The 53,185-nt window shown below is 52.6% G+C and carries 50 protein-coding genes and 1 pseudogene (1 of these 51 running past the window's edge); 6 read left to right on the top strand and 45 right to left on the bottom strand.

What is annotated here, in order from left to right:
- A protein-coding gene (locus tag HMPREF0908_RS01230) for an aspartate carbamoyltransferase catalytic subunit (RefSeq protein ID WP_006689589.1) crosses the window boundary here: on the bottom strand, positions 1-34 show its beginning. Its footprint begins 914 nt before the window's first position; only the first 34 of its 948 coding nucleotides appear in the window; it begins with the start codon at positions 32-34; its stop codon lies beyond the left edge, outside the window.
- Between the two features lie 414 nt (positions 35-448).
- Between HMPREF0908_RS01230 and HMPREF0908_RS01235 the strand changes: the two genes are divergently transcribed.
- From HMPREF0908_RS01235 to HMPREF0908_RS01255, 5 genes are all read left to right on the top strand, one after another.
- On the top strand, positions 449-1,681 hold the full coding sequence (locus HMPREF0908_RS01235; protein ID WP_006689591.1) for an aspartate kinase: 1,233 nt from the start codon (positions 449-451) through the stop codon (positions 1,679-1,681).
- Between the two features lie 150 nt (positions 1,682-1,831).
- Positions 1,832-3,073: an aminotransferase class I/II-fold pyridoxal phosphate-dependent enzyme gene (locus HMPREF0908_RS01240; RefSeq protein WP_006689592.1), complete on the top strand. Its 1,242-nt coding sequence runs from the start codon at positions 1,832-1,834 to the stop codon at positions 3,071-3,073.
- Between the two features lie 142 nt (positions 3,074-3,215).
- Positions 3,216-3,641 (top strand): 50S ribosomal protein L13, encoded by a 426-nt coding sequence (gene rplM / locus HMPREF0908_RS01245; RefSeq protein WP_006689593.1) that lies wholly within the window; start codon positions 3,216-3,218, stop codon positions 3,639-3,641.
- Positions 3,642-3,667: 26 nt separating this feature from the next.
- Positions 3,668-4,060, top strand: a complete 393-nt coding sequence (rpsI, locus tag HMPREF0908_RS01250) for a 30S ribosomal protein S9 (RefSeq protein ID WP_006689594.1) — start codon at positions 3,668-3,670, stop codon at positions 4,058-4,060.
- A 115-nt stretch (positions 4,061-4,175) separates the two neighbouring features.
- Positions 4,176-4,619 carry an RrF2 family transcriptional regulator gene (locus tag HMPREF0908_RS01255; RefSeq protein ID WP_006689595.1) on the top strand — a complete coding sequence of 148 codons (444 nt, stop codon included), beginning with the start codon at positions 4,176-4,178 and terminating at the stop codon, positions 4,617-4,619.
- Here HMPREF0908_RS01255 and HMPREF0908_RS01260 read toward each other — a convergent pair.
- The 37 genes from HMPREF0908_RS01260 to HMPREF0908_RS11075 all read right to left on the bottom strand — a co-directional run bounded on the left by HMPREF0908_RS01260 (position 4,612) and on the right by HMPREF0908_RS11075 (position 47,106).
- On the bottom strand, positions 4,612-5,898 hold the full coding sequence (locus HMPREF0908_RS01260) for a DUF445 domain-containing protein (protein ID WP_006689596.1): 1,287 nt from the start codon (positions 5,896-5,898) through the stop codon (positions 4,612-4,614). The two genes, HMPREF0908_RS01255 and HMPREF0908_RS01260, sit on opposite strands and share 8 nt — an antisense overlap.
- Positions 5,898-7,127, bottom strand: coding sequence for a DUF445 domain-containing protein (locus tag HMPREF0908_RS01265; protein ID WP_006689597.1), 1,230 nt, complete (start codon positions 7,125-7,127; stop codon positions 5,898-5,900). The genes HMPREF0908_RS01260 and HMPREF0908_RS01265 overlap by 1 nt, the downstream gene beginning before the upstream one ends.
- A gap of 10 nt (positions 7,128-7,137) precedes the next feature.
- Positions 7,138-8,013: a UTP--glucose-1-phosphate uridylyltransferase GalU gene (gene galU, locus HMPREF0908_RS01270; protein ID WP_006689598.1), complete on the bottom strand. Its 876-nt coding sequence runs from the start codon at positions 8,011-8,013 to the stop codon at positions 7,138-7,140.
- A 67-nt stretch (positions 8,014-8,080) separates the two neighbouring features.
- Positions 8,081-9,145 carry a tartrate dehydrogenase gene (locus HMPREF0908_RS01275; RefSeq protein WP_040572465.1) on the bottom strand — a complete coding sequence of 355 codons (1,065 nt, stop codon included), beginning with the start codon at positions 9,143-9,145 and terminating at the stop codon, positions 8,081-8,083.
- Positions 9,146-9,176: 31 nt separating this feature from the next.
- Entirely contained in the window at positions 9,177-10,268 is a 1,092-nt protein-coding gene (locus HMPREF0908_RS01280; protein WP_006689600.1) for a hypothetical protein, read from the bottom strand.
- 41 nt (positions 10,269-10,309) lie between these two features.
- Positions 10,310-10,960, bottom strand: coding sequence for a hypothetical protein (locus tag HMPREF0908_RS01285; protein ID WP_006689601.1), 651 nt, complete (start codon positions 10,958-10,960; stop codon positions 10,310-10,312).
- The gene (locus HMPREF0908_RS01290; RefSeq protein ID WP_006689602.1) at positions 10,957-11,451 is read right to left on the bottom strand and encodes a CinA family protein; all 495 of its coding nucleotides are present in this window, start codon (positions 11,449-11,451) and stop codon (positions 10,957-10,959) included. Before HMPREF0908_RS01290 ends, HMPREF0908_RS01285 begins: the two co-directional genes overlap by 4 nt.
- On the bottom strand, positions 11,451-12,779 hold the full coding sequence (gene rimO, locus HMPREF0908_RS01295) for a 30S ribosomal protein S12 methylthiotransferase RimO (protein WP_006689603.1): 1,329 nt from the start codon (positions 12,777-12,779) through the stop codon (positions 11,451-11,453). Before rimO ends, HMPREF0908_RS01290 begins: the two co-directional genes overlap by 1 nt.
- Positions 12,780-12,798: 19 nt before the next feature.
- A complete protein-coding gene (locus HMPREF0908_RS01300) occupies positions 12,799-13,851 on the bottom strand; it encodes an ABC transporter substrate-binding protein (RefSeq protein ID WP_040572305.1) in 1,053 nt (350 codons plus the stop codon).
- A gap of 139 nt (positions 13,852-13,990) precedes the next feature.
- A complete protein-coding gene (locus tag HMPREF0908_RS01305; protein WP_040572306.1) occupies positions 13,991-14,932 on the bottom strand; it encodes a transketolase family protein in 942 nt (313 codons plus the stop codon).
- Positions 14,933-14,934: 2 nt separating this feature from the next.
- Positions 14,935-15,786 carry a transketolase gene (locus HMPREF0908_RS01310; RefSeq protein WP_040572307.1) on the bottom strand — a complete coding sequence of 284 codons (852 nt, stop codon included), beginning with the start codon at positions 15,784-15,786 and terminating at the stop codon, positions 14,935-14,937.
- A gap of 146 nt (positions 15,787-15,932) precedes the next feature.
- The gene (locus HMPREF0908_RS01315) at positions 15,933-17,636 is read right to left on the bottom strand and encodes a ribonuclease J (RefSeq protein ID WP_006689607.1); all 1,704 of its coding nucleotides are present in this window, start codon (positions 17,634-17,636) and stop codon (positions 15,933-15,935) included.
- 459 nt (positions 17,637-18,095) lie between these two features.
- A complete protein-coding gene (gene argH / locus HMPREF0908_RS01320) occupies positions 18,096-19,523 on the bottom strand; it encodes an argininosuccinate lyase (RefSeq protein ID WP_006689608.1) in 1,428 nt (475 codons plus the stop codon).
- Entirely contained in the window at positions 19,523-20,734 is a 1,212-nt protein-coding gene (locus HMPREF0908_RS01325) for an argininosuccinate synthase (RefSeq protein WP_006689609.1), read from the bottom strand. The genes argH and HMPREF0908_RS01325 overlap by 1 nt, the downstream gene beginning before the upstream one ends.
- A 14-nt stretch (positions 20,735-20,748) precedes the next feature.
- Complete coding sequence (gene argF / locus HMPREF0908_RS01330) at positions 20,749-21,684, bottom strand: ornithine carbamoyltransferase (protein WP_006689610.1); 936 nt, start codon at positions 21,682-21,684, stop codon at positions 20,749-20,751.
- Positions 21,685-21,745: 61 nt separating this feature from the next.
- Entirely contained in the window at positions 21,746-22,951 is a 1,206-nt protein-coding gene (locus tag HMPREF0908_RS01335) for an acetylornithine transaminase (protein WP_006689611.1), read from the bottom strand.
- A 9-nt stretch (positions 22,952-22,960) separates the two neighbouring features.
- Entirely contained in the window at positions 22,961-23,845 is an 885-nt protein-coding gene (argB, locus tag HMPREF0908_RS01340; protein ID WP_040572308.1) for an acetylglutamate kinase, read from the bottom strand.
- Between the two features lie 10 nt (positions 23,846-23,855).
- Positions 23,856-25,067, bottom strand: coding sequence for a bifunctional glutamate N-acetyltransferase/amino-acid acetyltransferase ArgJ (gene argJ / locus HMPREF0908_RS01345; RefSeq protein ID WP_040572309.1), 1,212 nt, complete (start codon positions 25,065-25,067; stop codon positions 23,856-23,858).
- A 21-nt stretch (positions 25,068-25,088) separates the two neighbouring features.
- Positions 25,089-26,123 (bottom strand): N-acetyl-gamma-glutamyl-phosphate reductase, encoded by a 1,035-nt coding sequence (gene argC, locus HMPREF0908_RS01350; protein WP_006689614.1) that lies wholly within the window; start codon positions 26,121-26,123, stop codon positions 25,089-25,091.
- Positions 26,124-26,410: 287 nt separating this feature from the next.
- Positions 26,411-27,361 carry a homoserine kinase gene (gene thrB / locus HMPREF0908_RS01355; RefSeq protein ID WP_006689615.1) on the bottom strand — a complete coding sequence of 317 codons (951 nt, stop codon included), beginning with the start codon at positions 27,359-27,361 and terminating at the stop codon, positions 26,411-26,413.
- Complete coding sequence (locus HMPREF0908_RS01360; protein ID WP_040572310.1) at positions 27,358-28,659, bottom strand: homoserine dehydrogenase; 1,302 nt, start codon at positions 28,657-28,659, stop codon at positions 27,358-27,360. The genes thrB and HMPREF0908_RS01360 overlap by 4 nt, the downstream gene beginning before the upstream one ends.
- A gap of 91 nt (positions 28,660-28,750) precedes the next feature.
- Complete coding sequence (plsY, locus tag HMPREF0908_RS01365; protein WP_006689617.1) at positions 28,751-29,332, bottom strand: glycerol-3-phosphate 1-O-acyltransferase PlsY; 582 nt, start codon at positions 29,330-29,332, stop codon at positions 28,751-28,753.
- On the bottom strand, positions 29,329-30,654 hold the full coding sequence (gene der, locus HMPREF0908_RS01370; RefSeq protein WP_006689618.1) for a ribosome biogenesis GTPase Der: 1,326 nt from the start codon (positions 30,652-30,654) through the stop codon (positions 29,329-29,331). Before der ends, plsY begins: the two co-directional genes overlap by 4 nt.
- A gap of 26 nt (positions 30,655-30,680) precedes the next feature.
- The gene (locus HMPREF0908_RS01375; protein WP_040572311.1) at positions 30,681-32,072 is read right to left on the bottom strand and encodes a DUF512 domain-containing protein; all 1,392 of its coding nucleotides are present in this window, start codon (positions 32,070-32,072) and stop codon (positions 30,681-30,683) included.
- A 122-nt stretch (positions 32,073-32,194) separates the two neighbouring features.
- The gene (locus tag HMPREF0908_RS01380; RefSeq protein WP_006689620.1) at positions 32,195-32,797 is read right to left on the bottom strand and encodes a lysophospholipid acyltransferase family protein; all 603 of its coding nucleotides are present in this window, start codon (positions 32,795-32,797) and stop codon (positions 32,195-32,197) included.
- Between the two features lie 12 nt (positions 32,798-32,809).
- The gene (cmk, locus tag HMPREF0908_RS01385; RefSeq protein ID WP_006689621.1) at positions 32,810-33,463 is read right to left on the bottom strand and encodes a (d)CMP kinase; all 654 of its coding nucleotides are present in this window, start codon (positions 33,461-33,463) and stop codon (positions 32,810-32,812) included.
- Between the two features lie 16 nt (positions 33,464-33,479).
- Positions 33,480-34,784 (bottom strand): 3-phosphoshikimate 1-carboxyvinyltransferase, encoded by a 1,305-nt coding sequence (gene aroA, locus HMPREF0908_RS01390; RefSeq protein WP_006689622.1) that lies wholly within the window; start codon positions 34,782-34,784, stop codon positions 33,480-33,482.
- Between the two features lie 3 nt (positions 34,785-34,787).
- Positions 34,788-35,999, bottom strand: coding sequence for a BaiN/RdsA family NAD(P)/FAD-dependent oxidoreductase (locus HMPREF0908_RS01395; protein ID WP_245522909.1), 1,212 nt, complete (start codon positions 35,997-35,999; stop codon positions 34,788-34,790).
- Positions 35,893-36,765, bottom strand: a complete 873-nt coding sequence (locus HMPREF0908_RS01400; protein ID WP_006689624.1) for a pseudouridine synthase — start codon at positions 36,763-36,765, stop codon at positions 35,893-35,895. The genes HMPREF0908_RS01395 and HMPREF0908_RS01400 overlap by 107 nt, the downstream gene beginning before the upstream one ends.
- Positions 36,766-36,773: 8 nt before the next feature.
- A complete protein-coding gene (locus tag HMPREF0908_RS01405) occupies positions 36,774-40,166 on the bottom strand; it encodes a DNA polymerase III subunit alpha (protein ID WP_006689625.1) in 3,393 nt (1,130 codons plus the stop codon).
- Positions 40,167-40,189: 23 nt separating this feature from the next.
- A complete protein-coding gene (locus HMPREF0908_RS01410) occupies positions 40,190-41,974 on the bottom strand; it encodes an O-linked N-acetylglucosamine transferase, SPINDLY family protein (protein WP_040572467.1) in 1,785 nt (594 codons plus the stop codon).
- Between the two features lie 30 nt (positions 41,975-42,004).
- Positions 42,005-42,712, bottom strand: coding sequence for a glycosyltransferase family protein (locus HMPREF0908_RS01415; protein ID WP_006689627.1), 708 nt, complete (start codon positions 42,710-42,712; stop codon positions 42,005-42,007).
- Positions 42,678-43,634 (bottom strand): hypothetical protein, encoded by a 957-nt coding sequence (locus HMPREF0908_RS01420; RefSeq protein ID WP_006689628.1) that lies wholly within the window; start codon positions 43,632-43,634, stop codon positions 42,678-42,680. The genes HMPREF0908_RS01415 and HMPREF0908_RS01420 overlap by 35 nt, the downstream gene beginning before the upstream one ends.
- 85 nt (positions 43,635-43,719) lie before the next feature.
- Entirely contained in the window at positions 43,720-44,052 is a 333-nt protein-coding gene (gene cutA, locus HMPREF0908_RS01425) for a divalent cation tolerance protein CutA (RefSeq protein WP_006689629.1), read from the bottom strand.
- Positions 44,053-44,088: 36 nt separating this feature from the next.
- The gene (locus tag HMPREF0908_RS01430; RefSeq protein WP_006689630.1) at positions 44,089-45,618 is read right to left on the bottom strand and encodes a YifB family Mg chelatase-like AAA ATPase; all 1,530 of its coding nucleotides are present in this window, start codon (positions 45,616-45,618) and stop codon (positions 44,089-44,091) included.
- 289 nt (positions 45,619-45,907) lie between these two features.
- On the bottom strand, positions 45,908-46,300 hold the full coding sequence (locus HMPREF0908_RS01435) for a hypothetical protein (RefSeq protein ID WP_040572313.1): 393 nt from the start codon (positions 46,298-46,300) through the stop codon (positions 45,908-45,910).
- A 407-nt stretch (positions 46,301-46,707) separates the two neighbouring features.
- The gene (locus HMPREF0908_RS11075; protein ID WP_211204776.1) at positions 46,708-47,106 is read right to left on the bottom strand and encodes a hypothetical protein; all 399 of its coding nucleotides are present in this window, start codon (positions 47,104-47,106) and stop codon (positions 46,708-46,710) included.
- Positions 47,107-47,484: 378 nt separating this feature from the next.
- Here HMPREF0908_RS11075 and HMPREF0908_RS01445 point away from each other — a divergent pair, with 378 nt between their 5' ends.
- Positions 47,485-48,024: a hypothetical protein gene (locus tag HMPREF0908_RS01445; protein ID WP_006689635.1), complete on the top strand. Its 540-nt coding sequence runs from the start codon at positions 47,485-47,487 to the stop codon at positions 48,022-48,024.
- Between the two features lie 304 nt (positions 48,025-48,328).
- Here HMPREF0908_RS01445 and HMPREF0908_RS01450 read toward each other — a convergent pair whose 3' ends face one another.
- The 7 genes and pseudogenes from HMPREF0908_RS01450 to HMPREF0908_RS01480 form a co-directional block, all read right to left on the bottom strand.
- Positions 48,329-48,727, bottom strand: coding sequence for a hypothetical protein (locus HMPREF0908_RS01450; RefSeq protein ID WP_169304132.1), 399 nt, complete (start codon positions 48,725-48,727; stop codon positions 48,329-48,331).
- A 94-nt stretch (positions 48,728-48,821) separates the two neighbouring features.
- Positions 48,822-49,370 carry a hypothetical protein gene (locus HMPREF0908_RS01455; protein WP_006689637.1) on the bottom strand — a complete coding sequence of 183 codons (549 nt, stop codon included), beginning with the start codon at positions 49,368-49,370 and terminating at the stop codon, positions 48,822-48,824.
- A gap of 33 nt (positions 49,371-49,403) precedes the next feature.
- On the bottom strand, positions 49,404-49,808 hold the full coding sequence (locus HMPREF0908_RS01460) for a hypothetical protein (protein ID WP_156778188.1): 405 nt from the start codon (positions 49,806-49,808) through the stop codon (positions 49,404-49,406).
- A 197-nt stretch (positions 49,809-50,005) separates the two neighbouring features.
- Positions 50,006-50,518, bottom strand: a complete 513-nt coding sequence (locus HMPREF0908_RS01465) for a hypothetical protein (RefSeq protein WP_040572468.1) — start codon at positions 50,516-50,518, stop codon at positions 50,006-50,008.
- A gap of 161 nt (positions 50,519-50,679) precedes the next feature.
- A pseudogene (locus HMPREF0908_RS01470) lies at positions 50,680-51,822 on the bottom strand (recombinase family protein); the annotation flags it as partial.
- A 326-nt stretch (positions 51,823-52,148) separates the two neighbouring features.
- The gene (locus HMPREF0908_RS01475; protein WP_006689641.1) at positions 52,149-52,598 is read right to left on the bottom strand and encodes a flavodoxin family protein; all 450 of its coding nucleotides are present in this window, start codon (positions 52,596-52,598) and stop codon (positions 52,149-52,151) included.
- Between the two features lie 17 nt (positions 52,599-52,615).
- The coding region (locus HMPREF0908_RS01480; RefSeq protein WP_006689642.1) for an alpha/beta hydrolase at positions 52,616-53,185 on the bottom strand (570 nt) is incomplete at its 5' end.

Genomic DNA, 53,185 nt, shown 5'->3' on the forward strand with positions numbered 1-53,185 from the left:
GTCCTTTGAGCGATAACTCCTGTCCCATGTGCATCCCCTTTCAACAAAAAAGCCTTCTCACGCCGAAAGAAAGGCATAAGAAAGCTTTGCATCCAAAATAAACTCGAATGACCGCGTCGAATATTTCATTGAAAACTCCCTTAAGGCCTCACAGGACCTCTTAAAAGGCAATATATAGAGAAGCAACGTGCTAGGCACTCACTTACTTTTCCTTATTATACGAGGTCATGACAAAAAAAGCAATGGCAAAAAACGCCATACATTTGTATTATGTGCTATGCATCAATCGCTAAGGAAACAGAAAATTTTTTCCAGCCCCCTTTTCTTAAAGAAAGTCCTGCACATTCCTTGTAAATCAAAGGGTTATTGAAATACGGCGCATTTTGGCGTATAATGCGTTGAGAATTCACCATGATGGGAATTATACCAATCCATAGGGGGATATTGTATGTCATTAATTGTAAAGAAGTTTGGCGGAAGTTCGGTGGCTACCCCGGAAAAGATCAAGAACGTAGCAAAACGTATATTGCGTGAGAAAGCCCCCGATGACCGCATTGTCATGGTGGTATCTGCCATGGGCGATACGACAGATGATCTCATCGCGCTGGCCGGCGAGGTGGTGAAAACCCCCTATCAATACACCCGCGAGATGGATATGCTCATGACGACGGGCGAGCAGGTCTCGATTGCGCTGCTCGCGATGGCGTTCCGTGCCTTGGGACAGCCCGCCATCTCCCTCACCGGCGGCATGGCAGGAATGCGTACAGATCATGCGCATACCAAGGGGCGTATTCTCGGAATTGAGCCAAAACGCGTTCACGAGGAGCTTAAAAAGGGCAACATCGTCGTTATCGCCGGATTTCAGGGCACAGATGCCGACGGCAACCCTGTGACACTTGGACGCGGCGGGTCGGATACCTCTGCCGTGGCAATCGCGGGTGCAATCGGTGCGGATGCCTGTGAGATCTACACGGACGTTGACGGCATCTACTCCGCTGACCCGCGCATCGTCAAGGGCGCACGCCGTATGAAGGAAATCACCTACAACGAGATGCTCGAGATGGCGCGTCTCGGCGCGGGCGTCATGCAGCCGCGCTCGGTGGAGATGGGACAGCTCTACGGCATCCCCATCCACGTTCGTTCGACCTTTACTGCAGAACCCGGAACCATCATTAGGGAGGAATATACAGTGGAAGAAAAGTCCTTTATCATTCGCGGTGTCGCACATGACGAGCATGTCTCAAAGATTACGGTACTTGGCGTCTCCAACGTCCCAGGTGTTGCATACAAGATTTTCTCAGCTCTCGCCGATGCAAACATCGATGTGGACATGATTGTGCAGAGCATCCGCAGTGCCGACTCCAATGTGACCGACATGGTATTCACGGTGGCATCCATTGACGCCGAGGAAGCGCGCCGCGTTGTTGAAGGGATTTCAGCAGACATCCACGCATCCGGTGTGTCCATTGACAATGATGTCGCGAAGATCTCTATTGTCGGAGCTGGAATGCTCGGCAACCCCGGTATCGCCTCCCGCATGTTCGGTGCACTCTCCAATGCAGGCATCAACCTTGAGATCATCAGCACTTCCGAGATCAGTATCTCCTGCCTCATCAAAGGCGGCAGTGTCAAGGACGCCGTCAACCGCATCCACGACGAGTTCTTTCCGAATGAGGCATAAGAATACGTGTATACACCTGCGTGGCTTGTGGACATAAGGAGAGCCGCGCGCTATCATCATATTACGCTACGACGGCACGGATCAACGATGCCCTCCCCCAGTGGAGGACACGATGATCCGTGCTTTCCATCGAAAAGGAGAGCATATAACATGGCAATTCAAATGGCAGCATCACACGCGGCGTCGCGCCGCCTGAAGGACGCGATCTTCGGAGCCAATGCGGCGTGCCGCGCCGCAATCGCAGAGCATGGCGAAGAGCGCGTGATCAACGCGACAATCGGCGCCGTCATGGACGACAACGGAAAATTGGCGCATCTGCCGACAGTTGAACGCGTCTTCCGCTCCCTCCCCATTGAGGATTATATCGCCTATGCGCCGATCTCAGGGCTCCCGGAGTATCTCGAGGCTGCCATCGACATTACATTTGCCGGCAAGCGTCCTGCGGGCTATCTCGCCGCCGTCGCAACGGCAGGCGGAACGGGAGCTCTGCGCACCGCCGTCGACGACTACGTCGAGCGCGGCGATCAGGTGCTCACCTCGGACTGGTTCTGGGGAACGTACAATGTCATTTGTCAGGAACTTGGCTCCTCTGTCACGACTTTTACACTGTTCGACGAAGCCAACAACTTCAATCATGCAGCGTTCTCTGCGGCAGTCGATGCCCTTTGCAAAAGACAGGACAGCCTGCTCATCATCCTCAACACACCTGCGCACAACCCGACGGGATACAGCCTTTCTGCGGAGGACTGGGATCACGTTCTGGACACGGTCAAAGCACAGGCAAAGACCGGAAAGAAGATCCAGATCCTCGTCGATATCGCCTACATCGACTTTGCAGGCGAAAAGTATGCGACGCGTGCCTTCATGCAGAAGTTTGCAGGACTCCCCGAAAACATCCTGACACTCTTTGCGTTCTCCATGTCCAAGGCGTATACATTCTACGGACAGCGCTGCGGCGCACTCATTGCCCTCTCTGCAAGCAAGACGGTCATCGATGAGTTCAGCGAGATCAGCAAGTATACTGCACGCGCAACGTGGTCGAACATCAACCGCGGTGCGATGACGCTTCTGACGCGCATTCAGCAGGACAGCGCAGCGTATGCCGCCTATGAAAGTGAGCGCGACGCACTATACCGCCTTGTACAGGAGCGCGGCGACATCTTCATGCAGGAGGCTGCGGCGTGCGGTCTGCCCGCCCTCCCCTATAAGGGCGGCTTCTTCCTCGCCATTCCTTCGAGTGATCCACAGGCCGTCTGCGATGCCCTCCACGAGGATCTCATCTTCGCCGTTCCGCTGAAAATGGGCGTGCGTATTGCGGCATGTTCCGTACCGAAAATAAAAATGCATGGTGTGGCAGAAAAAGTAAAGCGCGCTATGGAGAAAATTTCTTGACATTCGTGTAAAAATTTCTTAGAATAGCGACGTGTGATATTTTTTCATGTATCCATTAGCCCCGGAAGCGTGAGTGCATATCGCATCAACCAACATTGAAAACTCTTACTCTCTAGGGGGGAATAACGTGAAAACCACGGTTATGGCAAAAGCTGCCGATATTGAGCGCAAATGGTATGTCGTAGATGCAGAGAACCAGACGGTCGGACGTCTTGCAGCGGAGATCGCAAAGGTTCTGCGCGGCAAGAATAAACCCATCTACACACCTCATGTTGATACCGGCGACTATGTCATCGTCATCAATGCTGAGAAGGTAAAGTTCACGGGAAAGAAGCTGACGGACAAGACTTACTTCCGCCACTCCGGCTATCAGGGCGGCACGACCTTCACAACGGCCGGCCAGATGCTCGATCGCTTTCCTGTCCGTGTCATTGAACACGCGGTCAAGGGCATGCTTCCGAAGAACAGTCTCGGCGCACAGATTTTCCGCAAGCTCAACGTTTACGCCGGCCCGGAGCATCCCCATGCAGCACAAAAGCCCGAACCGCTGAAGTTTGATATTCGCTGAGTTTTGTATAAGGAGGAATCTGTTCAATGGCACAAGTCACTTATTATGGAACGGGTCGCCGCAAGACCTCGGTCGCTCGTGTACGTCTCGTTCCTGGAGACGGCAAGGTTACCATCAACGGCCGTGAGATGGCAGAGTACTTCGGGCTTAAGACGCTTGAGCTGATTGTTCGCCAGCCGCTGAATCTGACGGAAACCGTCGATAAATATGATGTCATCGCCAATGTCGCTGGCGGCGGTGCATCCGGTCAGGCGGGTGCGATCCGTCACGGCATCACACGCGCACTGATTGAGATGGACGCAGAGCTGCGCCCCGCGCTCAAGAAAGCAGGCTTCGTCACGCGTGACCCGCGTGAGAAGGAGCGCCGCAAGTACGGTCTCAAAAAGGCACGTAAGGCTTCCCAGTTCTCGAAGCGCTAAGGTACGTATACGAAATCCCCTCATCCAAACGGAAGAGGGGATTTTTATTTGACATTCACCGTATATTAACATATTATATAGCTATAAAAAATATGTTTTAGAAGGAAGCATCGATATGAAAATCTCAGCGAAGGGCCGCTATGGAATCGCCTCTATGGTCTTTTTGGCGCGCAGCTACGGCACCTCCTCCCCTGTCACTATCATCAGCATCTCGGAACATCTTGGCATTTCAAAAATCTATCTCGAGCAGGTGTTTTCTCTTCTCAAACGCAGCAAGCTTGTCAACTCCATCAAGGGATCACAGGGCGGCTATCAGTTGGCGAGGCCGCCACATGCCATCACTGCCTACGAGATCCTGTCTGCCATTGAAATTGCTCTGATCGAAAGAACGGGAAGTGCCTCCGAAAAGATGGAGAAGCTGAACTTCATTCTTTCCCGTGACCTCTTCGACGTACTCGATCAAAACATTCACAATACACTCAACGCCGTAACACTTGAGGATCTCCTTACTGCGTGGAAACGCGAGGAGAACAGCGAGACACTGATGTATTTCATCTAAATACCTGCGCTCCGAGGAAAATAAGCAAACCGATGCAGCCGCCGACGAGAGAGCCATTGACACGGATCCAGAGAAAGTCCTGCTCCACCTTGTCATAGACAAGACGATTCAGCTCCTCATCTGTGAGGCACATAAGCGCGTCGGACACAACGATACCGACCAATGCCTGTGCGTGGAGAGCTGACCGTGCGATGAGATCATACATCAGGCGTGTCATGATCTGCTGCAGATCACTGTGCTCCATGAGGAGCATCAGCATCCGCTGATACTCCTCATGGAGTATGCTGCGCAGCTGCTGATAAAAGGCTGGCATGTGCTCCTCCATCGGATCCACGTCACGCTGGAGATCAGCCTGCACATGTGTCCGCAGGCCGCTCAGAATACGCTCAATTGACGCATCGATGGGAAGTGTCTCTGCCAATCTCTTTTGCAGCTCGCGCACGAGTGCGGCGAGTTCCTCATCCCGCCCGAAATCAGAGAGCGCATTATGGATCAGCTCTGCCGCATGATTCTGCAGCGGCGAATCATCCCGTCCCAGCTCGTCGAGAACATGACATGTGTGCTGCTGAATCAGTTCTGCCCCCTCATCTAGATTGATTGTATTTGTCAAAGTGAGAATATGCGACAGAAAACCGTCGCCGATCTTTTCCCGCTCCAGCTGCTCCAGTACACTCCTTATGGAGACATACGTCTCCTCTGACGCCGCCTCCCTGACAAGCATCCGTGAGATACTTGTCAGGGCTTTTTTATCCCATCCCTTCTCGCGCAGAAGCTCGTCGAGGCGCCGCACCAGCATGGCAGGATCTTCCTGCAGAAAAAAACCTTTCAAACGGGACGAAAGATAGGAGACAACCGGTGCGTTTTTACGACGCAGCAAAGAAACATGGATAAAATGGAGCACCATACCCGTCATCCGCGCCTCTGTCTCCGGTTGACGCAGATAGTTCTGCATCATCGGAAAGAGATGCATCTGTTCCATGTGATGGAAGATCTTGCGCTTGGAGAAGAATTCCTTCTGAACCATCGTTACAATAGATTGGACAAAGCTGTCGCGGCGGCGCGGCAAAAGTGCTGTATGGTAAGGAAAGCCGAGCGGCTTCCGAAAGATCGCCGTCACTGCAAACCAGTCCGCAACCCCGCCGACCAGTGCCGCTTCGCTCACTGCAAGCAGTGCACACGCCCAGAAGGAATCCATAAACCTGATATGGAGAAAAAGAGCACACAGAAAGAGCACTGCCGAGAGCAGCAGGGCAGCATCCGCTTTATTCCACGTACGCATCAAAGCCCCCACATCCTTTCCGTCATGCAGACGATGAGGGAAAGTGCCATACCGACTGCTGCGCCGACCACAGCCCCATTGATGCGAATCATCTGAAGATCGGTGCGTACCTTCCCTTCTACGAATAAAACGAGCTCATCGTCCGACTTCTGGTTCAGGTAGTCGCGCACAAAGCGGGCAATCATCCCGTGATGTTTCTCGACCTCTCCCTCCGCGAGCGATTTCATCCATCGGTCGACACGACTCTGCCATGGGGCAGAATGGGCGAACGCTTCAATTTTCTTATGCAGAAACTCTCGCACGTAGGGAATCCAGAACGGATGATTCCCTTTCATGCGGCTCTCGATGAAATCCGCCAAAATGGACTCCATGTCAATATCCTCAATCAGGTGCTCCTTCGCCCGACGCATCGTCACACGAAAATCACCATGATCGCCGAGCGAAGCAAAGAACGCAGAGAGTGCCTGGACTCCTTCGTGGTGACGAGGATTCTCCGTCTCTAATGCCGCTGTCAGAATTTCCTGCAGCCGTTCCGTGATCCACGATGCAATCATCATATCGTCTACGAATGAGAGCACGAGAGCACGGATCATCCCATCGCCCTCATATTTCTCACGAATAGAAGCTATATTGTCATGAAGGATCTCTTGAAAGAGTTGGGTCTGCACCAACTGGATCCCGACACGGACGAGCACCTGAAAAATCCGCTCCGTGTGGTGCTGCTCTGTAAAGAGCGCCATCAGATCTCCTGCATGATCTTCAAGCGGCAGCTGATAGAGTGCCTGTTTCACGTACGGCGTCAGCTCATGCGCAATGCGCATACTGTCAAGATCTGCTGCCGCATAGCGGAGCACATCGATGGCCGTGTCTGTCAGACGTTCCTCCCCGCCGCGATGCAGCAAATAGTCTGCGAGCATTGCCCCCATATTCTCGCGCTCAATGACCGCCATAATATTCTTCTTGCTGAGGAGATCCTCCGAGGAGAACGCAACGATCGACTCCATAATCCGCCCGCGATTCCGACGCAGAATATCTGTTCGGTGCGAGATACCAAGAGGTCGGCCGAAGATTGCCTTGATGGCGAACCAGTCTGCCAGTCCGCCGATCGTCGCCGCGATAAAGCCATGATGCAGTGTCGATAGGAGGAGACTGCTCCCCTGTCCTGCCGTCCCAACAGCACCGAGGGCACTAAGTGCGAGGGCCAGATTTGCCTGATGTTCCTTCTGCAATCCAATCGCCTCACAGTGTTTCCGCTAACCGTTTGAGATAAGCGCGGAATGGGATACCAAGATCACTGCGGCGCAGAGCGAACTCCACCGTCGCCTCCAAGAACCCGAGCTTATCTCCCAGATCATAGCGGCGTCCCTCAAAATTATAGGCATAGACTGTGTCCTGCTGCGCAAGCACCTTAAGTGCATCAGTCAACTGAATTTCCCCTCCCTTGCCGGGCTCCGTATTCTGCAAGATGGAGAAAATCTCAGGGCGGATGATGTACCGACCAAGTACTGCCATACGGCTCGGTGCCTCCGCAAGTGCCGGCTTCTCGATCATATCGGAAACACGCATCAGGCGGGCATTCTCCATCGTTCCTGCCACAATACCATAGGAGGAAACCTGTGCATCCGCGACGATCTGACACCCAAGGACAGAACGCCCCGTCTCCTCATAGATATCGATCAGCTGACGCAGCGCAGAACGCTGCGGATGATAGACGACATCATCACCAAGGAGGACGGCAAACGGCTCATTGCCAATAAAGGAACGCGCACACAGAATTGCATCCCCCAGACCACGCATGTACTTCTGGCGGACATAGTGGACATTGACATCTGTCGTCTCACGCAGGACATCCAAAAGATCCTGTCGCCCCTTGCGCATGAGTTCATGCTCCAGTGTCGGTGCAGAGTCAAAATGATCTTCGATGGCGCGTTTTCCGTGTCCGCTGATGATCAAAATGTCCTCAATCCCGCTTGCCAGGGCTTCCTCCACAATATACTGGATGGTCGGCTTATCGACAATGGGCAGCATCTCCTTCGGCGTTGCCTTCGTCGCAGGAAGAAAACGTGTTCCATACCCTGCTGCCGGAATAACCGCTTTTCGTATCTGCTGTGCCATCTGCTACACACTCCATCCATATAAATAGAGCGGGGGGTGATCGAACCCCCCGCATATTTCACATCACTCAGCGTGCCAGAACCTCAAGCACCGCACTGCCAATGTCTGATGTACATGCCGTTCCGCCGAGATCCGGTGTCAGCGTCTTCTTCTCCACGAGCAGCGTTTCAATGGCACGGAGGACGCGCTCCGCCCATTCCTTTTCACCGAGGAACTCCAACATCTGAGCAACCGACCAAATCGATGCCAATGGGTTCGCAATTCCCTGCCCCGCAATATCGGGCGCACTTCCATGAATTGGCTCGAACATCGATGGGAAGCGTCGCTCCGGATTGAGGTTTGCCCCCGCAGCAAGACCCATACCCCCCGCAATGGCAGCACCGAGATCGGTGAGAATATCGCCGAAGAGATTGCTGGTCACAACAACACCGAACCGCTTTGGATTTTTGACAAAAAACATACTCGCCGCATCAACAAGAAGGGTGTGTGTCTCGACATTAGGGTACTCTTTTCCGACTTCAGCAAAGATCTCATCCCAAAATACCATCGAGTAACGCAGTGCATTTCCCTTAGAGATTGAGGTGAGCGAACGCTTCTCTCTGCGCGCCAGCTCATAGGCATAACGTATGACGCGCTCACAGCCATAACGTGAGAACACTCCCGTCTGAAGTGCCGTCTCGCGCGACGTTCCAGGGTAGAGACGCGTACCAACATTCGCGTATTCTCCCTCACTGTTTTCGCGCACCACGATCATATCGATATCGCTTGGAGAAGCGTCCGCCAGTGGGCACGGCGCACCGTGGAGAAGTCGTACCGGACGCAGATTGATGTACTCATCAAAGCCGCGGCGAATACGGAGCAGGAGATCCCCGAGCGATACATAATCCGGAACACCGGGATAACCGACGGCTCCCAGATAGATCGCATCGTAGCTGCGCAGGAGGTCAAGACCTTTCTTCGGCATCATCTCACCGGACTTCAGATAGTATTCACAGCCCCATGGAAAATCCTCAAATGAGACGGAAAAGCTGCCATCCATCTGTGCAATACCGGAAAAAACCTTTTTCCCCTCGGCAATGACCTCAGGACCAATTCCATCCCCTGCAATCACTGCGATATTAAACTGTTTCATGCTCATCACTCATCCTGTAAATCCCAACCGATCAGAAGGCCTCTGCTATCGTCTTGATCAGCAGCGACTCCTGCTGACGCGGCAAACCACTCTGGTGCAGCGCGCGACCGAAACCAATAAGGAAATCGATTTTCTGCAGACGTGTGAGCTTCGTGCTCTCACGCAGCACTCGCGTCAGAGCCTGCACGCCTGTGACACTCGGATCACGCCTGAGCTGCACCTGCATCGCAAGCTGACCTGCAAGAATGTGACGACGTACCTCCTCCGAGATTCCTTCAAGGCTCTCTGCCGGTATTACTTCACGTGCAGAGTATGCAGGAACCCCTTCCGGACGAACCGTATGCTCAGGAACCGGAGATACATCCCGCGTAATGGGCGGCGCAAGATGGGAAGACTCATTCATGGGGGAGAATTGCTGCGGCTGCTGCGGAACAGCAGGAGACGTTGCAGGGGCATTCAATGTAAACTCGCGCGGCAACTGCTGATACCGCTGTCGTTCCGGCCGGCCTTCAGCATCTGCAGGCTGCGGCGGAAGCTGTGCCTGCACAGCGGCAGGAGCGGCGGGCGGCGGCATCGGGACAACGCGCTCCTGTTGTGGAGGTGTCTGCATTGGTTGCTGCTGCATCGGCGGCTGTGCTGGACGCGCCGGAACCACGGGCATCGGTCCGCGCTTCAGATTCACATCTCCGACGAGCTCCTGTGGTGGACGACCTTCCTTCGCCGCGAGCTTCTGCTCACGTTTGACATCTGCTGCCGTAATAATGACAGGCTTCGCCTTCTGAGCAGCAAGTGTAAACGAAGGCTGTGCATTATTGCGTGCTGCAATTCCCTCATCAACCGTCTCCCAACGAAGGCGGGTCACCTGCGGGGTACTTTTGGCCGGAGCCGTGCCGACAGGACGGACAGAGGCATCTTTGTGCTGTGATGAGATGGACGCTTCATAGTGGTCTGCGCCAGCTTTCTCCTCCACCGCAGGTGCTTTCACATGATCCGTCACCAGACGGTTCGCACGAAAGAGATCCTGTGAGTCTACCGTCCCCGGTGTTGCCGCAAATGCGCTGCCGGAAGAAATGGTAACCAGCACGGCCGCGGTAAGCATAGTCTTTTTAGATGAGATCTTCATGATTCATTCTCCTTCTTTCATTCTCTCCCATAATTACAGCGCTACTTCATACTGCGTGCGCCCGCCATAAGGGTGGCAACGGACTTCGCGCGAAGCATCGGATTATCAATGAGCTCCAGCCCATAGCGCTGTCCATTCGTGCCACGGAAGAAAAGTACTGCCATCTGGTTGTCTGCCTTCGCCGTTGCGTCGACGACACCGTCCCCGTCCTCATCGATATCGACCTCCTTCGCCGTCATAGCAAAGATGGCTTTATTTGTATCCGAAAGGTTAATCAACATGATCCCTTCATAGCCATTGCTGTTCTGAATGCGCTCCAGCAGGTTCACCGCTTCCTCTGGCTTGATGGTATTGAGGTTCGGTACCGTTTCATCTGAAAATGCATTGACGAGAACAACCCATGCATACTTAATATTGTACTCTTCATTGTCGAATACGAGAATCTCACCCTCGCGGTTCTCATAGAGCGCCGATGCCGGGATCACACCAACCGGCTTTTGCGGACACATGATACGGTAGCCGTACTTTGCACTCTCATAGGCATAAGTCAGTGCATCCGGCGCGATCGTTTCAGCTGCTGCCTGTGCAGGAGCCGCTGCATCCGCAGGTGCTTCAGCCGCGGCGGCATAGGAGCCGCTGTAAAGGAACACCGAAATTGACAAAGCTGCGGCGAGTTTCTTATAGTGATTCATTCATCCATCTCCCTGAGCATCTCCTGCACCATGATAAGAGCCTTACTGACTGCGGCGCACTTGATTTCAGTACGTACGCCTGTAAAAAGGTTCTTTTGAACGGCATTCTTTCCGTCCACCGTTACGGCAATATAGACCAGGCCAACCGGTTTTTTTGCAGAGCCTCCACCGGGCCCCGCGATCCCCGTTATGCCAACACCGATATCTGTTCGGATAAGGGAACGTATCCCCTTCGCCATCGCCAGGGCCGTCTCGGGTGAAACAGCACCATACGCTGAAAGGATCTCCTCCGGAACGTGCAGGATACGGGACTTAACAGCATTGGAATAGGATACAACGCTGCCCATAACATAGTGCGAACTTCCAGGCACATCTGTGAGCGTACTCGTCAGCAAACCGCCCGTACAGGACTCCGCACAGGAAATTGTATACCCTTTTGCAGAAAGCAGCTGCCCGACATCATCCGGCAGACGTTCCCTCACAAGCGACATCACTGCACCCTCTCCCCAACAATATCATAGGTAAAGCCTTGAAGGAGGCGGACGCGGACAATCTCGCCCGGCGCACTCTCTGCATCACCCTCAATGTAGATCTGCCCATCGACCTCAGGAGCCTCACGATACGAACGCCCCACCGCAATCCCCGACTGCTCTGCATCGTGTCCTTCGATGAGAACATCCAACTCCTGACGCTCAAGTCCGATATTGATTTCCTCGGATATCTTGCTCTGCAGACTCATGAGATCGTGATAACGTTCCTGCATCACCTCTTCAGAGACCTTCTTTCCCATCGCGGCGGCAGGCGTATCCTCTTCCTCGGAGTAGGTGAAGATCCCAACCTTATCGAATCGCTGCTTCTCCACAAAGCGGCGCAGCGTTTGATACTGGGCATCGGTCTCGCCCGGGAAGCCGACGATAAATGTCGAACGAATCGCTACCCCGGGGATGCGTGTACGGAGTTTACCGATCAGCTTCTCTATATCCGCACGTGTATCAGGACGATTCATCGAACGCAGTACGGCATCATGAGCATGCTGCAGAGGGAGATCAACGTATTTTACCACCTTCGGTTCCGTTGCAAAAACCTCAATCAACTCATCCGTAAAATACTTCGGATAACTATAAAGGACACGAATCCACGCAATCCCATCGATCTTCGCAAGTGCGCGGAGAAGCATCGGAAGCATCGGTTCATGATAGCGGTCAAGCCCATAGTTCGCACTGTCCTGCGCGATAAGAACAAGCTCGCGTACACCATTTTCAGCAAGCTCCTGCCCCTCTGCCACGATGTCCTCCATCGGCCGGCTACGGAAACCGCCGCGGATAAGCGGAATCGCACAGAAAGCGCAGCGATGGTCACAGCCTTCCGCAATCTTGACATATGCGGTATAGTGCGGGGTTGTCCGCAAGCGCGGTGTCTTAGCATCGTAGATTGTGTCGTCCTTCCCTGCGATAAGAAGACGGCGCCCCTTAAGCGTCTCCTCGATCACTTCCATGATACGGCTCCACGCCCCCGTCCCGATAATAGCATCCGCCTCAGGGATCTCGTCGAGAAGCTGCTGCCCGTATCGCTGTCCGAGACACCCCGCCACAATAAGACTGCGGCAGCGCCCCGTCTCCTTGTAGTCTGCCATCCCAAGCACCGTCGTGATCGATTCCTCTTTTGCCGACTGAATGAATGCACACGTGTTGACGATCAGGATATCCGCCTCCGATGGCTCATTGGTGATATCGATGCCATGTTCACGCATGATGCCGAGCATAACCTCAGTATCGACCAGATTCTTTGCACAGCCAAGGCTGATAAAACCTGCTTTCACTGATCACATTCCTCCGCTATTACTCTTCGTAAAATCGTACCTCTTTGATCCACCGATCCAGCATGGCTTTCTTTTCTTCCGAGCTGAAATACGGCTTGCTCTTAAAAAGATTGATATTCTTTCCCGCAAACATCTGATATGAGAGCGTCACGGGGTTTGTTGTCAAAAGATAGATATGTTGCCGTGCAAGCGCAAGCTGCGCCTCATCCGTCAGCAACCAATCAGCAAAGTCCTCTGCCGTCTGCACATCATGCTCTCCGGCACGAAAGGCAATCCCTGTACCATAGACCACCGCTGCCGACCCATCCGTTGGATAAAGCACGCGAATCGGATAGTCGTCATGGATATAGCGGAGAGTTTCACTGAGCACGGCGACAGAAAGATCTACCTCCCCCATCCCTGCCTGACGTACAGGAGTATGCAGATATCTGGAATATTGCATAATTTGTGGCTGAATCTTACGCCAGATGTCAAAAGCATGTGGCTCTCCATACTCAGCGATCATACTGTAGAGAAGATTTGATGCGGCATCTGCTGCCATAAAATCCGTCGTTCCGATACGAATATCTTTTTGCTCTGCAAGCATCTTCCATGAGTTTGGCAGGTCAAGATGTGTACGCAGATAATCCTGATTGACAGCAAATACGACAGGATCATACCACACTCCCGTCCAATAACCGTTTGGATGACGAAAGCCATCCGCTACCTGATCACTTTTCTCAGACTGATAGGGAACAAGATATCCTACAGCAGCGGCACGATCAAGAGTCTCGCGATCTGCCAAGACAAGTGCCGCCGGATCCTTTCCCCCTTTCGACTGTTCTTCAAGACGAGACAATACTTGCCCGGCAGAGAGCGCGACAAAGTTCACTCGAATATTATACTCTTTTTCATATGCTTCAGATAGTGCCGCCGCAGCCTCCGTCGGCAGTGATGTATATGCCGTAACCTCCTGGAGCGGACGGCGCGCCATTGCTGTTCCCTGCGGTTTGGAGGACAGATATGTAAGCCCTGCTGCAGCAAGCAGAAGCAAAATGCCCGTCATCAAAACAAAGAACGGAACCCGCTTCATGAAAAAAACCTCTCGGATAGAAAACATAAACCCTTTCTATTATAAACAATTCACCCCGAATCTACAAGCAATTTTATCCATCCTTCTCCCAGCAATACAAAAAGATGCCCTCGTCCATCGAAGGCATCTTCTGATCTGATCATTTTCCTGTCAGCATCCGCGCCGCCTCTGTAATGTAATCAGCGGTCAGGCCGAACTCCTTCAGCAAAGCCGCTGCAGGACCGGAGTGGCCAAACACATCATTAACACCAATGCGGTGAACAGGAACAGGGCATTCCTCGGCGAGTGCGGAGCAGACGGCCTCGCCAAGTCCGCCGATGATGTTATGCTCCTCCACTGTAACAATCCTGCCGCAGTCACGCGCCGCTCGGATCACCGTCTCCGTATCAAGCGGTTTGATCGTCGCCATATTGATCACACGCGCGCTGATGCCCTCGGCAGCAAGACGCTTGCCTGCCTCGATTGCCTCCGGCACAAGAATCCCCGTGGCAATGACCGCGACGTCCGTGCCATCCTGCAGGACTTCCCCCTTGCCGACGGCAAAAGAGAACCCCTCCGCATGGTAGACCGGTGTCGCCGCACGTCCGAAGCGGATGTAGACAGGCCCCTCCATCTCATAGGCGGCACGCACCATCTTGCGCGCTTCCACATCATCCGAGGGACACATGACCGTCATGCCAGGAATCGTACGCATGAGAGCAAAATCCTCACAGCACTGATGCGACGCACCATCCTCCCCGACGGAGATGCCGCCGTGCGTCGCACAGATCTTGACGTTCAGATGAGGATATCCGATCGTATTGCGCACCTGCTCATAGGCACGCCCCGCCGCAAACATGGCAAACGTCGAGACGAACGGCACGAGCCCCATCGTCGACAGACCTGCGCCGACATCCACCAGATTGCACTCTGCAATGCCGCAATTGAAGTGACGATCGGGGAATGCCTTCTTAAAGATTGCCGTCTTGGTTGCACCGGCAAGATCCGCATCCAGCACGACGACGTTATCGTGTTCTTTTCCTAATTCCACCAATCCGTTGCCGTAGCTCTCACGGGTTGCGATTTTCTTTACCTCTGCCATGCTCATGCCTCCTCGATGCTCTTTCGAACCGCAGCCAAGTCCTCCAACCCCTGGGCAAGCTCGGCATCATTAGGAGCTTTGCCATGCCAGCCGACCTGATTCTCCATAAAGGAGACATCCTTGCCCTTGACCGTCTTCATCAGAATCACCGTTGGTTTCTTGCTGCCCTTATTCGCATGGAACGTGTGGAATGCCGACGCAAGAGCAGTGAAATCATGCCCGTCAATCCACTGAACGGCACAGCCGAACGCCTCGAATTTCTTATCCACAGGAGCACTGTTCATGACATCTGCTGTTTTGCCGTCGATCTGAAGCCCGTTGACATCCACCGCAATGCAGAGATTGTCGAGACCATAGTGCGCGGCGAACATCGTCGCCTCCCAGATCTGTCCTTCGGCAAGCTCGCCGTCACCGAGCAGTGTGTAGACGTTGATGTCCTTTCCAAGATACTTCGCGCCCTTTGCCATGCCCGCAGCCGTCGAAAGCCCCTGACCAAGCGAGCCTGTAGACATATCGATGCCGGGCGTGAGGTTCATATTCGGATGCCCCTGCAGACGCGATCCAATATGACGGAGGGTCAGCAGCTCCTCCACGGGAAAAAATCCGCAGTTCGCCAGTGTCGCATAGAGTCCCGGTGCAACGTGCCCCTTGGAAAGAACAAAGCGGTCGCGGTTCGGATCACGCGGATTTTTCGGATTGACACGAATTTCCTTATTGTAGAGATAGGTGAAATAGTCCGCTGACGAGAGTGATCCGCCCGGATGCCCGCTTTTCGCCGCATGCGTGCCGCGCAGAATCCCTTCGCGCACCTTTACTGCAAAGAGCTGCAGCTCTTTCTGTTCAGCCGCTGTCATAAAACTCCTCCTCATCCACTTCAAAAACTATCACAAAACATGCTTATTCTATCTCTTTTTCTGCGCGACTTCAAGTTATCTGTGCAGCAATATCATCAATATTTTCCAACGAAAACACCGCTCCGATTTGGAGCGGCGTACATAGATCAAACTTCCATAATGATTGGAAGGATCATTGGGCGGCGACGTGTCTTGTCGAACAGATAGCGGCTGAGCGCATCGCGCACATTCGACTTGATCGCCGACCACTCACGCACATTCTCGTCCTCACAGCGGTCGAGTGCCTGCTGAACGCGGGCACGCGCCTCATCCATCAGTGCCTCCGATTCACGTACGTAGACAAAGCCGCGTGAGACGATATCAGGTCCTGAGACAACGCGGTTGCTCTGGCGGCTCATCGCGACAACAATGATGAGGATTCCGTCCTGTGAAAGCTGACGACGATCACGCAGAACGATATTGCCAACATCACCAACACCGAGCCCATCCACCATGACCATGCCCGACTGCACGCGTCCAACGACCTGTCCCTTTTCCTTCGTGAACTCAAGCACCTGTCCGTTCTCACTGATAAAGATATTTTCCTTCGGCATCCCGAGCTCACGGGCAAGCCCCGCGTGCTGAACGAGGTGATGATATTCGCCATGTACGGGCATGAAAAATTTCGGACGCACAAGATTGTGCATCAGCTTCAGTTCCTCGCGGCTTCCATGTCCCGAAACGTGGATCCCCTTATCGCGCCCGTAAATGACATTGGCACCGAGCTTCATCAGATTATCCACCGTCTTGGATACCAGCTTCTCGTTCCCCGGGATCGGCGTCGCCGAAATGATGACCGTATCGCCCGGTACAATCGTGATTTTACGATGATCGGATGCAGCCATGCGTGAGAGTGCGGACATCGGCTCGCCCTGGCTGCCCGTTGTCACGATGACGATCTGCTCCGCACGATAGTTATTGATCTCATCGATGCCGATGATCGTCCCCTCAGGCGCAGTCAGATAGCCGAGTTCAAGCGAGATGCCGACAACATTCTCCATGCTGCGGCCAAGAACGGCAACGCGCCGCTTGTACTTGACCGCCGTATCAATGACCTGCTGAATGCGGTGCACATTCGAAGAGAACGTGGCGACAATAATGCGCCCACGCACATTGTGAAATGCCTTGTCAAATGCCGCACCTACTGTCCGTTCGCTCGCCGTATGTCCCTCACGCTCGGCGTTCGTACTGTCAGCGAGCAGGAGCAGAACTCCCTTGTTGCCAAGATCGGAAAAGCGACGGAAATCCGTCATCTGCCCATCTACCGGCGTATAGTCGAGCTTGAAGTCGCCCGTATGGACGATCATTCCTACAGGGGTCTTGATCGAAAGTCCTACCGCATCAGGGATGGAGTGATTCACTCGAATAAACCCGACGCTGAAGCACCCGATATTGATGATGTCACCAGCCATAACGGAGTGCAGATTCGTCGAGTCCACCCCGTTCTCCTTCAGACGTCCCTCCAGTATGCCTAGCGTCAGACGCGTACCGTACACAGGACACGGAATCTGCTTCATCACATACGGGAGAGCACCGATATGATCCTCATGTCCGTGCGTCAGCACGATTGCTTTGACCATATCACGGTTCTCGATGAGATAGGTAATATCCGGGATAACAAGATCAATCCCCAGCATATCCTCCTCCGGGAACATCAGCCCAGAGTCTACCACGAGGATTTCATCATCCACGCGGATGACCGTCATATTCTTTCCGATCTCACCCAAGCCGCCCAGCGGGATGACTTGTACCTTCTGTCCGCCTTTTCCATGATTGCCATTACGATTGAACGACAAAAAACACACCTCCATAAATCCTTCGGGAAAATTCCCTTCCTATATTTTCTCAGTCTTTCGATCATGAAATCAGAATTCATCCGCACGAAAACACAGCGACCACACGTCCTATACGCCTGTCGCTATACGGAAAAGAGCCATTTTCGATGTCATTGCCATGAAAATACGTCCGCACAGCAAATACGAAAATCGCGAAAAAATAATCCGATCCAGTCACTTAGTGCCATTGTACCATCTGTACCGTGACAATGCAAATAAAATTTAAGGACTTGCTGATAAAAAGCCAATCAGCAAGTCCTTAGCGTTAAGGAATCTCTGATAAAATGAAGTCCGTCAGATTGGCGTAGATTTTTTGTCCGATTGAGGAGGCAAACCGGACGCATAGCAAGGCTATGTGGAGGATTTGCCGACAAAAAGCGGGCAAAAAAGATGCGCTAAGATGGCAGTGCAGAATTTATCAGTGCTTCCTTAAAATTACGACAAGATATTCTGTTTTTCCGTCAGTACGGAGATAATGTGCTTCTCCTCCATCATGAGGTTTTTCGCAGCCTCAAGCTGCATTTCTGCCTGCTCGTACGATGTGCCGCCGTAGGAGTTGCGGCAGGCAACGCAAGTCTCGGGACGGATCGCATCGTAGATGTCCTCCGCAAAGAGCGGCGAGAGCTGCTGATAGTCTGCGATCGGCAGATCCGCGAGATAGATTCCGCGTGCGATGCACTGTGCCACTGCCTGCCCCGCAGCGGCATGTGCCTTGCGGAACGGCAGTCCCTTGCGCACGAGATAGTCCGCGAGATCCGTGGCATTCGAGTAATCCGCTTCGACGGCATGACGCATGACGTCCTCACGCAGTTTCATGCCCCGTATCAGCTGTGCATATACCGCAAGGCTGAATTTCACCGTGTCGATGGCGTCAAACAGCCCTTCCTTATCCTCCTGCAAGTCTTTGTTGTAGGCAAGGGGAAGCCCCTTGACCGCCATGAGCATCGCCATGAGATGCCCAACAACACGTCCAGTCTTCCCGCGCACGAGCTCGGAGACATCAGGATTTTTCTTCTGCGGCATCATCGACGAGCCCGTACAGTGCGCGTCGTCCAATTCGACAAACGAGAACTCACGTGAGCACCAGAGAATGATCTCCTCTGAGAGGCGGGAAAGGTGCACCATGAGAATTGATGCGGCAGAGAGGAACTCGAGGATATAGTCACGATCGCTGACGGCATCCAGACTATTCGTGTAGATGCGCTCGAAGTGCAGCCGCTGTGCCACGAACTGCCGATCTATCGGCAGTGTCGTCCCCGCAAGTGCTCCGGCACCGAGCGGCATGATATCCGTACGCGCATATACACCCTGAAACCGCTCAAAGTCGCGCGCGAGCATTCCAAAATACGCCATGAGATGGTGGGAAAAGAGGATGGGCTGCGCACGCTGGAGATGCGTATAGCCCGGCATAATCACATCCCGATGCTGTGCAGCGGACTCTGTGAGGGCCTGCTGCAGCGCGCGAATGTGTGCCATCACGTCCACGACGGCATGGCGTACAAAGAGATGCGTATCGAGAGCCACCTGATCGTTGCGGCTGCGTGCCGTGTGCAGGCGGCTGCCCGCATCGCCGATTGCGTCCGTGAGACACTTTTCGATATTCATGTGAATATCTTCAAGTGCCACACTGAAATCAAAGTCTTCGTGCTCGATCTGGGCAAGGATGTCCTTCAGCCCCTTCTCGATTGCCGCATGATCCTTCTCCGAGAGGATGCCGACCTTGGCGAGCATGGCGGCATGGGCAAGTGATCCCGCGATATCCTCGCGGTACATACGGCGGTCAAATCCGATGGATGCCTGAAACTCATTGATCATCTCATCGGTCGTCTTGGAGAAGCGGCCGCCCCAGAGCTTTTCGCTCATTATTTCTGCCCCTCCTGCATGAGTGCACGCACCTTGAGCGGCAGGCCGAAGAGGTTGATAAAGCCCGTTGCATCCGCCTGATCGTAAACATCGTCATGTTCGAAGGTGACGAACTCCTGACTGTAGAGGGAATAGGGGGACTTCGCACCGGCAGAGATGATGTTGCCCTTGTAGAGCTTCAGGCGTACCTCACCCGTCACGGTCTCCTGCGTGCTGTTCACGAAGGCAGCGAGTGCCTCGCGCAGCTGACAGAACCACATGCCGTCATAGACCAGCTCACCGTAACGGATGGCAAGTCCCTCCTTGTAGTGGAAGGTAGAGCGGTCGAGGCAGAGGTATTCCAGCTCACGATGCGCATAGTAGAGAATCGATCCACCCGGGTTCTCATAGACACCGCGCGACTTCATGCCGACGAGACGGTTCTCGCAGATATCGACGATGCCGACACCATTGCGTGCACCGACCTCATTGAGTTTCGTCAGCAATTCGACTGCGCCCATCTTCTCACCGTTGACAGCGACGGGGATTCCCTTCTCAAAGGAAATGGAGACATACTCCGGCGCATCCGGTGCATCCTCAGGTGCACAGGAGATGAGGAACATGGAATTCTTCGGCTCGTTCGCGGGATCCTCGAGGTCTGAGCCCTCATGTGAGAGATGCCAAATGTTGCGGTCCATGCTGTATGTCTTATTCTCCGTCGCAACGGGGATTCCGTGCTTCTTCGCATAGGCGATCTCTGCCGTGCGCGAGTCAAGATCCCATTCACGCCACGGTGCGATGATCTGGAGATTGGGCGCAAGCGCCTTGACCGTCAGCTCAAAACGCACCTGATCGTTCCCCTTTCCTGTTGCGCCATGAGCAATGGCATCCGCCCCCTCGCGCTTCGCGATGTCAACGAGCGCCTTGGCAATCACAGGGCGGGCAAACGAAGTGCCGAGCAGATATTTGCCCTCGTAGACCGCACCTGCCTTCAGTGTCGGCCAGACATACTCCTCAAGGAACTCCTTCGTAAGATCGACGATGAACACCTTCGATGCACCAGAGGCGAGTGCTTTGTCGTGAACAACACTCAGCTCATCGCCCTGTCCAACATCGGCACAGGCAGCGATAACCTCACAGCCATCGTAGTGCTCTTTCAGCCAAGGAATGATCACCGACGTATCCAGTCCGCCGGAATAGGCAAGAACGACTTTTTTGATCTGTTTAGCCATAATAAAACAACTCCTTAATTTCCCATGGTGAGTGCCATGATTGCCTTCTGAACATGGAGACGGTTTTCCGCCTCGTCAAAGATCACATCGGCAAATTCCTCAAAGACATCCTCCGCGATCTCCTCTCCCCGGTAGGCGGGCAGGCAGTGCATGACGATGCAGCGCGCATTGCCTGACTCGGCAACGAGCTCCCAATTCACCTGATAGGGACGGAAGACCGCCGTGCGTGCGTCGTGCTCCGCCTCCTGTCCCATGCTCGCCCACGTGTCCGTGACGATGACATCTGCGTCCGCAGCTGCTTCCATCGGATTGTGCGTGATCGTGACGGTCGCGCCCGTCGCTGCCGCATCAGCCTTGGCATTTGCTACAACTTCGGCATTCGGTTCATATCCCTCGGGGGTCGCTGCCGCGAAGTTCATGCCGACCTTTGCCGCCGCATACATGAGCGAGTGCGTCATATTATTGCCGTCGCCGACGTATGCCATCTTCAGCCCCGTGAGATTCTTGCCCTTATACTCACGGATCGTGAGGAGATCGGTGAGCGCCTGGCACGGATGCAGGAGATCACTGAGCGCGTTGATCACGGGCACATCCGCCCACTCCGCAAGCTCCTCGATGCGCTCATGTCCATACGTGCGGATCATAATACCGTCAAGGTAGCGTGAGAGCACGCGTGCCGTATCCTTGATCGGTTCACCGCGCCCGAGCTGCAGATCGCTGCTGCTGAGGAACAGCGCCTGCCCGCCAAGCTGATACATCCCCACCTCGAAGGAGACGCGCGTCCGCGTTGAGGACTTCTCAAAGATCATACCGAGCGACTTGCCCTCCAGAATGCGGTGTGGAATCCCCGCCTTCTGCTTTGCCTTGAGCTCCTGCGCGAGGGACAGAATCTCCTCGACCTCATCACGACTGAGTTCATGAATGGACAATAAGTCCTTCCCTTTCAGCATATAACCCCTCCCATTTGTGCATTATATCCTATTGCATCATCGCCGTAAAGAAAACAGCACATCACGCATCGTGTGAGATCACATCATCAAGAACGCTGACCACCTCGTCGATCTGCGGCTCGGTGATGATGAGCGGCGGCAGAAAACGCAGCACCTTGCCCACGGTACAATTGATGATAATGCCCTTTTCAAGACACACATTCACAATATCACGCCCATGTGCATCCGACGCGAGCTCCGCGCCGAGTATCAGCCCCGTACCGCGCACGTCAACGATGAATGCGGGATACTTCTTCTGCAGCTCCATGAGTTTCTGCTTGAAATATGCGCCGAGCACCTCAACACGTGCCAGGAACTCCTTTTTCGGAATCGTATCGAGGACGATGTTCGCAGCCGCACAGGCAAGGGGGTTGCCGCCAAAAGTCGTGCCGTGATCACCTGCATGGAACGCAGCTGCGACTTCGTTCGTGACAGCAAAGGCACCGATCGGCACACCGCCGGCAAGACCTTTCGCAAGCGTTACAATATCGGGTTTTACGCCGTATTTCTCGTAGGCAAAGAACGTCCCTGCACGCCCGATTCCTGCCTGAATCTCATCGAGGATAAGGAGCGCACCATGCTGGTCGCAGAGGGCACGAACATTTTTCAAATAATTGTCCTCCGGCGGATAGACGCCGCCCTCCCCTTGGATCGTCTCGAGCATGACCGCTGCCGTCTTATCGCTGATCTTCGCCTCGAGATCTGCTATATCATTGTAGCGGATATAGTCAAAGCCTGCCGGCAGCGGGCCAAGGCCCTCGTGATACTTCGGCTGACCCGTCGCGGTCAGTGTCGCAAGCGTACGACCATGAAAACTGTCCCACGCCGTGAGAATCTGCGATTTCCCGGGATGGATTTGGCAGGCGTACTTACGTGCAATCTTTATTGCCCCCTCATTTGCCTCTGCTCCCGAGTTGCAGAAGAATACTTTGCCGAGCCCGCTGAGTGCCGTGAGTTTTGCCGCTGCGTCCGCCTGCGGCTTCGTGTAGTAAAGGTTCGAGGCATGGATGATCTTTGCCGCCTGCGATGCAATTGCCTCGACAAGCGGCGGATAATGATGCCCGAGGACATTGACAGCGATGCCGCCGAGAAAGTCAAGATACTTTCTGCCCGCAACATCCCAAACATAAACGCCCTCACCATGATCGAGCACGATTTTATAGCGATTGAATACGGGGAGATAGTCTTTCTCATCGGTGTCAAAAATTTTCTTCTCTGCTTCGCTCATATATACTCCCTATCGTACAACCTGTGTACCAACACCAGTCGACGTAAAAATCTCGAGGATAATGGCGTGCGGCAAACGTCCATCGATAATGTGCGTCTTTGCCGCGCCGCGCTCCAGTGCCGTCAGACACGCCTCTACCTTGGGAATCATCCCGCCCGAGATGATGCCGTCGCGGATGTAGTCGCGTGCCTCCTGCAGATGGATGGTCGAGAGAAACGAACTCTTGTCGTTAAAATCTTTATAGATGCCCTCGATGTCCGTCAGGAGAAGCAGCTTCTCCGCCGCAAGGGCCCCTGCGATCTCCGCCGCAACGTAGTCGGCGTTGATGTTGTAACTCTCGCCGTCCATCCCTACGCCGATTGGCGCAATAACCGGCACATAGCCGTGATCCAGCAGATCTTCAATTACAGAGACGTCGATTGTTTCCACTGCGCCCACGAAGCCAATGTCCACCTCATGCGCCGTATCGTTCTCGTATACGGTTGCCATCTTCTTGCGCGCACGGATCAGCCCCGCATCCTTGCCTGAGAGACCAACGGCACGAACGCCGCGCTGGTTCAGGAGATTGACAATCTCCGAGTTGATCTTTCCGTCGAGCACCATCTCGGCGATCTCAACGGTCTCCTCATCCGTCACACGGAGCCCTGCGACGAAGGAGGACTCCTTGCCGACCTTTTTCAAAAAGCCCGTGATCTCCGGTCCTCCACCATGAACGATGACGGGACGGATGCCGACATACTTCATCAGCGCCACGTCGCGCATGACGTTTTCCTTCAGCACATCGCTTACCATCGCGTTGCCGCCGTACTTTATGACGACTGTCGTGCCCGAGAACTCCTGGATGTACGGGAGGGCATCAACCAAGATCTCCGCCTTATCCTTATCGCTGTACATAGCCCTCACCTCAGGTATGATACTCACCATTGATCTTGACGTACTCATAGGAGAAATCGCAGGTCCAGACGGTTGCTTCCTGTGTGCCTATACCCATGTCGATGTCAACCACGATATCATGCTCCCCCATGACCTGCTTGAGTGCCGTCTCATCATAGTCCGCGCCGACACCGTGCACGTAGACGGGGATGCCTCCGAACTTCACAACAGTTGTCTCGGGATTCATCGGAACACCTGCATAGCCGACTGCACAGATCACGCGTCCCCAGTTCGGATCCTCCCCGAAGAATGCTGTCTTGACGAGCGGGCTCTTTGCCACGCTCATCGCAATCGTCTTGGCGTCGGCAAAGCTCTTCGTTCCCATCACGTGAACCGTCAGGAACTTCGTTGCACCTTCACCGTCGGAGGCGATGCGCTGCGAAAGCCCTGTACAGATCTCTGCGAGCGTTGCCTTGAACGTCTCGTAGTCCGCGCCCTCTGACGTGATCTTCGCATTTCCTGCCGCACCATTGGCAAGCACAACAGCCATATCGTTCGTGCTCATATCACCGTCAATCGAAATCATGTTGAACGAAATTTCAACGACCTCGGAGAGTGCCTTTTGGAGAAGCTTGCCGTCAATCGCTGCATCGGTTGTGATAAAGGCGAGCATCGTCGCCATATTCGGCTGAATCATTCCCGAGCCCTTTGCGATCGCACCAAACCGTACCTGCTTGCCGCCGAGCATCACCTCCGTGGCACACGACTTGGAGTAGGTATCCGTCGTGATAATGGCGTTGCCTGCGCTGACGCTGCCGTCTGTCGAGAGTGCGGCAACTGCGGCTTTCAGCCCCGCCTCCATCTTGTCCATCGGAAGATTTACGCCAATCACGCCGGTTGAGGCGACGAGAACGTCCTCCGGCGTGCAGCCGAGTGCCGCCGCCGTGATCTCCTGCATTGCGCGCGCATCCTTTTCCCCTTGTGCACCGGTGCAGGCATTCGCACAGCCTGCATTTGCTGCAATCGCATGTGCTGTCCCCGTGGCAATGACCTTCTTCGAGGCGAAGACCGGTGCAGCGGCAACTGCATTCTGTGTAAAGACGCCTGCCGCAGCTGCCTCCCGCTCCGTATAGATCACGGCAACATCGAGATTGCCGCTCTTCTTGATGCCTGCCTTGACCCCTGCTGCCTTGAATCCCTGCGGGAAGGTAACCCCGGCTTTTGCATTCTGCTCGCTGAACATATCAATATCCTCCATTCCCATTTACGGATACATCGGCACAAGGTCGAGTCCTGTGCGCTCATCCAAATCAAGCGCGATGTTCATGTTCTGAATCGCCTGCCCTGCCGCGCCTTTGACGAGATTGTCAATCGCAGAAAAAACAATGACACGATGCGTGCGTGGATCAATATGCCATGAAATATCGCAGTAATTCGTTCCGCGCACATATTTCGTCGATGCATACGCTCCGCGCCCAAGCAGGCGGATGAAAAATTCATCTGCATACCGGGCAGTAAATGCCGCGTCCACATCCTCTCCCGTTACGCCGTCTGCGAGGCGCGCATAGCACGTGGCAAGAATACCGCGCGCAATGGGGGCAAGGTGCGGCGTAAAGTTGATCGTAACCGGCTCACCCGCCTGCTCTGAGAGCGCTTGCTCGATCTCCGGGGTGTGTCGATGACTGACTGCGCCATACGCCGTGAAGCTGTCGTAGAACTCCGGGAAATGCGTGCTCTCCTTCGGTGTACGCCCTGCACCGGAGACACCGGAAACCGCATCGACGAGAATCGAATCCATCTGTACGAGATGCTCCTGCACGAGCGGGGTCAGTGCGAGAATACCTGCCGTCGTATAGCAGCCTGCATTGCCGATGAGATGCGCCCCACGGATTGCATCGCGGTACAGCTCGGCAAGTCCATAGACCCGCTCTGCCTCCGGATCCGTGTGCGGGACATGATACCATGCCTCATAGACCGATGTGTCGGCAAAGCGATAGTCTGCCCCGAGATCAATGATATGCACCGGCAGACCAGCAATCGCCTTGACCAATTTCATTGCATGTCCATGCGGAAGTGCGATAAAGAGAACATCGCTGTCCTCTGCCATACGGTGGACATCCTCCATCGAATCCAGCATATTGTCATAAATATGCGTTAAATGTGGATAAAGTTTCGATATTTTCTCGCCCGTATGGCGCTCCGATGTCAGATGTACAATCTCGGCATGCGGGTGGCCATGAAGAAGTCGGATGAGTTCTTCCCCTGCATAGCCAGATGCACCGATGATACTGACCTTCATGACTGTTCCTCCATCTCCCTAAAAAGATGTTTATGATTATACATCCTTTATGCATATTCTTGCAAGTATTTTTTTAAATATTATGCCCCCACTTCCTCTATTGCATGGAGTGGGGGCATATACTACGGGAATCACTGATAAATTCGGCACAATCATCTTGACGCATCTCTTTTGCCCGCACTTCGGCGGAAAATCCTCCACAGAGCACCACTCTGCGTCCGGTTTTCCACCTCGTTCGGACGAAAAAATCTACGCCAATCCGGCAGACCTCATTTTATCAGTGATTCCTATGATTTTACATTCGCATTCCTGCGATGGAGGACACGCGCTCCCTTCGTATCGAGACGAAGCTGCAGGGGGCGTGCTTCGATCTCGTGCGAACGGAATGCCTCGCGCATCGCATGGGCAACATCCTCGGTGCAGTTCCGTTTCTCCGGAACAAAGGCGATGAGACAGGGGCCCGCTCCGCTGAGCGCCGCGCCGCATGCCCCCGCCTTCTTTGCAGCGGCAAAGACATCGAACATCCCCGGGATGAGCGGCGCACGGTAGTTTTGATGCAGTGCATCCGCAAAGGCGTTGCACAGATGCTTCTCAGATCCGCGCGACAGAGCCGCCACAAGCATGGCCGCATGGCTGATGTTAAAGACAGCATCCTTCATCGGCACCTCGGCAGGGAGCACCTCACGCGCCGACTTCGTCGAGAGGTAAAAGTCCGGCACCATGACGACGAACCGCAGAAAGATACGCGGCAGGAAGGAAAAGCATTCCACCGTTCCATCCGTCACGGTATTTACCGTGAAGCCGCCATAGATCGCTGGTGCCACATTGTCCGGGTGCCCCTCAATGTCCGTCGCAAACTGCAGCAGCGCATGACGGTCAAACGGACTGCCAATGAGCGCATTTGCTGCTGTCAGTCCTGCGACAATCGCTGTCGCACTGCTGCCAAGCCCACGCGAGAGCGGAATACGGTTGCTCATGCGGATCTGTGCACCGCGAAATTCCTCCGCACGCCCCGCTTTATCCAAGAGATAGCGGATGGACTTCCAGACGATATTGCGCTCGTCGCCCGGAATGTAGGCGGCGCCCTCACCGCGTGCCGCGATCAAAAGCCCCGGCTCACGCGTAAGCGTCAGGGTCATTTCGTTATACAGCGTGCAGGCAAGGCCGAGCGCATCAAAGCCGGGGCCGAGATTCGCGCTCGTCGCAGGGACACGTACGCGTACACTGCGCTCTGTCATAGTGTATCCTCCTGCCCGTCCGCCACACGGATCAGGCTGCGCACCTCGCGTACGACAGGAAGTGCCTGCAGTGATGCAGCAGCGGCAGAGGCAGCCGCATGTGTCACAACGTGTGTCACAGCAACGATCTCCGCATCTCCGCTCACCGTCGACCTTGCCTGAATGACCGACCGCAGACTGACCCCCGCGCGTCCAAATGTCGTGGCGATCTCACCGAGTACGCCCGGCTCATCGGCGACGACAAGGCGCAGATAATAAGAGGAGCGCGTCTTCTCCACAGGGCAGAGTTTTTTCTTTGCACCAATCCGATACTTCATGCGCCCCGTCGTCCCTGCAACGATATCGCGCGCAACCTCAATGACATCCGCGACCACAGCAGATGCCGTAGGAAGCGAGCCTGCACCGCGGCCGTAGAACATCGCCTCACCGATCACATTGCCGCGCACAAAGACCGCATTGAATACGCCGTTGATTGAGGCGAGCGGATGCGTCTTTGGGAGGAACACGGGATGCACACGCACATCGATTCCCTCCTCCGTATTGCGTCCCACTGCGAGGAGTTTGATGACGTAGCCAAGGTTCAGCCCGTACTCAATGTCATCTTCCGTAATATGTGAGATTCCCTCGACGGAGACATCCTCGAACTCGACGATGGTATCAAAGGCAAGTGACGCCAGAATCGCCGCCTTACGCGCGGCATCCAAGCCGTCTACATCCGCCGACGGATTTGCCTCAGCATAGCCCTTTTCCTGTGCACGTCGCAGTACAGCATCGTAGCTGATATGCTTCTCCGTCATCTTCGTCAGCATATAGTTCGTCGTTCCGTTGATGACGCCCATGACCTCGGAGATTTCGTTCGCCGTCAGACATTCCTTCAACGGCTTGATGATCGGGATGCCGCCGCCGACACTGCCCTCATAGAGGAAATCGACGTGATGCTTATCCGCTATACCATAGAGCTCCCGCAAATGTTCGGCAATGACATCCTTGTTGGCGGTGACGACATGTTTGCCCGCACGCATGGCACGCAGCATGTAGTCCTTTGCCGGCATGAGCCCGCCCATCACCTCAACGACGATCGAGATCTCCGGGTCGTTCAGAATCTCATCAAAGTTGTCCGTGAGGGCAATCCCCTCTGCCTCCGGACGATATTTCTTCGCATCGCGGACGAGGATCTTCTTGATCTCGATACGTGCGCCGCAGCGCCCTGCAATCGTCTCTCCGTTCATAGACAGAGTGCGGACAACGCCGGAGCCGACCGTCCCCGCACCCAAAAGAGCTATCTTGACTGTATTCACAGAATCCCATCCTCCCTGACCACTGCTGCCGATGCACTATTTCAGTCCAAGTATATCATACCATACACGCCCAGTATCACAAAACAGTGCGTCAGATTTTATTTTCTGTTCCGTGCATCAGCCGTTCAATGTTCTCACGGTGACGAAGAATAACGAGGATCGCCGCCACGGCCGTAAAGAGAACGTACTCTGTCGGATACCCGTAAAGTGCCGCAAGGAACGGCGTAAGAAATGCCGCGACAACAGAGCCGAGGGAGACATAGCGTGACACATAGACGATCGTCAGCCAGATGACGAAGATAATAAACGTCACCTGCCCCATCAGCATCGTCAGAACGCCGAGTGAAGTCGCAACCCCCTTGCCGCCGTGAAAACGAAGAAAGAGCGAAAAGCTGTGCCCGAGAATGGTGCACAATCCACCGACGACGGCAGCGAGCGGTGTACCGACAAGGAGCAGTCCAAGCATAACGCCCGCCTGCCCTTTCAGGCTGTCCGCAATGAACACGGCAATGCCCGCCGTCTTTCCGAGCGTGCGCCACGCATTCGTGGCGCCGATGTTGTGACTGCCATAGTCGCGCAGGTCCTTATGCCAGATCAGTTTTCCAAGAATCAGCCCGCTCGGAATCGATCCGATGAGATAGGCGGCGATGGCTGCAGCGAGATACATCATCATTCTTCCTCCTTGCGAGCACGCACTACGAGGCGGATTGGCGTTCCCTCGAAGCCGAAGCTCTCGCGCAGGCGATTTTCGATAAAGCGCAGATAGGAGAAGTGCATGAGTTCGGGGTCATTAACAAAAATAATGAACGTCGGCGGGACGATGCTCACCTGCGTAACAAATAAGATCTTGAGCTGCTTCCCCTTCTTCGTCGGCGGCGGATTGACCGATACCGCATCGCGGATCAGCTCATTGAGCACACTTGTCTTGATGCGCATCGACTGCTGCTCCGCCACATATTTCACGAGTTCCGTCACGCGCTCCACGCGCTGTCCTGTCAATGCCGATGTATAGAGAACGGGTGCATACTGGAGGAAACCGAGCTTTTCGCGCAGATCATCCGTAAAGCGCAGTGTTGACTTGTCGTTTTTTTCCGGGAAAATATCCCATTTATTCACGACAATGATGACGCCTTTGCCCGACTCGTGCACATAGCCCGCGATCTTCGTGTCCTGTTCCAGAATCCCCTCGGCGGCGTTGATGACCATGAGGACGACTCCCGCGCGGTCGATCGCACGCAGGGAACGCATCACGCTGTACCGCTCCACAGGCAGTGTGATCTTGCCCTTGCGACGCATCCCTGCCGTATCAATGAGGAGATACTTTGCACCGTCTTTGGTAAAATGCGTGTCAATTGCATCGCGTGTCGTCCCCGGCACATCGCTGACGATCACGCGCTCCTCACCGAGGAGACGGTTTACGAGCGAGGATTTGCCGACATTGGGACGGCCGACGACAGCAATAGCGATCTCATCCGTCTCCTGTACTTCCGCCGGCTCCGTCGGGAACGCCGCGACGACGGCATCCAGCAGATCGCCAAGATTCATCGCATTGGAAGCAGAGATGGGAATCGGATCACCGAGCCCGAGCGAATAGAAATCGTAGATCAGCGCCTCACGCTCAAAGCTGTCGATCTTGTTGACCGCCAGAATCACAGGCTTTTTCGTCCGCCGCAGGAGGCGCGCGACCTCCTCATCTGAGGTCGTCAGCCCTGACCGGCCATCGACGAGAAAGAGGATGACATCTGCCTCCTCCATTGCCAGCTCTGCCTGAGAACGCATCGAACGCAGAATATGGTCGCTCTCATCGAACTCGATGCCGCCTGTATCAATGATCGTAAACTCATGGGTCAGCCACTCCGCATCCAGATAGATGCGGTCGCGCGTCACGCCCGGCATATCATCGACAATGGAAACACGCTTCTTGCCGATCTGATTGAACAGCGTCGACTTCCCGACATTGGGACGCCCGACCACTGCCACAATGGGCTTGCTCATGATGCTTCACTCCTCTCCCTGCATCCTCAGCGATTTCCTGCCACAGGCTTTGTATAGCCCGCATTGCTCTGCCACGTATAGCCGCCGCTCGCACGCGTGCGATGATAATGTGCCCAGTCCGAAAGCGCTGCATAGTAGTCCGCACCCGTCGCCACCGGCTCGATGCGCAGGGCCGGAAATTCCGCCCGCAGGGCATCAAGGGGCATATCATCCAGAAAGACATCCTCCCCCTCACGCAGTGCCGATGCGGGAATGAGTACGCCGTCGACCGCCTGGGACATCTCCCGCAGTGCTGCTGCAATATCTGCACCGATAAGGAGGCCCGACACATTAACCATCGCACCGAAATGACGATTTTCAACAGGCAGGACAAAAATATTCTGCTCCAGAGGATCAACTTCCCGCGCCTTTGCCGCCAGAACGGGAGCAACCGCCGTTCCGCTCACAACAGCGAGGCGAGCTCCGCATGCAGCTCCGCTCTCCTTTGCCGCATCCCACTCCCCGATGAAGCTGCGCGTCAGCCCAATCCCATTGTCGAGCTGCGGAAAGCCATCGTACATCGCGGCAGGCGGAACCTCGCGCCCTGCCAGAAAGTAAAATTCATCGGCTAGGTAGATGAAGGTGCGCCCTTCTTCCGCGCGCATTTTTTCCTGCCACGGCTCGACCTGGTCGATCACGCGCGCTGCACCGTCCCGATCGAACTGAACGAGCGGGAACGGATCCGTTCGATGTTTTGTCAGCCCGACAGGTACGATGGCGAGTGAGAGCGCATGGGGACGCCGCGCCGTAATGTCGCGGATCGTCCGCTCCAGCTCTTCTCCATCGTTCAGCCCGGCACAGAGCACCACCTGCGTATGGTACTCCACGCCCGCTTCTTCAAGCCGCGCGAGCTGCCCAAGAATATCCCCTGCCCACGAACATCGCAGTATCTCCGCACGCAGGACGGGATTCGTGCACTGCACCGATACGTAGAGCGGTGAGAGATGCAGCCGTGCAATACGCGCATAGTCCGCCTCCCCCATGTTGGTCAGCGTTACAAAATTCCCATAGAGAAAGGACAGACGATAATCGTCGTCCTTCACGGAAAGACTGCGGCGCATGTGCGGGGCAATCATATCGACAAAGCAGAAATAGCAGTGATTCGCACATGCACGAATCCCGTCGAATACGGCGCTCTCAAACTCCGCGCCAAGCTCCTCGTCATAGTCCTTGTCGAACGCAATGCACTCCTGCGTCCCATCGATATGTTCAACGAGAAGCTCAATCTCCTCGTCCGCCATCGCAAAGCTGACATCAATAATATCGCGCAGCGGCATATCGTTGATCGTAAGAATCTTATCCCCCGCCGCAAGCCCCAGCTCATCGGCAAGGCTTCCCTCCGGCACGCGAAGAATCACCCCCGGATACGTCTTCGCCACAGTCCCCTCCTTTCCTCTAAAACAGATGATGCTGCACGGAAAAACGAGGCGATTATACCATATTCCTGTAATCCATACAACGAGAGCTGCAGATACGACGATCGTCATTTCGCCTGGCTGTTTTACATCTCTGCAAGCTCGTCCTTCATTCGCGCAATATGTGCCATGATCTCCTCGGAGAACGCATCCAGCGCCTCCTTGTTCTTGCGGTCACCATGAAACATGATCGGTGCGCCGTACATGATCCGCAGCTGCGGAAGCAGACCGCCGTTGGAAAAAATACGATGGGTATTGAGGATGGCAACGGGCACGATTGGAGCCCCCGTCATGGCGGCGATGAGGGCGACGCCCGCTTCTGCCTTTTGGAGTTCTCCGGTCTTGCTGCGTGTCCCCTCGGGAAAGAGCCCAAGAATGCGCCCTTCCTTGAGGACAGTGACTGCCGCCTTGATCGCGCCGCGGTCGGATGCGCCGCGTTTCACGGGAAAGGCGTGGCAGCGGCGGATCGCAGCACCGAAGATAGGATTCTCAAAGAGTTCGATCTTTGCCATGTAGCTGACAGGACGATCGATAAGACTCGCCATCAGCGGCGGATCGATATTGCTCGCATGATTGGCGGCAAGGATCACGGCTCCCTCCGCAGGGATGTTCTCGCATCCATAGACGCGCGTACGAAAGATAACGTGGAAAATCAGACGAAAGAAGTGCTGTAAAAATCCATAAAACATATGTGCGCCTGCCTATTCTGAGAGTTCCATAATCCGCGCAGCAACTTCGTTGATAGAGAGTCTGGTCGAATCGAGCAGGATAGCATCATCTGCTTGCCGCAGCGGAGAGATTGTGCGCTCACTGTCCTGTTTGTCACGTGCAGCGATCTCCTGTTTCAGTTCGTCAAAATTCACCGCATACCCCTTTTCCTTCATCTCGTTATAGCGGCGGCGTGCCCGCTCTTCAACAGAAGCCGTGAGGAACACCTTCACATCAGCGTTGGGGAGCACGTTCGTCCCGATGTCACGCCCATCCATCACGACGGCACCATCTGCTGCCATCGCACGCTGGAGTTCTACCATCTTTTCCCGTACCGGGCCAAGGGCAGCGACGCGCGAAACGATATGCGTAACTTCCGGCGTACGGATCTCTTCCGTCACATCCGTGCCGTCGACTGTGACACGCGTGCCGCTTTCCGTACAGGCAAGGTGCACATCGATGTCATGAACGGCGCGGAGAATATCCTCGTCGGTCACCTCCTGCGACTGCTTGAGGGTTTTCCATGCCACGCCGCGGTACATCGCTCCTGTGTCGATATAAGTATAGCCGAGCTTTTCTGCCACAATTTTAGCGACGGTACTCTTTCCGGCTCCTGCCGGCCCATCAATTGCAATGACACGCTTCATATGAAATCCTCCTCATTCACAGCCGCTCGATCTCAGAAAAAAATGTTGGATAGGAAATGTTCACGCTTTCAGGGTTCTCAATGAGAACACCCTTCCCTGCCGCACCGAGTACAGCAAGAGACATTGCCATGCGATGATCGTCATAACTCTTAACCCGCGCCCGCTGTATCTCAGATTTCCCGTGAATGACAAGCCCATCCTCACGTTCATCGATGCTGCCGGGCGCAAGTTTTTGGAACTCCGTTGCAACGGCGTGGAGTCGGTCGGTCTCCTTGACGCGAAGCTCTCCCGCTCCCGTGATGACCGTATCTCCCTCGGCAAAGAGTGCAGCGACGGCAAGAATCGGAATCTCGTCGATGAGGCGCGGCATGATCTCTGCACCGAAAGAAACACCATGCAGAGACGCCGACTCAACGAAGAGATCGGCAACGCATTCCCCACCGCTCTCACGCTCATTCTGCACGGAGATATGTGCCCCCATCTCTCTCAGCACATCCAGTATCCCCGTACGCGTTGGGTTTATGCCGACGTTATTCAGGCGCAGGCGGCTGTCCTTAATAATGCTGCCCGCGACGAGGAAGTACGCGGCCGAACTGATATCCCCCGGCACCGTAATCTCATCGGGCGCACGATAGCCGCCGTCCTCCACAGGGAAAACAGTAACACTCGTCCCGCTGCGCTCGATGCGAACGCCGAAACCCGCAAGCATCTGCTCCGTGTGATCGCGAGAAACGTATGGCTCTGTGACTGTCGTCGGTGCATCTGCATAGAGACCCGCGAGCAGAATTGCAGACTTGACCTGCGCACTGGCGACAGGACTTTTGTAGTGAATGCCGCGCAGCTTCCCCCCTGTCGGTACAACAACAAGCGGAAGGTTATTGTTCGCATTTCGCCCGTAGATACGCGCCCCCATCTCAGAGAGCGGCAGAAGCACGCGCCTCATCGGACGGCGCGTCAGTGAGGCATCGCCGCTGAACGCGGAGAGGAACGACTGCGGCGCAAGCACCCCCATCATAAGGCGCAGTGTCGTCCCCGAGTTTCCCGCATCAAGTACGTTCATCGGCTCGGATAGCCCATGCAGTCCTTTTCCCGTAACAATCAGTTCGTTCTCGTTCAAAAATTCGATCGCTGTGCCAAGCGAGCGCATCACGCCGACCGTTGAAAGGCAGTCTGCCGCATGAAGGAAATTGTTGATATGCACAGGCGTGTTGCCAAGCCCCGCAAACATGACGCTGCGGTGCGAGATGGATTTATCCCCCGGTATATCGATCATGCCCTGCCAGCCATGGCGCGCAGGTTCAATCGTTTTCATCTCAGTCATTTACTACCCTTCCAAGTTCCAAACACTATAGCAGCCTGCCGCGTACCCCATCGAGAATGCCGCCTGCAGGTTGTAACCACCCGTATTGGCGTCCACGTCGACCAGTTCGCCGACGAAATAGAGATGCCTTATGATCTTGGACTCCATCGAGCGTGGGTCGATCTCATGCGTCGCGACACCGCCCGCCGTTACAATTGCTTCCGCGATGGGGCGTGTCCCCGTGATTGTCAGAGGGAGCGACTGTAAGGCACGCACAAGACGTTCACGTTCCTTTGACGAAATCTGTCCGACGACGCGCTTGGTGTCAAGTCCCGCCGCATTCAGCACAATGTCAATCAGACGCCTTGGCAGAAGATCGATCATACCGTTGTGAAGCTGCTTCTGCTCGTATGCCGCAAAATCCCGATCCACACGCTCTCGCAGCTTCTCATGCGTCAACGCAGGTTTGAGATTCAGCCGCAGTTCGATGTCCTTTTTCCCCTCCATCAGGAGCTCCGATGCACGACGGCTCAGTCGGAGAATAATCGGTCCCGTGACACCGAAATGCGTAAAGAGCATCTCTCCGAAAAAGTCCTGTTCTTTCTTCCCCGCATGATACAGTATCGCGCGCACGTTCCGAAGCGACAGCCCCTGCACGTCCTTCACCCAGCTTTCCCGCGTCACAAGGGGGATAAGCGCTGGAAAGATCGGCGTGACCGTATGCCCTGCCGCGTGTGCAAATGCGTAGCCGTCCCCCGTTGAACCCGTCGCAGGATAAGATGCACCGCCCGTCGCAAGAATGACGGCATCCGCTTCGAGCTTTGCACCGTCTGCCAGGCATACGCCAAGCAATACGCCATCCTCGATAACGAGTGCATGCACCGTTGTGTTGATACGAACTTCCACCCTTAGATCACGCAGATATTTCAGCATGGCGTCCACCACTTGGACAGCACGGTCACTTTGCGGAAAAACACGGTTGCCGCGCTCAATCTTGAGCGGAACCCCCAGCCTCTCGAAGAACGCCATCACGTCTGCATTGTCAAAGGCACGCAGGCTGCTGTTGAGGAATCTGCCATTTCCTACAACATTCTTGATGATGTCAGGGATCTCATCCGCGCTTGTGACATTACAGCGCCCCTTTCCCGTGATCATCATCTTGCGCCCGACGCGCGGCATCTTTTCGAGCAGGGTCACACTGCCCCCGTGTTCCGCTGCCGCAGCGGCCGCCATCATTCCCGCAGGACCCGCGCCTACGACGAGAATCTTCCCCACTGTGCATCACCCCAGCTATTTTTTTCAGTTCATGGATCTCATCTGAGGTCAGATGGCGGAAAGAACCACAGGAGACCCCATCCAGCGTCAGCATGGCAAAGCGGACACGACAAAGTCTCTGCACACGGCAGCCAATGGCAGCAAACATACGCCGCACTTGTCGCTTGCGTCCCTCGTGGATGATCGTCTCGACGACAGTACGTTCTCCCTCTCTGTGCAGAACGCGCAGCCGTGCAGGAGCCGTTCTTCCGTCGTCCAGAAGAATCCCATTCCGAAGTGCAGTAAGTCCATCCTCAGTGACGTTTCCCGTGACCTCTGCACGATATACCTTGTCAATCTCAAAACGCGGATGGAGCAGTCCCTGTGTCATGGCACCATCGTTGGTAATGATCAGAAGCCCCTCCGTATCGGCATCCAGCCGACCAACAGGATAGAGGCGCGCGGGAAAATGCGGCAGAAGATCCAGTACTGTTCTGCGCCCCCGATCATCATATGCCGTCGAGAGACAGCCTCGCGGTTTATGGAGCAAAATATAAAAACGTCTCTCATTGCGGCGAATCGGTGTGCCGTCCACAGCAATCTCATGCCGTGCTGCATCGTACTTGCCGCCGAGCGCCGTGACGGGCAGTCCATCGACTGTCACACGCCCAGCACGAATGAGCGCCTCTGCAGCACGCCTGGATGCTGCCCCTGCATTGCTGATGATTTTCTGCAATCGTTCTTCCATCGTGTCTCCTACCGCACCTTCACCGACAGTTCTCCCATCAGCTCCGTGAGATCCTCCCGGACTTCCGGCGACCCATCAATCCAATAGGAAGAGTCCAATTTACGCCAATGACCATCACTCTTTACGTAGACCGGATGATCGCCTGTATGCTTTGCAAACAACTCCTTCATCTTCGTCCACAGTGCTTGACGATCTGCATCTCGCGGCGGCATGAGATAGAACGAAACTCGGTATTCGCTGATCGGCCAAATCTCATCAGCAAGAAGCTTTGGTTCCTCTCCTGCCGCATCGACACGCCCCTGCACGACAAGAACACTCTCCGGCTCCAGATCGGACACATGCGCATAGAACACACGCGGAAACACTGTAACTTCGATGCGTCCGCTGAAATCCTCCATCTCAGCGAAAAGCATCGTATCACCTTTTTTTGTGGTATAACGTTTCGTATTGGTCAGTATACCGCCAATACGAACGAGTTGACGATCTTTTCGCAGTTCCCCACGAATATCATTGATCGGCAAAAGGGAGGAAAGCGTATCGCGGTAGTCGTCCAGCGGATGCCCGGTAATATAGAACCCGGTGGCTTCCTTCTCCCACATCAAACGCTCCTCTGCAGTAGTCGGCGGGACATCGGGAAAGTCCTGAATCTGTTGGACGCTCTCCATCGTATCCGAACTAAACAGCCCAATCTGTCCACTCATGCGGTCACGCTGGCTGCGCGCAGCATCCTGCATAGCAAAATCAAGCGAATATAAGAGCTGATTCCGCTCTCTCCCCAGACAGTCGAAAGCTCCGCATTTGATCAGGCTCTCAATGGCACGTTTATTCATCGTACGCATGTCAACACGTGCACAAAAGTTTACCAGAGAGTGGAATTTCCCGCCCTCTGCGCGCACCTGCACCATGCTCCCGATCGCCGCCTCGCCCACATTGCGAACAGCCGCGAGCCCAAAGCGTATAGCACCGTCCTCGATGCTGAAGCTTGCTGTGCTTGCATTGATGTCGGGGGGAAGAATATTAATTTTCATCTGATGGCAAAGCTGAATGTAGACCGGAATCTTGTCCGTCTTGTCCATGATGCTGGTCAATACCCCCGCCATAAACTCTACGGGATAATGCGCCTTCAGATACGCCGTCTGCCATGCCAAGAGGCCATACGCCGCACTGTGGGATTTGTTGAATCCATAGTCGGCAAAATGGGTCAATAGATCAAAAATGTGGTTCGCCAGTTCCGCAGCAATGCCGTTCTTCTCACAGCCCTGGAGAAAAATTTCTTTCTGTGCCATCAGGAGCTCATGTTTTTTCTTGCCCATGGCACGCCGCAGGAGATCAGCCTGGCCAAGCGTAAATCCGGCAAGAACTTGAACGATCTGCATGACCTGTTCCTGATAAAGGACAACGCCGAACGTCTCCTTTAGAATTGGTTCAAGCAGAGGATGCATGTAAACAACATCCTTTTTCCCATGCAGCCCATCAATGAAGTCCGTCACCATGCCGCTCCCCAAGGGTCCGGGTCGATAGAGGGCAACCGTCGGAATCAAATCGACAAAGCCCTTCGGCTGAAGCTCCTTAACAAGATTTGTCATGCCTGCAGATTCCATCTGAAACACTGCACCTGTATCGCCATTGCACAGCATTTGTGATGTTTTTTCATCAATAAGAGGAATCCGATCCATGTTGATGTCCACGCCATGTGACTGACGTATATTTTCTACGGCATCGGCAATGATGCTGAGCGTACGCAAGCCCAAAAAATCCATTTTGAGCAGGCCGAGAGCCTCGACATCGTCCTTGTCATACTCCGTAACAAGCGTTCCCTCAGAAACCCACACAGGAACCTGACTGGTCAGCGGCGACTTTGCGATCACAACGCCGGCGGCATGGATAGAGGTGTTGCGCGGCAGTCCTTCGATCTTACGCGCAAGATCAATGACACGATGGGCCTCCTCATCCTCCTCATACCGCCTGCGAAAGTCGGCGGACTCCTTAAGCGCACGATCAAGTGTAATATTCAGCTCGGCAGGGACGAGTTTGGTAATGGTCGACACTTCACCAAACGGCATCTCGAGAACGCGTGCAACATCACGAATCGCTCCCTTGGCCCCCATCGTTCCAAAGGTGGCAATCTGAGCGACATGATCCTCGCCATAACGTTCTTTGACATACGAAATAACCCGCCCGCGGTTGATGTCGTCAAAGTCGATATCAATATCCGGCATCGACACACGCTCTGGGTTAAGAAACCGCTCAAAGAGAAGAGCATAACGGAGAGGATCAATGTTCGTGATGCCGAGCAGAAAGGCAACAATGCTGCCTGCAGCAGAGCCGCGCCCCGGACCGACAGCGACGCCATGTCCGCGTGCATAATTAATGAAGTCCCACACAATGAGAAAGTAGCTGGCATATCCCATCTTATGAATGACGCCGAGCTCGTAATCCAGACGCTGATGCACCTCATTCCCCGCCGCAGGATAACGCGCAGGAATACGCTCCGTACAAAGTGCACGGAGATAGTCGTCGTCTGTTGTATATCCGCCAGGAAGCGGATAGAACGGCAGCTGCAGTTCACCGAAGGTAAAATCCACTTGACATCGCTCTGCAATTTTCGCCGTATTCTCTATTGCACCTGGATAGTCGGCAAAGAGAGCCGTCATCTCTTCCTCAGATTTCAGATAGTAGTCAGGTCCGGAAAAGCGCATCCGATCCGGGTCATTGAGCGTACGTCCTGTCTGCACACAGAGGAGGATGTCATGAAACTCGCTGTCTTCCGTATTGACATAGTGTACATCATTCGTAGCAACGAGTCCGATGTTATGTTTTTCCGCTAGACGACGAAGCGTGCGATTGACCTTCTTCTCTTCAGGAAGTCCATGATCCTGAATCTCCAAGAAGAAATTATCTCTGCCAAAGATGCCGCTGTACTCACGCACCAGCGCATCGGCAAGCTCCATGTCCCCACGCAGAACCGCCTGCGGTATCTCTCCTGCCACACAGGCAGACAGGGCAATCAGCCCTTTATGGAAGCGCCGAAGAAGCTCCTTATCGATGCGCGGCTTATAATAATATCCCTCGATGTTGGCGAGGGATATGAGCTGAACCAGATTGCGATAGCCGCATTCATTTTCTGCAAGCAGAATCAAATGATAGTATCGCGTGCCGTTTACCTCGGCACGCTCCTGCCGCTGACGCGGGGCAAGGTAGACCTCACAACCGATGATGGGATGAATGCCCTGCGCCTTGGCCTCCTTATAAAATGCAACAGCTCCATACATAACACCGTGATCGGTCATGGCGACCGCATCCATGCCGAGTTCCTTCGTCCGACATACAAGCTCTTTAATGCGGCTTGCACCATCCAGCAAGCTGTACTCTGTATGTACATGCAGATGCGCAAAGGCCATTGATGGATTCACCTCCCCTCATTCTAGGTAGAAAAGTTCTCGAATTCCTCACGTGCACGACGATGCAAAAATCGATGCCAGATTTCCCGATATGCCGACTCCAGTTCTTTCATATATCCACCAGCATCCATCAGCGGCGAGCGTTTCATATTGGTGCGCAGCCCGGCGTGATAACCAGCAATCAGTTTGGGGGATTCAGCGAGCTGAACAGCACGTCGAACGTAGCTAATATCATTCTCGACGATCAATTCGCGTACACCGGTATTGGTTAAAATGGAGGCACCAAAGCGCGAGCCATGTGTGCGTCCGCGCATAGAAATCACAGGGACCCCCATGTAGAGTGCCTCACACGTCGTCACCCCGCCATTATATGGCGCCGTATCAAGAGCTATATCAATATCGCGATACTGCTCCAAATAGTCTGGACTGAACGGGCGAAACTCGACACGGTCAAGATCAAAATTCACCATAGAAAGACGCTGTTTGGCATAGTGCAGTCCGGCATCAATGCTCGCAATCTTTCCCTTAATCACCAGTTTTGAGTCCCGCACTGCATCCAGGATACCACGCCATAGGAGGAGCATCTCATCTGTCACTTTGGCAAAGTTGTTAAAACTGCCAAACGTCACATACCCATTTTTATAGACGGGCGCCTCATAGCCCGATTCCGGCATTGCTCGTACTTCCTCCGGCATATAGCAGAGATGGGAGTGCGGCAGACGGAGAATCTGCTCGGTAAATCCGCTCTCTGCCATCGTATCCCCCTTGGGAATACAAACCTCATCCGAGAGAAAATAGTCAATCGTATGTAATCCAGTGGTATTTGTATATCCAATGCCGGACATTTGAACCGGAGCAGGCCGATACGCCATGATGGGCAAAGCATTGTCCTGCGAGTGCCCTGAAAGATCCACAAGTATATCTATCTTATCCTCGGCAATGAGGCGTGCTGCCGTCCGCGGCGGACGTCCGCGCAGATCACGCCAAGTCACACGACGCGTACGAAAACGTTCCGTAACGGAATCACTCCTGCCAAGCGCATAGCAGAACACCATAAAGTGCTCCCCATCAAAATGCCGAAGCAGCGGAGGGAGAAAATAAGATACGGCATGTTCACGAAAATCCGGGGAGATATACCCAATACGAAGCTTCCGCTGTGTGGAACGCGTCACATCTTCATGTGTATATGGGGTAATATTCAGCAGTTCATCATAGTGCTCTGCCTTTTTCCGCCCCTCCTGTGCCCCGAGAGATCGATAATTACGCATAAAGAGATACTTGCTGTAAAGCTCTGCTGCCTCATCATGGTCATCAGCAAGACGACTCGACATGAGCAGTTCGTGTGCTGCCCCCTTTGCCTCACCCGCCAAATATAGAGCGTCAGCAAGCCAGCCGCGCGCACGTTTCAAGATCTGATGGTAGATGATATAAGAAAGATCTTCTTCACCAAGAACCTTCTCTTTATAGGACAGCTCTTCGACCAAATCCGCCAGAAGGGGGATTTCCTCATCCAGCCGGAAATCAAGTGCCGCAAGCCCAGCCTTTACTATGCGGGCTCGTGGATGGCGCGGCTGAATATCGAGAACTTGCTCAGCAAGCTTCTCTGCTTCATCAATACGGCCACTATACAGCGCAGCTTCTGCATTGACTGCCATTGCATCAACATCGCCCGCCTTAAGACGCTCGACCTCCTGCGCACATGCACGCATCCCCTTCAGATCACCATCCGACGAAAACTGTGTTGCGAGGCGCAGCCAATTCAGCTTCTCCTCCGCAGCATGCTCCTCATGCGGCACACGATCCTGCATATTCATCCCCCCTCTCCAGTTTATCTTTTCTTAGACCTCCGGCTGCAATTCTCTGCCATACTCCTGCAAAAAGATCTTCTGATCGTGTTTATATTCCAGTGCAAGCGGCTTTTCCTGCGGACAGTGAATGCACCAAAAGTCTTCCTCCTGATTCGGAACAACGACTCTGAACTCGTGGCGCCGCATCTCCATGCACATCGATGTATCATAGAAGTGCCAGCCCGCAAATAGGTCCTCCCGCCAACGGATACCATACTGTATCGCCATAAAGAGACCGTCCACCGACTCAACATCTATGTATGGTCCATCGGGCTCCATACACCGGGAATCAATGACACTCTCCGTCTCACAGTGATGAAGTACACGCCCATAAGTACGCAGACCGTCCCACCAGACGCCGGAGTGCGGCAGACTCCGACAGCCAATCACGCCAATAATACCGATCGCCTCATCACGGAAAATAGAGAGCAGATCGGCAATCAAATTCTTATTGACAACAAGGACATCCTGATGCAGATACACCATGTAGCGCGCATTGGTCGCACGCGCCCCTTCATTGTACCCTGCGCACATAGATCGTGCGCCGCGCACGGGGATATACTCGACCGTCATCCCTGCGGGAACAGAGAGTGTCTTGAGATAGAGAAGACACTCACGGTACATATCTTCATCATTTACGCAAGTGATAAAGGCAACCTTATTCTCATCCACGAACGCTGTCGTCTGCTTTCTCGTCATTTATGCATTCTCTCTGCAAACTCAGATACAACTCCTGCCGAACAGGGTCAACGCTCTCTGCGGCACTCTCCTCAAGAACCTCATGAATATACGCCAAGTGCTCATGTGAATAGGAACAGAGTGCACGATAGAACGTCTCAGTGTGCACCACTGTTTCACGAATCAACGCAGCGAGATAGGCAGGAAAAATGTCCAGCTGTCCGATCAGCATCCAAAGCTGATGAACTGACTCCACACGTATAACGTCATACTCGATGCGATGAAGCAGTCGTACAATGCTCTTACGTTGTCCAGATGTATACATTGATTTGATCAGAGAAAGTTCCGGCATTGACCGATCTGCACGAACAAGATAGAACTCTGCCTCCAGATCATCGCCGTGATTCTCGAACCCCGCTGCCACAAGCCGATCGATGATTCCTGGCGGTGCTTTCCTTTGCTGTGCTCGGACACGCACGCTCTTATAAAAGGAGGCGTATAGCAGCTTCTCAAATTCTTTACGTGCATAAAGACGCGAAACAATGGAATAATAGTGCCCATCCATAAGATCTTGCAGGACAGACCAATGGCGTATATTACGGAAACTCGTTAGGAAGGCACCTGTATCTTTCAAAAACATCGAAAATCCTGCAGCAATATCCTGCGGATTGTCTGCATTTTCCAATGTCAAATCGGAAAGAATATAGTCGAAATAATTCTTCTCATACGGCAGGGGTGTCGTGATGTAATCCAGTTTCTGCCAATGAATGCCAGTGGGAATGTCCAGCGCGTCGCATTCAGCACCTACTGCATAAAGTTCTGCCTTAGGAAACATTTGCTGCAGCTGCGGCAGATATTCCAGACTCTCAACGACAAGAACCCGCAGCGGAGCAGCATCGGGTACAAGAAAAGAGAGGAGCTCTGATCGAATCTTTTCAGCCAAACAATGCCCTCCCCATTCTGCAGTGCCAATAAAAGGCACATATTGGACTCATTATAACACAGTCCGCAAAGAAGTTGTATCCATATTATTCGTCAAATGCCGTGCCGTCAAGCAGCGGCAGAACAAAGACGACCGGCGCCTCATACGGATGGATCTCCCGAATCGCACGCATCGTTTCATCAATACGCCGTTCCCCAACGCGCACTTCAACCTTTAGCTCCTCTGCCTCTGTAATCTTGCCCGCTTCTCCCTCATAAGGATCTGCTCCTGCAAGCGTCCGCCATGTCCCCATTACAGGACTATAGGCAAGGCAGGAATCATAGTTCCCGATATGCCCGGCATCCACTTCCTGCAGTGCCTTTTGGAGTGCAGAAAGATGGGTTCGCGGAATAAATATTTCCATCTTTACATACTTCATGGATGCAAACTCCTATTATCTCCTCATATTAAGGAGTCACTCGATGCTCAGTCCGACATCACAGCGCAGCTGTATCGCCTCAGCAATATGAGACGCTCCGATGATCGTTTTTCCATCAAGATCGGCAATCGTCCTTGCCACTTTAATGATGCGGTCATGCGAACGTGCCGACAGCTGAATGCGGTGAAATGCCGCTTCCAGCAGATGCTCTGCATTCTCTTCCATCGTACAGTACTTCTTGATCATGCTGTGATTCATCTGTGCATTACAAAAGAGGCCGTAACGCCCTAGGCGCTCCCGCTCAATCGTACGTGCCCGCACCACGCGGGCGCGAATTGATGCAGATGACTCAGCCCGCTGCGTCGCGTGCAAATCCGCATAATTCACACGTGATACACGAATATGAAGATCAATACGGTCTAATAACGGTCCCGACAGCTTTCGTGTATAACGTTTGATCTCCCCCGCAGAACATTCACACGTATGATCTTTGTCTCCGAAAAATCCGCAGGGGCACGGATTCATTGCCGCTACCAAAATGATACTAGAGGGAAACGTCAGTGTTGCGTTTGCACGCGACACTGTAATCTGGCGATCCTCAATCGGTTCACGCAGCACCTCAAGCGTCTTCTTGCTGAACTCCGGCAGCTCGTCGAGAAAGAGTACGCCGTGATGCGCGAGTGTCACCTCGCCCGGACGCGGGATACTGCCTCCGCCGATCATCGCCACCGTCGAGGATGTATGGTGCGGACTGCGGAAGGGGCGCGTGGTCACAAGCCCCGTATCCTTGCCGAGCAGCCCCGAGATGCTGTAAATCTTTGTGATCTCGATGGCTTCTTCCTTCGTCAGCTCTGGCAGAATCGAAGACATCCGACGTGCCAGCATTGTCTTGCCCGAGCCGGGTACACCGACCATGAGGACGTTATGCCCTCCCGCCGCTGCAATTTCAAGCGCACGCTTCGCCTGATACTGCCCCTGTACGTCTGCAAAGTCATCGGTAAAGGCTGCATCCGTTTTCTGCTCTGTCAAGTGTGGCACAGCAGGAGTCAGCACCTCTGTGCCAGTCAGATGACGCACAAGTTGCGCCAGATTCTCGACCGCATAGACCTTCAGCCCATCAATGAGGAGTGCCTCGTCTGCATTGGAGGGTGCAACGTAAAACTCCGTCAGCCCATGTTCCCGCGCCGTAATCGCCATTGGGAGAATCCCGCTGATCGGACGGCAGTTCCCATCAAGGGAAAGCTCTGCCGAGAAAAGCGCACTCTGCACTGCCGCCTCGGGAACCATACCGTAGGATGCAAGCAGACCAACCGCAATCGGCAGATCAAGCCCCGAGCTGTCCTTTCGCACATCGGCGGGTGCAAGATTCACCGTCACCCGTTCCTGCCGCAGCTGAATGCCGGAGTTGCGGATTGCCGTCCGTACCCGCTCCTTAGACTCCTTTACCGACGTATCGGGAAGCCCGACCAGCTCAAAGCTCGGCAGCCCGGGCGACACATCCACCTCAACGTCGATAATTCGTCCGTCTATCCCGAGGGTCGTCGCACCATAGGTCTTTGCAAACAACGGCCTTCCCTCCTACGTTTCAAATATAAGAAAATTATAACACAGGATAGGGGAAGATGGCTAATGATTCTTTGCAAAAGAAAAGAGATTCCAAACGTCGATTAGGATGAATGGAATCTCTAAATGCCTATAGAATGTAGTGGATATTATCAGTGCAGACGTGTTTCGAGTTTGGATGTTTGATCAATTCCCAGAAAGAGCTTCATAGCCATAGCTGTCATAATTTGCATCCTCGATGCCCACATCAGAAAGAACGAGCTAGTTCTACATGAGGCACATCTGTCCGTTATCATTTACCTCCCAAGTGTTCATGAACAACATTGAGGAGTTCCAACATAATCTGAGGATCAAAGTCGTCGCGAATCCTATGAAAGCTCACATCCCCATCCTTAGTCCCAATGAGCTCTCCCGCATCATTGTAAAACTCTAAATATAAGGTCTTATAGCGATACGGCTCGTTATAGTCATACTCGGTGCTGATAAGGATATAGCCTTCCTTACGATTGACAAATTTCGTCTTTACCTTACCGTGTGAAGTTGTGAAATCAAAAGCCACACTGTCCCGATCGAGATAAAGCACCCCTTTATCATTTGAACTTATAATCTGCCAATCCGCTGCCGAACATACCGTTCCAAACAGCATAATAAACATCGTCATCAACAGACACATTTTCTTCATCATTTTCATCTCTCCCGGTTATGCGAATACATGATGTGAGCCCACCGTGTTTTTATATCTTACAGTGCGTAATATACAGATCACTCTTTATCGTAAGAATGCCCCAGATAGCTGAGTGAAAAATCCAATATCTTGTCCTGCACACTGTCATCCTGGATGTAACGCCACTCCTCATTGCGTTTCGTTTGATACTTCCAATAGTGATCTTTTATGCCTCTACAAAATTTATAGTGATCCTGTCCGATCATCTTTTTCCCTTATGATATGAATATCCTTGATCATCGGTACAAACATATGGTCTTTTCATCGAATTCGCATGAGCAGATGTGACAAGAACGACCATCAGTCCAAGAAGCAGAATGGTAAAGCTACACAAAAATTTTCTCATGTCCCCTATCCTCCACTAAAATTTAACTTCGCTCACCAACATAGATCAAAAAATTCTCCATAATGGCATAAATCGCGCTCCTTGGGGGAACTTCAAAGTAAGTTTCATCACCGTCTGATGTGGCAAGGAGTACATCATTCTCATCGTAGAGCCGCTGCATTGTCCTTTTACAAAGCGGTGGTTCCTCAAATTTATAGTGGAATGTTCCGATGGTATACGTCGATTGATGAGGCATATAAATTCTAGCACGTACATGCCCTGTTTTCCCATCGCGATCATAATACGCACTGTCAAAGTCGAGATAAATCCGTGCATTACCGGGAGCACGTGACACAAGTGTCCAATGCTCTGCCGAACAGACCGAAGTAAACGATAGACACATAAGCAAAAAACAGATAAAACATATAGTACGCTGCATCATTCTTCCTCCATACACAAAATTATTTTACATTCTATGTGTTTCTATATAAAGAAGGGGGAATCCCTTCTCAGCTTTTATTTTTCCAAAAAGAAATTCTTAAGAACTTGCTGATGAGTCAGATCGAGGCAGCTTTTCCTCTGTCAAGAAGACAAGCCATATGCATAGTAAGGACTATGCCGAGGATTTGTCGAAATGGACAGTACGCCCCCCGCTAAGATAATGTGGTTGAATTTATTAGTCCTTCAATAAAAAATTACAAACATCTAAAAACAAGCAGGATTCCAAAAGAAAATGTAGAATGGAATATACAAAATCAGCTTTTTGGGGCAAGTCGCCAATATGTCTTACTCTTCTTCATAAAAGCAAGGAGAAACACTTATGAAACTACTTCCATCACAAATTATTGTGCTAATCATCACGCTTTCCTGCATGATCACAGCCTCCTCTGCCGCGGCAGAGATGCAAGACAGACCTTTGGCAAAGGTTAGATATACAGATTTTGTAGACCGTGTCAATGAGATGCTTACACTCGAAATTTTTCACACAACTCTGTCCCCTATCCGTTATGACAAAAATATGTCAACCGCGAAAGAGGACGTATACACGACGAGAACAAACAGCGATATGTTGGTTGCTTTCTATATACAGGACGGCTTAGTATGTAGCGTCGGTGCCCAATTCAATCAGCAGGACAAACAGAGAGCCCGCGAGGCAGTCGATGTCATGGCTGCCGTCGGTCTCGCCATGGGCATGACGCCTGACGAAGTGCGACAGGTCTTGAACCTAAAACCGTTCGAGAATGCGCTCTGCGGTAAAGCTCACTGTATAAGAACAGGAACAGATGTTTACCTTGTAACTACGAAACATGGACGTGATCTTTTCATGGCTGTCTATGCAGATCCATATCCACATCCATGACACGATCAGCTCATAGACAGATATACTGATTCCTAACTAAAACATAAGCATTGGATCGCTCTGCACGAGAAAGGAACGTTGTGAGAATACTGCGGAAAAGATGATAAGAAAAAGCATTGAGGACGTCACATAAAATGTAAAAATTACAATATGTAAAAACGAATCTGTGTTGCCGTTACACGTCTAACGGCAACAGATGACTAGTCCAACTCTAGTATGTTGAGGATCCTTTTCCTATTAAGGAAATATAGATAAGCAGCCCTCCTGTTGTATCTTTCTACAACGGGAGAATTGTTGTCTGCTTTTAGTCTTTATAGTAATGCAGCCGTCCGATATATCCTAAAGCGTAATACAATATTTTGTCCTGTACACTATCGCTTTGAACATAACGCCAACGCTTATCCGAGGAAGTATGATACTGCCAATAGTACTGCCCTTTTTCTTTTTTATAAGTATATACATCCCTACCAATCATTTTTTTCTTATCATATTGTTGAATATATGTAAAAAACAATAAGTTTGGTTCATTTTCTGCAACAATAACAACAGCTAAATCATGACTGAAAGAAACTGTTCTTTCGATATAGTAATCATACCCTTGATCATCTGTACATACATAGGCTCCTTTAAATTTGTCAGCAGAAACAACTGCCATTGAAATCAGCTGAATACCTATGAAGACACTCAAAAATACAGATAACATTCTTTTCATTTTCTCTCCACCTTTTTGTAAATACATCAAAAATATTCAGCACAATTTAAGTTCGAAAATCCACTCCTTTCGCATATTTATAGTCCTAGGATCTCGACGCAAAAAGAGCAACACCTATATATCCATTCTTATGTCGAAGTGTAACAACTCGAATAAGTTTTCCAGACTTTTTGCAGAAAGCCTCACCCACCATAGTATTTTCTTTCCAAGGTTTTAGTTTAAACAGGCTATTGAATTCATCTACGGTCATACCAGCAGCAAGGCAAGCAGACATAATAACTTCAGCCGCACCTTGTTGTGCCATCTGATTCCCCTGCCGAAAGAGCGCGGCTACTTCATACGTCACACCATTTTTTACATAAAAGATAATATGTGCACCGTTGGACGTTTCAGCTGCATATGCTAGAGTTTCCTCCTCCGACTCATCAGCATCATAACGAGGTGATTCCAATGTTGTATGCAAAACACCTAACCCCAATATGTCATTGATCTTACCCAGAAAATCTGTGTAATATAGATTATTCACTAAGGGATTGTCATCGTTCCAACCGCTTGCATGGACTGCCATACTATATGTCAGAATGTAAAACGCACACATAAATGCAATAGGAATTGGATAAAGAATGCGTTTCATAATTATTGCCCCCTAAACTGCATCTCTATATCACTATTCGCTGGCATGAACTTTAATCGAAGTTATAATACCGCTCTTTACCGTAAACCACATTGTCACAGACCCATTTACATTATATGCATATATAGTTTTGTCTAGACGTTTCCGATACTCTTCATTATCTTTTTCAGAAAGTTTCGGTGCACTATGCCTTTCAGTTGAGACACTATCTGCTGTGCCATATATCTGGGATAATACATTTTCTGGCATCCCAATACTTACTCCATCTGCGGTTTTAAAGTCGCCTCTCCCATCTACGGTAATTGTAGTTACGATATAATTATCATCCGCATTCCATGCTGTCAACAGAATACTTGCTCCCATATAGGAAAGTTCAATTCTATAGCCTGATTGTGACGCATTATACGGCTTTCCAAAAATAGAAAGCAGTTTTTTCATAGAATCCCCTACACAGATACCATTGATTGCCGTCTGCTTCTCGTATATAGAACAACTTATCGGCATAGCGCCAAGATTTCTTGTGTATTCCACCGGACGTTGAGCCGTACATATAGGACTAACAAATAAACAAAAAAAGAACACAAGGCATATCTTCTTGAAATAGTATCTTTCAAACATTGTTTAATTCCTCCACATTAACGTGAGCCATCAATCAGTGTATAAATATTGTCCGAAAAGTTTGGATCCATATATCTTCCTTCTCGTGCGGAGTACCACTGTTGCCCACCATAAAACTTCATGTTATATGCAAGATAAAATGCCATTTCACCATCAAAATAATGCCCTGTTTCAGCCATAGTTCCTACCGGTGGAATATATCGCCATTCATTATCCCTAAAATCCCACCAATACATTCGTCTTGATTCCCAATTATACATGAAATGAGCTGTTCCTGACCCAGAAGGTTCTATATTCCCTCGATCAGCCTCTGGAACATGAATTTCCCTAATGGCAAGTTTATATATTGGAGGATTGTATTCTTCCACGACTAACGATGTTTTATCAATATAAGATGCGTACCCCATATGAGCACCACATAGGATAAAGTTTTTGTTTCCCCACAGATAATTCGGATAATCAGCTCGCACTATCCCATGTGTTCCAAGAACGAGAAAAAACATCATAAACACGAAAAGTTTCTTATACATATTCACAAATTGGTATTTTCCCATCATAATTCTCCCTATCTGATACATTTTTCATTTGGATATAGTTGAGCTTTATTATTACTATTTTATATATATTAGTATAACATAAAATCTAGATTTTCTCTATAAAAATCTATCTGTCAGCCATGTTTCCAGTTATTTTATACTACATTAACTTCAATCCCGCCCTTGAAAATAACAACTATCACTCCATCCTCCTTCACCACAATGTGATCGAGCAGACCTCCCCATAGCTCCTCGTCAAACTCAACCTGCTCCCCACTAATACCGCATACCGCTTGAATCATGCCCTCCAAGGTCTTTCTCTTGCTCTCCCTCTCGGCAATTTGCTCGTCCAACCTCGCCAGATGCCCCTGCTTTTCCACATAGAGTCTACGAATCTCATTCTCCTGTTTCAGATATTCCGTCTGATCCTGTGCCACCCGTGAATTCTCGCGAATCAGGTTTTCAAGCCGTTCTGTCAAAACACGAAGTTCCTGCTCTGCCCTATTGTGTTCCTCCATCAGCTCCCTCGTTTGGCAAACGCTGTCAATCAGTGACCGAAGTTCCCCAATCACACACTCCTTGACTTCCACCAAGGAGTTCAGTGCCTTGACGAAAATCCATTTGATTTCCTCTTCCGTCAGATGCCTCGTACTGCACGGCTTGCCCTTGTGGGTATATTTCTTGTTGCAGCGGTATATTACCCTACGGTACTTATCCGTGGAGTGCCATACCTTCGCCCCGTACCAACCGCCACAGCAGCCGCATTTGATTTTGTTCGCAAAGATGCTCACGCCGCTGTGTTTGCCGTTCTGCTCTCTACGCTTTATCTCCGATTGCACAAAGTCGAACAAATACGGTGGGATAATGGGCTCGTGGTGTTCTTCCACATAGTATTGCGGAATCTCGCCCGTGTTCTTCCGCCGCGTCTTATCGAGAAAGTCCGCCGTATACTCTTTCTGAATCAGTGCATCGCCACGATACTTCTCGTTTGTAAGGATGGAGCGCACCGTTGAAATGTACCACTTGTCCTTTCCCGACGGGGATTTGATGCCGCGCTTCTCCAGTTCCTTCGTAATGGCATAAAAGGATCGCCCGCCAAGGAAGAGTTTGTAGATGAGCCTTACGATTTTCGCCTGTTCCTCGTTGATTTTGAAGTCCTTGTCATAGCCGAGGAATGCGCTGTATCCCACACTGGTCTTGCCCTCGGCGAACTGCTTGCGCTTGCCCCATGTGGTGTTTTCCGAGATGCTGCGGCTCTCCTCCTGCGCTAGGCTCGACATAATCGTGATAAGGAGTTCCGTCTTACCACCAATTTTGATACAATCTAACGATGCACCCCCTATACCCGATTAACGATGCACACCCTTGCACCCCCTCAGTCGAAATTTTGCATCCCCCTGTAAGTAAAACTGAACACGGAAATCTAAAAACTTGGTCACCGGGATCTGGATATCGGACAATCTTTGAACTTCGATAAGGTAATTTCGCACATCAATGGGTACAACATTGACCATTGCACCCACAGACTTGAACTTCACACCCGTATTCTTGATTAAAGAATTTTCATACACAAAAACCTCGGACTGCCTATTCTCAGTCCGAGGTTTTTGATTCTAAAATATTCTTAGCCGATCTTCGCCGCAAGCACATCTGCCTCGCGTACCGATGTCACCATGCCGAGATACGTCAATCCGTAGAGATCAGCAAAACGGCGCATTGTGTATTCGCCCGCCTCCAGCATCCACTTCTCAGGTGCTGCACCTTGGAAAAGGAAGGCAATCTGCCCGTGAAGACTCCCCGCCTCGACAGGACCGTAGAATCGATCCAGCAGATTGCGCACAGCGCCACAGATATTGTGCCAATAAAGCGGCGAACCGATGACGATAAAATCCGCCGCCCGCACTTTTTCAAGCACCTCAGAGAATTGATCGCCTGGCAGCTCCTGTCCATAAACATTGATCCGATAGTCCGTAAGATTCAGCGTCTCATAGGTGTGCCCTTGCAGAAACCTCGCTGCAAGAGCTGCCGTATTTCCGTCTCTGTTCGGACTGCCGTTGATAAACAGTATATTCATACCGTTGCCTCCTCATTTTATCTTTGTGCTATCCAAAAATCTGCGGCACGGTTCAGCCATCCTTCGGCAGCAGTGCCCTCACCAAGCCCGAAGCCATGCGGCAGACCTTTAAACACTTCGATCTCTGCCGCCTGTCCGTTTCTGCGGATCGCCTGTGTACGCCGCTGCATCGTCTGCCATGAGGCAATGCCATCGGCCGTCCCGACACAGCTGTATGTCGGCGGCTCTGTACCATAGACCTCCGACAAGTCCGTATACTGCATAATGACGGCGGCAGGACGCGGATATGAACGCTGTCCAAACGCCTCCGTTCCATGCGAACCGACCCACGCTGCCATACGCGCTCCCGCCGAGCCGCCCCAGAGGGAGTAACCACGCATGTCAACGCCCAGTTCTGCCGCATGTTCGTGGAGAAAGGCAACCGCGCGTGAAAGATCTTCGCACGCCGTCTGCGCACGCGGTCGATAGATCAGTGCAAAGGAGTTCACTCCGCGCTCAGAGAGGACGAGCGCATGTGGAAAACTGTCCTGCATCGCCCCCACATAGGCAAATCCGCCGCCCGCACTCACGACGGCGACAGGCGCTCC

Source organism: Centipeda flueggei ATCC 43531 (assembly GCF_000160695.1).
Classification (GTDB): Bacteria; Bacillota; Negativicutes; order Selenomonadales; family Selenomonadaceae; genus Centipeda; species Centipeda flueggei.

What these genes read in the sequence shown, in the direction of transcription:
- HMPREF0908_RS01235 (WP_006689591.1), top strand. Translation starts at nt 449, where the DNA reads ATGTCATTAATTGTAAAGAAGTTTGGCGGAAGTTCGGTGGCTACCCCG.
- HMPREF0908_RS01240 (WP_006689592.1), top strand. Translation starts at nt 1,832, where the DNA reads ATGGCAATTCAAATGGCAGCATCACACGCGGCGTCGCGCCGCCTGAAG.
- rplM (WP_006689593.1), top strand. Translation starts at nt 3,216, where the DNA reads ATGGCAAAAGCTGCCGATATTGAGCGCAAATGGTATGTCGTAGATGCA.
- rpsI (WP_006689594.1), top strand. Translation starts at nt 3,668, where the DNA reads ATGGCACAAGTCACTTATTATGGAACGGGTCGCCGCAAGACCTCGGTC.
- HMPREF0908_RS01255 (WP_006689595.1), top strand. Translation starts at nt 4,176, where the DNA reads ATGAAAATCTCAGCGAAGGGCCGCTATGGAATCGCCTCTATGGTCTTT.
- HMPREF0908_RS01260 (WP_006689596.1), bottom strand. Translation starts at nt 5,898, where the DNA reads ATGCGTACGTGGAATAAAGCGGATGCTGCCCTGCTGCTCTCGGCAGTG.
- galU (WP_006689598.1), bottom strand. Translation starts at nt 8,013, where the DNA reads ATGGCACAGCAGATACGAAAAGCGGTTATTCCGGCAGCAGGGTATGGA.
- HMPREF0908_RS01275 (WP_040572465.1), bottom strand. Translation starts at nt 9,145, where the DNA reads ATGAAACAGTTTAATATCGCAGTGATTGCAGGGGATGGAATTGGTCCT.
- HMPREF0908_RS01280 (WP_006689600.1), bottom strand. Translation starts at nt 10,268, where the DNA reads ATGAAGATCTCATCTAAAAAGACTATGCTTACCGCGGCCGTGCTGGTT.
- HMPREF0908_RS01285 (WP_006689601.1), bottom strand. Translation starts at nt 10,960, where the DNA reads ATGAATCACTATAAGAAACTCGCCGCAGCTTTGTCAATTTCGGTGTTC.
- HMPREF0908_RS01290 (WP_006689602.1), bottom strand. Translation starts at nt 11,451, where the DNA reads ATGTCGCTTGTGAGGGAACGTCTGCCGGATGATGTCGGGCAGCTGCTT.
- HMPREF0908_RS01300 (WP_040572305.1), bottom strand. Translation starts at nt 13,851, where the DNA reads ATGAAGCGGGTTCCGTTCTTTGTTTTGATGACGGGCATTTTGCTTCTG.
- HMPREF0908_RS01305 (WP_040572306.1), bottom strand. Translation starts at nt 14,932, where the DNA reads ATGGCAGAGGTAAAGAAAATCGCAACCCGTGAGAGCTACGGCAACGGA.
- HMPREF0908_RS01310 (WP_040572307.1), bottom strand. Translation starts at nt 15,786, where the DNA reads ATGACAGCGGCTGAACAGAAAGAGCTGCAGCTCTTTGCAGTAAAGGTG.
- HMPREF0908_RS01315 (WP_006689607.1), bottom strand. Translation starts at nt 17,636, where the DNA reads ATGGAGGTGTGTTTTTTGTCGTTCAATCGTAATGGCAATCATGGAAAA.
- argH (WP_006689608.1), bottom strand. Translation starts at nt 19,523, where the DNA reads ATGAGCGAAAAGCTCTGGGGCGGCCGCTTCTCCAAGACGACCGATGAG.
- HMPREF0908_RS01325 (WP_006689609.1), bottom strand. Translation starts at nt 20,734, where the DNA reads ATGGCTAAACAGATCAAAAAAGTCGTTCTTGCCTATTCCGGCGGACTG.
- argF (WP_006689610.1), bottom strand. Translation starts at nt 21,684, where the DNA reads ATGCTGAAAGGGAAGGACTTATTGTCCATTCATGAACTCAGTCGTGAT.
- HMPREF0908_RS01335 (WP_006689611.1), bottom strand. Translation starts at nt 22,951, where the DNA reads ATGAGCGAAGCAGAGAAGAAAATTTTTGACACCGATGAGAAAGACTAT.
- argB (WP_040572308.1), bottom strand. Translation starts at nt 23,845, where the DNA reads ATGTACAGCGATAAGGATAAGGCGGAGATCTTGGTTGATGCCCTCCCG.
- argJ (WP_040572309.1), bottom strand. Translation starts at nt 25,067, where the DNA reads ATGTTCAGCGAGCAGAATGCAAAAGCCGGGGTTACCTTCCCGCAGGGA.
- argC (WP_006689614.1), bottom strand. Translation starts at nt 26,123, where the DNA reads ATGAAGGTCAGTATCATCGGTGCATCTGGCTATGCAGGGGAAGAACTC.
- thrB (WP_006689615.1), bottom strand. Translation starts at nt 27,361, where the DNA reads ATGACAGAGCGCAGTGTACGCGTACGTGTCCCTGCGACGAGCGCGAAT.
- plsY (WP_006689617.1), bottom strand. Translation starts at nt 29,332, where the DNA reads ATGATGATGTATCTCGCTGCAGCCATCGCCGCCTATCTCATCGGATCG.
- der (WP_006689618.1), bottom strand. Translation starts at nt 30,654, where the DNA reads ATGAGCAAGCCCATTGTGGCAGTGGTCGGGCGTCCCAATGTCGGGAAG.
- HMPREF0908_RS01380 (WP_006689620.1), bottom strand. Translation starts at nt 32,797, where the DNA reads ATGTTTTATGGATTTTTACAGCACTTCTTTCGTCTGATTTTCCACGTT.
- cmk (WP_006689621.1), bottom strand. Translation starts at nt 33,463, where the DNA reads ATGAAGCGTGTCATTGCAATTGATGGGCCGGCAGGAGCCGGAAAGAGT.
- aroA (WP_006689622.1), bottom strand. Translation starts at nt 34,784, where the DNA reads ATGACTGAGATGAAAACGATTGAACCTGCGCGCCATGGCTGGCAGGGC.
- HMPREF0908_RS01395 (WP_245522909.1), bottom strand. Translation starts at nt 35,999, where the DNA reads ATGATGGCGGCCGCTGCGGCAGCGGAACACGGGGGCAGTGTGACCCTG.
- HMPREF0908_RS01400 (WP_006689624.1), bottom strand. Translation starts at nt 36,765, where the DNA reads ATGGAAGAACGATTGCAGAAAATCATCAGCAATGCAGGGGCAGCATCC.
- HMPREF0908_RS01405 (WP_006689625.1), bottom strand. Translation starts at nt 40,166, where the DNA reads ATGGCCTTTGCGCATCTGCATGTACATACAGAGTACAGCTTGCTGGAT.
- HMPREF0908_RS01410 (WP_040572467.1), bottom strand. Translation starts at nt 41,974, where the DNA reads ATGCAGGATCGTGTGCCGCATGAGGAGCATGCTGCGGAGGAGAAGCTG.
- HMPREF0908_RS01415 (WP_006689627.1), bottom strand. Translation starts at nt 42,712, where the DNA reads ATGACGAGAAAGCAGACGACAGCGTTCGTGGATGAGAATAAGGTTGCC.
- cutA (WP_006689629.1), bottom strand. Translation starts at nt 44,052, where the DNA reads ATGAAGTATGTAAAGATGGAAATATTTATTCCGCGAACCCATCTTTCT.
- HMPREF0908_RS01435 (WP_040572313.1), bottom strand. Translation starts at nt 46,300, where the DNA reads ATGATGAAGAAAATGTGTCTGTTGATGACGATGTTTATTATGCTGTTT.
- HMPREF0908_RS11075 (WP_211204776.1), bottom strand. Translation starts at nt 47,106, where the DNA reads ATGATGCAGCGTACTATATGTTTTATCTGTTTTTTGCTTATGTGTCTA.
- HMPREF0908_RS01445 (WP_006689635.1), top strand. Translation starts at nt 47,485, where the DNA reads ATGAAACTACTTCCATCACAAATTATTGTGCTAATCATCACGCTTTCC.
- HMPREF0908_RS01450 (WP_169304132.1), bottom strand. Translation starts at nt 48,727, where the DNA reads ATGTTATCTGTATTTTTGAGTGTCTTCATAGGTATTCAGCTGATTTCA.
- HMPREF0908_RS01455 (WP_006689637.1), bottom strand. Translation starts at nt 49,370, where the DNA reads ATGAAACGCATTCTTTATCCAATTCCTATTGCATTTATGTGTGCGTTT.
- HMPREF0908_RS01460 (WP_156778188.1), bottom strand. Translation starts at nt 49,808, where the DNA reads ATGAAAAAACTGCTTTCTATTTTTGGAAAGCCGTATAATGCGTCACAA.
- HMPREF0908_RS01465 (WP_040572468.1), bottom strand. Translation starts at nt 50,518, where the DNA reads ATGTATAAGAAACTTTTCGTGTTTATGATGTTTTTTCTCGTTCTTGGA.
- HMPREF0908_RS01475 (WP_006689641.1), bottom strand. Translation starts at nt 52,598, where the DNA reads ATGAATATACTGTTTATCAACGGCAGTCCGAACAGAGACGGAAATACG.